The 55,621-nt window shown below is 70.0% G+C and carries 51 protein-coding genes, 2 tRNA genes and 4 pseudogenes (1 of these 57 cut by a window edge); 26 read left to right on the top strand and 31 right to left on the bottom strand.

Annotated features, from left to right (window positions below):
* From ACIRRY_RS06015 to ACIRRY_RS05995, 5 genes are all read right to left on the bottom strand, one after another.
* A protein-coding gene (locus tag ACIRRY_RS06015; protein WP_403968471.1) for a LacI family DNA-binding transcriptional regulator crosses the window boundary here: on the bottom strand, positions 1-401 show its start. Its footprint begins 655 nt before the window's first position; only the first 401 of its 1,056 coding nucleotides appear in the window; its start codon is at positions 399-401; the stop codon falls past the left edge of the window.
* Between the two features lie 111 nt (positions 402-512).
* Positions 513-1,976: a GH1 family beta-glucosidase gene (locus ACIRRY_RS06010; protein ID WP_403968469.1), complete on the bottom strand. Its 1,464-nt coding sequence runs from the start codon at positions 1,974-1,976 to the stop codon at positions 513-515.
* Between the two features lie 168 nt (positions 1,977-2,144).
* The gene (locus ACIRRY_RS06005) at positions 2,145-3,065 is read right to left on the bottom strand and encodes a carbohydrate ABC transporter permease (protein WP_403968467.1); all 921 of its coding nucleotides are present in this window, start codon (positions 3,063-3,065) and stop codon (positions 2,145-2,147) included.
* Between the two features lie 14 nt (positions 3,066-3,079).
* Positions 3,080-4,072 (bottom strand): carbohydrate ABC transporter permease, encoded by a 993-nt coding sequence (locus ACIRRY_RS06000; RefSeq protein ID WP_403968465.1) that lies wholly within the window; start codon positions 4,070-4,072, stop codon positions 3,080-3,082.
* A 233-nt stretch (positions 4,073-4,305) separates the two neighbouring features.
* The gene (locus ACIRRY_RS05995) at positions 4,306-5,628 is read right to left on the bottom strand and encodes an ABC transporter substrate-binding protein (protein ID WP_403968463.1); all 1,323 of its coding nucleotides are present in this window, start codon (positions 5,626-5,628) and stop codon (positions 4,306-4,308) included.
* A gap of 492 nt (positions 5,629-6,120) precedes the next feature.
* Between ACIRRY_RS05995 and ACIRRY_RS05990 the strand changes: the two genes are divergently transcribed.
* Both ACIRRY_RS05990 and ACIRRY_RS05985 read left to right on the top strand, forming a co-directional pair.
* Positions 6,121-7,164 carry a LacI family DNA-binding transcriptional regulator gene (locus ACIRRY_RS05990; protein WP_403968461.1) on the top strand — a complete coding sequence of 348 codons (1,044 nt, stop codon included), beginning with the start codon at positions 6,121-6,123 and terminating at the stop codon, positions 7,162-7,164.
* 137 nt (positions 7,165-7,301) lie between these two features.
* Positions 7,302-8,729, top strand: a complete 1,428-nt coding sequence (locus ACIRRY_RS05985; protein WP_403968459.1) for a GH1 family beta-glucosidase — start codon at positions 7,302-7,304, stop codon at positions 8,727-8,729.
* A gap of 72 nt (positions 8,730-8,801) precedes the next feature.
* On the opposite strand, the gene ACIRRY_RS05980 is transcribed toward ACIRRY_RS05985, so the two are convergent.
* From ACIRRY_RS05980 to ACIRRY_RS05970, 3 genes are read right to left on the bottom strand one after another with little or no spacing between them, the layout of a single operon-like run.
* On the bottom strand, positions 8,802-9,221 hold the full coding sequence (locus ACIRRY_RS05980; protein WP_403968457.1) for a PIN domain nuclease: 420 nt from the start codon (positions 9,219-9,221) through the stop codon (positions 8,802-8,804).
* Positions 9,218-9,427 carry a type II toxin-antitoxin system VapB family antitoxin gene (locus ACIRRY_RS05975; protein WP_403970788.1) on the bottom strand — a complete coding sequence of 70 codons (210 nt, stop codon included), beginning with the start codon at positions 9,425-9,427 and terminating at the stop codon, positions 9,218-9,220. Before ACIRRY_RS05975 ends, ACIRRY_RS05980 begins: the two co-directional genes overlap by 4 nt.
* A gap of 52 nt (positions 9,428-9,479) precedes the next feature.
* On the bottom strand, positions 9,480-9,899 hold the full coding sequence (locus ACIRRY_RS05970) for an ATP-binding protein (RefSeq protein ID WP_403968455.1): 420 nt from the start codon (positions 9,897-9,899) through the stop codon (positions 9,480-9,482).
* Positions 9,900-10,142: 243 nt separating this feature from the next.
* Between ACIRRY_RS05970 and ACIRRY_RS05965 the strand changes: the two genes are divergently transcribed.
* The 4 genes and pseudogenes from ACIRRY_RS05965 (at position 10,143) to ACIRRY_RS05950 (ending at position 13,830) form a co-directional block, all read left to right on the top strand.
* Complete coding sequence (locus ACIRRY_RS05965; RefSeq protein ID WP_403968453.1) at positions 10,143-11,024, top strand: helix-turn-helix domain-containing protein; 882 nt, start codon at positions 10,143-10,145, stop codon at positions 11,022-11,024.
* A gap of 11 nt (positions 11,025-11,035) precedes the next feature.
* Positions 11,036-11,239, top strand: a complete 204-nt coding sequence (locus tag ACIRRY_RS05960) for a DUF397 domain-containing protein (RefSeq protein WP_403968451.1) — start codon at positions 11,036-11,038, stop codon at positions 11,237-11,239.
* 50 nt (positions 11,240-11,289) lie between these two features.
* Positions 11,290-12,821, top strand: a pseudogene (hutH, locus tag ACIRRY_RS05955) (histidine ammonia-lyase).
* Positions 12,822-12,855: 34 nt separating this feature from the next.
* Positions 12,856-13,830, top strand: a complete 975-nt coding sequence (locus tag ACIRRY_RS05950) for an NAD(P)-dependent alcohol dehydrogenase (RefSeq protein ID WP_403968449.1) — start codon at positions 12,856-12,858, stop codon at positions 13,828-13,830.
* Between the two features lie 38 nt (positions 13,831-13,868).
* Here ACIRRY_RS05950 and ACIRRY_RS05945 read toward each other — a convergent pair whose 3' ends face one another.
* A complete protein-coding gene (locus ACIRRY_RS05945; RefSeq protein WP_403968447.1) occupies positions 13,869-14,021 on the bottom strand; it encodes a hypothetical protein in 153 nt (50 codons plus the stop codon).
* Between the two features lie 321 nt (positions 14,022-14,342).
* Here ACIRRY_RS05945 and ACIRRY_RS05940 point away from each other — a divergent pair, with 321 nt between their 5' ends.
* On the top strand, positions 14,343-15,689 hold the full coding sequence (locus ACIRRY_RS05940) for a sialidase family protein (protein ID WP_403968445.1): 1,347 nt from the start codon (positions 14,343-14,345) through the stop codon (positions 15,687-15,689).
* Between the two features lie 13 nt (positions 15,690-15,702).
* Here ACIRRY_RS05940 and ACIRRY_RS05935 read toward each other — a convergent pair whose 3' ends face one another.
* The 10 genes from ACIRRY_RS05935 to ACIRRY_RS05890 all read right to left on the bottom strand — a co-directional run bounded on the left by ACIRRY_RS05935 (position 15,703) and on the right by ACIRRY_RS05890 (position 26,827).
* Complete coding sequence (locus ACIRRY_RS05935) at positions 15,703-16,368, bottom strand: response regulator (protein ID WP_403968443.1); 666 nt, start codon at positions 16,366-16,368, stop codon at positions 15,703-15,705.
* The gene (locus ACIRRY_RS05930) at positions 16,365-17,732 is read right to left on the bottom strand and encodes a sensor histidine kinase (RefSeq protein WP_403968441.1); all 1,368 of its coding nucleotides are present in this window, start codon (positions 17,730-17,732) and stop codon (positions 16,365-16,367) included. The genes ACIRRY_RS05935 and ACIRRY_RS05930 overlap by 4 nt, the downstream gene beginning before the upstream one ends.
* Positions 17,733-17,757: 25 nt before the next feature.
* On the bottom strand, positions 17,758-18,594 hold the full coding sequence (locus tag ACIRRY_RS05925; protein ID WP_403968440.1) for an ABC transporter permease: 837 nt from the start codon (positions 18,592-18,594) through the stop codon (positions 17,758-17,760).
* A complete protein-coding gene (locus ACIRRY_RS05920) occupies positions 18,594-19,514 on the bottom strand; it encodes an ABC transporter ATP-binding protein (protein ID WP_403968438.1) in 921 nt (306 codons plus the stop codon). The genes ACIRRY_RS05925 and ACIRRY_RS05920 overlap by 1 nt, the downstream gene beginning before the upstream one ends.
* Positions 19,515-19,708: 194 nt before the next feature.
* Positions 19,709-20,602: a carbohydrate ABC transporter permease gene (locus ACIRRY_RS05915; RefSeq protein ID WP_403968436.1), complete on the bottom strand. Its 894-nt coding sequence runs from the start codon at positions 20,600-20,602 to the stop codon at positions 19,709-19,711.
* A complete protein-coding gene (locus ACIRRY_RS05910; protein WP_403968434.1) occupies positions 20,599-21,579 on the bottom strand; it encodes a carbohydrate ABC transporter permease in 981 nt (326 codons plus the stop codon). Before ACIRRY_RS05910 ends, ACIRRY_RS05915 begins: the two co-directional genes overlap by 4 nt.
* Positions 21,576-22,874, bottom strand: a complete 1,299-nt coding sequence (locus tag ACIRRY_RS05905; protein WP_403968432.1) for an ABC transporter substrate-binding protein — start codon at positions 22,872-22,874, stop codon at positions 21,576-21,578. Before ACIRRY_RS05905 ends, ACIRRY_RS05910 begins: the two co-directional genes overlap by 4 nt.
* Positions 22,875-23,138: 264 nt before the next feature.
* Positions 23,139-24,611 (bottom strand): cellulose binding domain-containing protein, encoded by a 1,473-nt coding sequence (locus ACIRRY_RS05900; protein WP_403968430.1) that lies wholly within the window; start codon positions 24,609-24,611, stop codon positions 23,139-23,141.
* A gap of 111 nt (positions 24,612-24,722) precedes the next feature.
* Entirely contained in the window at positions 24,723-26,126 is a 1,404-nt protein-coding gene (locus tag ACIRRY_RS05895; protein WP_403968428.1) for an ATP-binding protein, read from the bottom strand.
* Positions 26,123-26,827 (bottom strand): response regulator transcription factor, encoded by a 705-nt coding sequence (locus ACIRRY_RS05890; protein ID WP_403968426.1) that lies wholly within the window; start codon positions 26,825-26,827, stop codon positions 26,123-26,125. The genes ACIRRY_RS05895 and ACIRRY_RS05890 overlap by 4 nt, the downstream gene beginning before the upstream one ends.
* 111 nt (positions 26,828-26,938) lie before the next feature.
* Here ACIRRY_RS05890 and ACIRRY_RS05885 point away from each other — a divergent pair, with 111 nt between their 5' ends.
* Entirely contained in the window at positions 26,939-27,493 is a 555-nt protein-coding gene (locus ACIRRY_RS05885; protein ID WP_403968424.1) for a hypothetical protein, read from the top strand.
* Between the two features lie 27 nt (positions 27,494-27,520).
* Here ACIRRY_RS05885 and ACIRRY_RS05880 read toward each other — a convergent pair whose 3' ends face one another.
* Both ACIRRY_RS05880 and ACIRRY_RS05875 read right to left on the bottom strand, forming a co-directional pair.
* Positions 27,521-28,393: a spermidine synthase gene (locus tag ACIRRY_RS05880; protein ID WP_403968422.1), complete on the bottom strand. Its 873-nt coding sequence runs from the start codon at positions 28,391-28,393 to the stop codon at positions 27,521-27,523.
* 78 nt (positions 28,394-28,471) lie between these two features.
* On the bottom strand, positions 28,472-28,906 hold the full coding sequence (locus tag ACIRRY_RS05875; RefSeq protein ID WP_403968420.1) for a hypothetical protein: 435 nt from the start codon (positions 28,904-28,906) through the stop codon (positions 28,472-28,474).
* A 271-nt stretch (positions 28,907-29,177) separates the two neighbouring features.
* On the opposite strand from ACIRRY_RS05875, the gene ACIRRY_RS05870 reads away from it, so the two are divergent.
* Positions 29,178-30,650: a hypothetical protein gene (locus ACIRRY_RS05870; protein WP_403968418.1), complete on the top strand. Its 1,473-nt coding sequence runs from the start codon at positions 29,178-29,180 to the stop codon at positions 30,648-30,650.
* 74 nt (positions 30,651-30,724) lie between these two features.
* Here the strand turns inward: ACIRRY_RS05870 and ACIRRY_RS05865 are convergent, their stop codons facing one another.
* Entirely contained in the window at positions 30,725-31,324 is a 600-nt protein-coding gene (locus tag ACIRRY_RS05865) for a histidine phosphatase family protein (RefSeq protein WP_403968416.1), read from the bottom strand.
* 209 nt (positions 31,325-31,533) lie between these two features.
* Between ACIRRY_RS05865 and ACIRRY_RS05860 the strand changes: the two genes are divergently transcribed.
* From ACIRRY_RS05860 to ACIRRY_RS05830, 7 genes are all read left to right on the top strand, one after another.
* Positions 31,534-32,523, top strand: coding sequence for a phosphatase PAP2 family protein (locus ACIRRY_RS05860; protein WP_403968414.1), 990 nt, complete (start codon positions 31,534-31,536; stop codon positions 32,521-32,523).
* The gene (locus ACIRRY_RS05855; protein ID WP_403968412.1) at positions 32,474-33,640 is read left to right on the top strand and encodes a hypothetical protein; all 1,167 of its coding nucleotides are present in this window, start codon (positions 32,474-32,476) and stop codon (positions 33,638-33,640) included. Before ACIRRY_RS05860 ends, ACIRRY_RS05855 begins: the two co-directional genes overlap by 50 nt.
* Positions 33,631-35,229, top strand: a complete 1,599-nt coding sequence (locus ACIRRY_RS05850; protein WP_403968410.1) for a hypothetical protein — start codon at positions 33,631-33,633, stop codon at positions 35,227-35,229. Before ACIRRY_RS05855 ends, ACIRRY_RS05850 begins: the two co-directional genes overlap by 10 nt.
* Positions 35,226-36,560 (top strand): AAA domain-containing protein, encoded by a 1,335-nt coding sequence (locus ACIRRY_RS05845; protein WP_403968408.1) that lies wholly within the window; start codon positions 35,226-35,228, stop codon positions 36,558-36,560. The genes ACIRRY_RS05850 and ACIRRY_RS05845 overlap by 4 nt, the downstream gene beginning before the upstream one ends.
* Positions 36,561-36,934: 374 nt before the next feature.
* On the top strand, positions 36,935-37,306 hold the full coding sequence (locus ACIRRY_RS05840) for a hypothetical protein (RefSeq protein ID WP_019056620.1): 372 nt from the start codon (positions 36,935-36,937) through the stop codon (positions 37,304-37,306).
* Positions 37,307-37,695: 389 nt separating this feature from the next.
* Positions 37,696-38,310, top strand: a complete 615-nt coding sequence (locus tag ACIRRY_RS05835) for a bifunctional DNA primase/polymerase (protein ID WP_403968406.1) — start codon at positions 37,696-37,698, stop codon at positions 38,308-38,310.
* A tRNA-Lys gene (locus tag ACIRRY_RS05830) sits at positions 38,301-38,374 on the top strand. Before ACIRRY_RS05835 ends, ACIRRY_RS05830 begins: the two co-directional genes overlap by 10 nt.
* A gap of 34 nt (positions 38,375-38,408) precedes the next feature.
* Here the strand turns inward: ACIRRY_RS05830 and ACIRRY_RS05825 are convergent.
* Together ACIRRY_RS05825 and ACIRRY_RS05820 are read right to left on the bottom strand one after the other, a co-directional pair.
* Entirely contained in the window at positions 38,409-38,627 is a 219-nt protein-coding gene (locus ACIRRY_RS05825) for a DUF6059 family protein (RefSeq protein WP_403968404.1), read from the bottom strand.
* A 175-nt stretch (positions 38,628-38,802) separates the two neighbouring features.
* Positions 38,803-40,128, bottom strand: coding sequence for a M6 family metalloprotease domain-containing protein (locus ACIRRY_RS05820; RefSeq protein ID WP_403968402.1), 1,326 nt, complete (start codon positions 40,126-40,128; stop codon positions 38,803-38,805).
* A 376-nt stretch (positions 40,129-40,504) separates the two neighbouring features.
* Here ACIRRY_RS05820 and ACIRRY_RS05815 point away from each other — a divergent pair, with 376 nt between their 5' ends.
* Positions 40,505-42,361 (top strand): putative bifunctional diguanylate cyclase/phosphodiesterase, encoded by a 1,857-nt coding sequence (locus tag ACIRRY_RS05815; protein ID WP_403968400.1) that lies wholly within the window; start codon positions 40,505-40,507, stop codon positions 42,359-42,361.
* Positions 42,362-42,375: 14 nt separating this feature from the next.
* Here ACIRRY_RS05815 and ACIRRY_RS05810 read toward each other — a convergent pair whose 3' ends face one another.
* The gene (locus tag ACIRRY_RS05810) at positions 42,376-43,494 is read right to left on the bottom strand and encodes an LLM class flavin-dependent oxidoreductase (RefSeq protein WP_403968398.1); all 1,119 of its coding nucleotides are present in this window, start codon (positions 43,492-43,494) and stop codon (positions 42,376-42,378) included.
* A gap of 87 nt (positions 43,495-43,581) precedes the next feature.
* Entirely contained in the window at positions 43,582-44,301 is a 720-nt protein-coding gene (locus tag ACIRRY_RS05805; protein WP_403968396.1) for a decarboxylase, read from the bottom strand.
* Between the two features lie 317 nt (positions 44,302-44,618).
* Between ACIRRY_RS05805 and ACIRRY_RS05800 the strand changes: the two genes are divergently transcribed.
* The 8 genes from ACIRRY_RS05800 (at position 44,619) to ACIRRY_RS05765 (ending at position 51,488) form a co-directional block, all read left to right on the top strand.
* The gene (locus ACIRRY_RS05800; RefSeq protein WP_403968394.1) at positions 44,619-45,581 is read left to right on the top strand and encodes a D-2-hydroxyacid dehydrogenase; all 963 of its coding nucleotides are present in this window, start codon (positions 44,619-44,621) and stop codon (positions 45,579-45,581) included.
* Between the two features lie 22 nt (positions 45,582-45,603).
* A complete protein-coding gene (locus tag ACIRRY_RS05795) occupies positions 45,604-47,043 on the top strand; it encodes an amidase (RefSeq protein WP_403968392.1) in 1,440 nt (479 codons plus the stop codon).
* A 238-nt stretch (positions 47,044-47,281) separates the two neighbouring features.
* On the top strand, positions 47,282-48,199 hold the full coding sequence (gene ehuB / locus ACIRRY_RS05790; protein WP_403968390.1) for an ectoine/hydroxyectoine ABC transporter substrate-binding protein EhuB: 918 nt from the start codon (positions 47,282-47,284) through the stop codon (positions 48,197-48,199).
* Complete coding sequence (gene ehuC / locus ACIRRY_RS05785; protein WP_403968388.1) at positions 48,196-48,903, top strand: ectoine/hydroxyectoine ABC transporter permease subunit EhuC; 708 nt, start codon at positions 48,196-48,198, stop codon at positions 48,901-48,903. The genes ehuB and ehuC overlap by 4 nt, the downstream gene beginning before the upstream one ends.
* On the top strand, positions 48,900-49,550 hold the full coding sequence (gene ehuD, locus ACIRRY_RS05780) for an ectoine/hydroxyectoine ABC transporter permease subunit EhuD (RefSeq protein ID WP_403968386.1): 651 nt from the start codon (positions 48,900-48,902) through the stop codon (positions 49,548-49,550). The genes ehuC and ehuD overlap by 4 nt, the downstream gene beginning before the upstream one ends.
* Positions 49,551-49,560: 10 nt before the next feature.
* Positions 49,561-50,337 carry an ectoine/hydroxyectoine ABC transporter ATP-binding protein EhuA gene (gene ehuA / locus ACIRRY_RS05775; protein WP_403968384.1) on the top strand — a complete coding sequence of 259 codons (777 nt, stop codon included), beginning with the start codon at positions 49,561-49,563 and terminating at the stop codon, positions 50,335-50,337.
* A gap of 220 nt (positions 50,338-50,557) precedes the next feature.
* Positions 50,558-51,316, top strand: a complete 759-nt coding sequence (locus ACIRRY_RS05770; RefSeq protein ID WP_403968382.1) for an IclR family transcriptional regulator — start codon at positions 50,558-50,560, stop codon at positions 51,314-51,316.
* A gap of 98 nt (positions 51,317-51,414) precedes the next feature.
* A tRNA-Lys gene (locus ACIRRY_RS05765) sits at positions 51,415-51,488 on the top strand.
* A 160-nt stretch (positions 51,489-51,648) separates the two neighbouring features.
* On the opposite strand, the pseudogene ACIRRY_RS05760 reads toward ACIRRY_RS05765, so the two are convergent.
* The 5 genes and pseudogenes from ACIRRY_RS05760 to ACIRRY_RS05740 form a co-directional block, all read right to left on the bottom strand.
* Positions 51,649-51,924 (bottom strand): annotated as a pseudogene (locus tag ACIRRY_RS05760) (serine hydrolase domain-containing protein); the annotation flags it as partial.
* Between the two features lie 3 nt (positions 51,925-51,927).
* Positions 51,928-52,278: a hypothetical protein gene (locus ACIRRY_RS05755; RefSeq protein WP_403968380.1), complete on the bottom strand. Its 351-nt coding sequence runs from the start codon at positions 52,276-52,278 to the stop codon at positions 51,928-51,930.
* Between the two features lie 137 nt (positions 52,279-52,415).
* Positions 52,416-52,709: pseudogene (locus ACIRRY_RS05750) on the bottom strand (transcriptional regulator); the annotation flags it as partial.
* 277 nt (positions 52,710-52,986) lie between these two features.
* Positions 52,987-54,099 (bottom strand): DUF262 domain-containing protein, encoded by a 1,113-nt coding sequence (locus ACIRRY_RS05745; RefSeq protein ID WP_403968378.1) that lies wholly within the window; start codon positions 54,097-54,099, stop codon positions 52,987-52,989.
* Positions 54,092-54,691: a hypothetical protein gene (locus ACIRRY_RS05740; protein ID WP_403968376.1), complete on the bottom strand. Its 600-nt coding sequence runs from the start codon at positions 54,689-54,691 to the stop codon at positions 54,092-54,094. The genes ACIRRY_RS05745 and ACIRRY_RS05740 overlap by 8 nt, the downstream gene beginning before the upstream one ends.
* 417 nt (positions 54,692-55,108) lie before the next feature.
* Between ACIRRY_RS05740 and ACIRRY_RS05735 the strand changes: the two are divergent.
* A pseudogene (locus ACIRRY_RS05735) lies at positions 55,109-55,621 on the top strand (transposase); the annotation flags it as partial.

Raw genomic sequence — 55,621 nt, 5'->3', positions numbered from 1 at the left:
CCGTCGACCCGGTGTGCGGCCAAGTACTGGGCCAGGCGCTGCCGTTCGCGGTCGCTGCCCGCGAAGATCAGGAGCAACTGCATCTCGGTTTCCGAGAGTTCGGCGCCGACGCCCTTGAGCATGTCGGAGAAGTACGGCTCCGCGAAGAAGCGGGTCTCCGGCTCGGGGACGACGAGGGCGATCGCGTCGGTGCGGTTCGCGGCGAGGGCGCGGGCCGCGGTGTTGGGGACGTAGCCGAGCTCCTCCACTGCCGCCTCGACGGCCGCCCGCGTCGCGTCGCTCACCCTCGGCGAGCTGTTGATCACCCGGGAGACCGTGCCGCGGCCCACACCGGCACGGGCGGCGACCTCCTCCAGGGTCGGCCGCCGACCGCCCCGGTTCCGCCCACCGCTGACCGTCATGGTCGCCGCCTTCCGTTCGCAGCCTTCAGGCCAGGAATGTAACAGCCGGGCCCGAATGCCCCATCTCCATCCTCCACCGCCGACCGGGGCTTTCGCCCGCCGAACCGGGCCTCACCCGTGTTCGCCGGCCTCACCGGCGGACGGCAGCGCGTTCCCCCGGATCACCTCCGCGTACCAGTGGGCGCTCGCCTTGGGGATACGGCGCTGGGTGGAGTAGTCGACGTAGACGGCGCCGAAACGCTTCGAATAGCCGTAGGACCATTCGAAGTTGTCGAGGAGGGACCAGAGGAAGTAGCCGCGCACGTCCGCTCCGTCGGTGATGGCCCGGCGGACGGCTTCCAGGTGGGAGTGCAGGTAGGCGATCCGCTGCGGGTCGTTCACCCGGCCCTCGGGAGAGACGTAGTCGTCGAACGCGGCGCCGTTCTCGGTGACCATCAGCGGCAGTCGCGGGTGCGACGCGGCCAGGTCGGTGAGCAGGGTGTGCAGGCCGCTGGGGTCGATGGCCCAGTTCATCGCGGTGAGCCGGTCGTTGGCGAGGTGGAAGTTCACGTGCTCGGAGCCGGTCCACGGAGAGTGGTCGCTCGCGCCGTGGCCGTCGTTCTTGGTGACGCCGGAGCCGTCACCGGCCGAGACGACGGTCGGCGCGTAGTAGTTGACGCCGAGCACGTCGATGGGCCGGGAGATCTCGGTGAGGTCGCCGTCGCGCACCAGTTCCGCCCAGTCGACGAGGTGCGCGGTGTCGGCGAGCAGGTCCTCGGGGTAGGCGCCGTCCAGGACCGGGCCGGTGAAGATCCTGTTGCCCACCGCGTCGATCCGGCGGGCGGCCTCCGTGTCCTCGGCGCTGCCGGTGAGCGGGCGCACCTGGTGCAGGTTGAGGGTGAGGGAGGTCTGCGCGGTCGCCGGCAGGACCTCGCGCAGCGCCCTGACCGCCTGGCCGTGGCCCAGGTTGAGGTGATGGGCGGCGCGCAGGGTGGCCGCCGGGTCGGTGCGGCCGGGGGCGTGCACACCGGAGCCGTAGCCCAGGAACGCGCTGCACCACGGCTCGTTGAGGGTGGTCCACAGGCCGACGCGGTCTCCGAGGGCCCGGCCCATGATCTCGGCGTAGTCGGCGAAGCGGTGCGCGGTGTCGCGCTGCGGCCAGCCGCCCGCGTCCTCCAGCTCCTGGGGCAGGTCCCAGTGGTAGAGGGTGGCGACGGGGGTGATACCCGCCGCGAGCAGTTCGTCGGCGAGCCTGCGGTAGAAGTCGAGACCCCGTTCCACGGCGGGTCCGCGGCCGGTGGGCTGCACCCGGGACCAGGAGATCGAGAACCGGTACGCCTTCAGGCCGAGGTCCTTCATCAGCGCCACGTCGTCGCGGTACCGGTGGTAGTGGTCGGCGGCGATGTCACCGGTGTCGCCGTTGCGCACCTTCCCGGGCGTGTGACTGAAGGTGTCCCAGATGGAGGGGGTCCGGCCGTCCTCGGCCGCGGCGCCCTCCACCTGGTAGGCGGCGGTGGCGGCGCCCCAGACGAAGCCCGGGGGGAAGGAGGTGGCGGCGGCCGACGCGGCCTTGGTCTCATGTCGTACGGCGGTCATGTGAGCGCTCCCGGAGTGGAGTGAGTGAGAGCCGGACGGCGATCCGGCGGTGGGGGAAAGCGGACGGGGCACGACGGCGGGCGCCCGGCCAGGTACGGCCCGCGTGCGGAGCGGGCCGTACGGGACGGTGAACGGGGCTTGCGCGAAGGGGAGTTGGGGAACTCGGTGTCAGCCCTTGACGGCGCCCGCCATGATGCCCCCGATGATCTGCTTGCCGAAGATCACGAACACCAGCAGCAGCGGCAGGGTGCTGATCAGCGCCCCGGCCATGACGATGCTCTGGTCGGGGGTGTAGGAGGCACTGAGCTGGCCGAGGGCCACCTGGATGGTGGGGTTCTCCTGGTTCAGGGCGAGGAAGGGCCAGAAGAAGTCGTTCCACGCCTGCACGAAGGTGAGCATCCCGAGCACCATCATCGCGGGCCTGGCCGCGGGCAGGACCACGTTCCAGACGATGCGGATGTTGCTCGCCCCGTCCACCTTGGCGGCCTCGATGAGTTCGTAGGGCAGGGCCTCGGACAGGTACTGGCGCATGAAGAAGACACCGAAGGCGCCGACGAGGGTCGGGAAGATCACCGACTCCAGTTTTCCGCCCCAGCCGATGTCCGCCATCATCATGAACAGGGGGACGACGCTGAGTTGGGGCGGAATCGTCAGGGTGGCGATGACCGCGGTCATCAGGGCGCCGCGGCCGCGGAAGCGCATCTTCGCGAAGGCGTAACCGGCGAGGGTGCAGAAGAACAGCGTGGCCGCGGTGATGCAGCCCGCCACGATCACGGTGTTGACGATCGCCTTCCCCAAGTGGGCCTGTTCCCAGGCCGCCTGGAGGTTGCTCCACAGCCGACCGCCCGGCAGGAACGGCGGCGGGCTGTCGAGGACCCGCTGCTGGTCGTGCGAGGCGGCCACCAGCGTCCAGTACAGCGGGAAGATCGAGAACAGGCCTACGACGGCCAGGGTGGCGTAGGTGAACGGGCCGCCCTTGAGCTGCTGGCCGGCGCCGATCTTGAAGCGTCCGCGGCCCTTGCCGGGGGTGACGGGAAGCGGCGCCGGGTCGAGGTCCGGCGCGGTCTTGGTGGGACTGGTCGTGGTCATCGATTTCGCTCCCGTCAGGCCGCGCTGTCGCGCACGAACCGGCCGACGATCCAGTTGATCAGGGCAATGAGCAGGAGCAGCACGAGCATGGCCCAGGCCACGGCGGCTGCCGGGCCCAAGTGCCCCAGTTTCCAGCCGTAGTTGAAGAGGTAGATGCTGAGCGTCTCGTACTGGTGCTCGCTGCCTCCGGTGGAGCCGAGCGTGCCGCCCTGCAGCAGCAGCGGCTCACCGAACAGCTGCATGGAACCGATGGTCGAGATGACGATGGTGAACAGGATCGTCGGCCGCAGCGAGGGAACGGTCACCTTGCGGAACTGCTGCCAGCGCGTCGCTCCGTCGATCGAGGCCGCCTCGTACAGGTCGGCGGGCACGGCCTGCATGGCCGCCAGGTAGATCAGGGTGTTGTAGCCGGTCCAGCGCCAGATCACGATGATCGAGATGGCGATCTTGGACGTCCACTCCCCGTTGCCCCAGTCGGTGTTGCCGATGCCGACGAAGTGCAGCACCCAGTTGAGCAGACCTCCGTCGGCCCGGAAGACCAGGGCGAAGACGAGGGCCGCGGTCGCCACCGAGGTGGCGTACGGGGTGAGGATCACCGTCCGCCAGACCGTGCTGGCGCGCAGCTTGTAGTTGAGCAGGTGGGCCAGGCCCAGGGCCATCAGGAGCTGCGGGACGGTCGAAATGACGCCGATGACAAAGGTGTTGGTGACGGCGGTCCAGAACTCGGAGTCCTGGAGGATCGTGGCGAAGTTGTGCCAGCCGACCCACTCGGACTGGTTCAGGCTCGTCATCTCCACCCGGTGCAGGGCTATCCAGCCCGTGTACAGCATCGGGTAGAGACCGAAGGCACCGAAGATGAGGAAGAAGGGGGCGATGTACGCGTACGGCGACGCCTTGTCGTCGAAGCGCCACAGCCGGGTACGCCACACGCTGGGCGGGTTCGACGCGGTGCCGGAGCCGCCGGGTGGCGGGGCGGGGGCACCCCGTGTGGGGGTCGTGGTTGCCACGGAGGGAGTCCTTCCCTGGGATCTCGGCCGGGGTACGGGCGGGAGGCGGACGCGGTGCGGCGGTGTCCGGTGAGTGTGCGCCGAACACCGCGGAAAAGACCGGTACTTGACGACCGGGCCGGTGCGAGGCGCCGAGGTCGTCAGGCCTCGCGCCTACGGCAGGAGCCGCCGCACGGCCCCACGCACGTGACGCGGTGCGGGCGCCCGCCGGGCCGCCCGCACCGCTGTCCGTGTCAGCCGATCACCTTGTCGATGGACTCGGTCGCGGCCTTCCACGCCTTGGCGGGTGCGGTACCCCGCTTCTCCATGTTGTTGATCTGCGTGGAGATCGTGTCCTTGATCGTGCCGTCCTTCGCGCCGAGCACGGCCTCGGGGATCGCCTTGGCCTCGTCGGCGTAGATCTGGCCGATCGGGGCGTTGTTGAAGTACGGCAGCGTCGCGTTCTTCACGCTGGCGAGGTCGTAGGCGCCCTTGTTCGACGGGAAGACACCGATCGCCTTGAAGACGGCGGCCTGCTGCTCGGGAGCGGTCAGCCACTTGACCAGGGCGGTGGCTTCGGTGACGTTCTTGCCGCTCTTGGGCACGGCCAGGAAGGAGCCGCCCCAGTTGGCCGCGCTGGTGCCGGGCGCACGGGCGATGTCCCACTTGCCCTTGTAGGCGTCACCAGAGTTGGTGGAGATCTGGCCGGCCATCCAGGCGGGGCACGCCACGGTGGCCACGGTGCCCTTGCGCAGCGCCGCCGTCCAGGCGTCGGTGAACTGGGGCAGACCCTCGGTCAGCTTCTTGGACGCGGCTTCCGCGGCCAGGTTCCAGCCCTGCTGCACGGCCGGGCTGTTCTTGTAGATCACCTTGCCGGAAGAGTCGTAGTACTGCTGCGCGGAGGAACCCACGACCGCGTTGTACATGGCGCTCGCGGAGTCCATGAAGTACGTGCCCTTGGGGGCCTTCGCCTTGAACTTCTCGCCGAGCTTGAGGTAGTCCTCCCAGCCGCCCGCGACGGCCTTGGCGACGGACTCACGGTCGCTCGCCAGGCCCGCCGCCTTGAAGAGGTCCGAGCGGTAGCACAGGGACATCGGGCCGATGTCGGTGCCGGCGCCGATGACCGAACCGTCCGCCGCGGTGGCCTGCTTCTCCTTCCAGGAGACCCAGTCGCTCACGTTGATGGTCTTGCTCAGGTCGGCGAACTTGGCCGCCTGGGTGTCGACGACCTCCTTGATGCGGCCGACCTCGATGCCCTGGACGTCCGAGAGGCCGCTGCCCGTGTTCAGCTGCTGAAGCAGCTTCGGGTAGTAGTCCTGCTCGTTGGCGGTGACCTCTTCCTTCACCGTGATGTTCGGGTGCAGCTTGTGGTACTGGGCGAACAGGCCGGCCTCCTTGTAACCGAACTGCCCGAAGTCGGCCACCGTGAGAGTGATGTTCCCGTTCGAGTCCTTGGCGTCCGAGGAGCTGTCGTCGCTACTGCAGCCGGTCAGCAACAGAGCGGAGGCCGTCAGGACCGTCGTGGTCACGGCCGCCACTCTGCGGCCGTGGCCGCCGCCGGTACGGGTGATGCGCATTCCACTACTCCTTGTTCCAGTGGGGAACGGGATCTCAGGAATCGGACCGCCGAGGCTCGACGATCCGGACCTGCCCTCTCGTTTCGAGCAGCGGCCAGCCCACAGCACTGGGAGTGCGGTGAAAAGGTGCTGGTCAACGGTGTGCCATGGGCGCTAGAGGGACGGGCCGTTGGTGGTTCGGTCCACACGGGAGGAAGCCCCCGAGGTTCCGTGGGACCGCTCCCACGCGGCATGCCGGAAGACTCCTTCGTGCCGGGCCGGGTGTCAAGACTTGAAAACGGCGTTGTTGCGTAAGCGTGTTCCGGACGTCACGGGAACGTGTCGCTCCACGAGGCGTCATCGGCCGGTCACGGAGCGGTCCCGCACAGGATCCCCGCAGGTCGCCCAGGGGTCCGCGGCGGGGACGGGGAGCCGGGACCGTCCGTCCGGGCCGTCGCGCGAATTTCTGGGCCAGAATGAGCCGAGCCCCCACTGATCGCCGGAAGGTGAACAATGAGCCCTGCCGAGCAGCCGCCTCCGCGCGCGGAGGTCCGGCGCCCGACCCTCAACGCCGTGGCCGCCCTCGCCGGCGTCGGCCGCGGCACGGTCTCCCGGGTCATCAACGGCTCCCCCAAGGTGAGCGCCCCCACCCGCGCGGCCGTGGAACAGGCCATCGCCGAACTCGGCTACATCCCCAACCCGGCCGCCCGTTCGCTGGCCGGCCGCCGCACCGACACGGTGGCCGTGGTCGTTCCCGAGGGCGAGGCCCGGCTCTTCTCCGAGCCCTACTTCTCGGAGATCATCCGCGGTGTGTCCGCCGAACTGGCCACCGCCGGGATGCAGTTGCTGCTGGTCCTGGTGCCGGACGAGAAGGAGTACGCGCGACTCGCCACGTACCTGTCCGCCCATCGGGTGGACGGCGTGCTGATGCTCTCGGTCCACAGCGGCGACACGCTGCCCGACCGGCTGCGGGAACTCTCCGTTCCGACCGTGCTCGCCGGCCGGCGCGGCCCCGGGGAGCCGCTCGGACACGTCCGGGCGGACAACAGCGGTGGCGCCGGAAGCGCGGTCGAGCACCTGCTGGCCAAGGGCCGCCGGACCATCGGCACCATCACGGGCCCGCTGGACATGGACGCGGCCAAGGCCCGACTCGACGGCTACCGCGAGGCGTTGGAGCGCGCGGGCATGGTCGTCGACGAGGAACTGATCGCGTACGGCGACTTCCGGGAGGAGGGCGGACGCGCGGCCATGCGGGAGTTGCTGCGCCGACGGCCCGGTCTCGACGCGGTCTTCGCCGCGTCCGACGTGATGGCGTCGGGCGCCGTGCTGGAACTGCGCGCGGCGGGCCTGCGGGTGCCCCACGACGTCGCCGTCATCGGCTTCGACGACTCGATCGTGGCCCGGCACATCGATCCGCCGCTGACCAGCGTCCGCCAGCCGCTGGAGGAGATGGGCCGGACCATGGCGAGCCTGCTGCTGCGCGAGATCGCCGACCGGGGCGGGGATCGCCGTGAAGTGGTGCTGCCTACGCGGTTGGTGGTGCGGGAATCCGCGTGAGGGGCGGGGAGCGGCGTGGGGGCGGGGAGCGGCGTGGGGCGGGTCCGAACGGTTTCCAGGGAGGTTCGGACTTCCCTTTGCGCGTGGGAGCGCTCCCATGCATAATGGGCGCCACCCGACCCCATGGGAGCGATTCCATGTCCGACCTGACGACCGCGGCATTCCCTCCTGGCTTCCTCTGGGGCGCGGCGACCTCCGCGTACCAGATCGAGGGGGCGGTGCGGGAGGGCGGCCGTACGCCCTCGATCTGGGACACGTTCAGTCATACGCCGGGCCGTACGGCCGGTGGTGAGCACGGTGACATCGCTGTCGACCACTACCACCGCTACCGCGACGACGTGGCGCTGATGGCGGACCTGGGCCTGACGGCGTACCGCTTCTCGGTCTCCTGGCCGCGGGTGCAGCCGACCGGCCGGGGCCCGGCGGTGCAGGTGGGCCTGGACTTCTACCGCCGTCTGGTCGACGAGCTGCTCGCGGTGGGCATCAGGCCGGCGCTCACCCTCTACCACTGGGACCTGCCGCAGGAGTTGGAGGACGCGGGCGGCTGGCCGGAGCGCGACACGGCGTACCGCTTCGCCGAGTACGCGCAGATCATGGGCGAGGCGCTGGGCGACCGCGTGGAGCAGTGGATCACGCTCAACGAGCCGTGGTGCAGCGCGTTTTTGGGCTACGGCTCGGGGGTGCACGCGCCGGGCCGTACGGACGCGGCGGCTTCCCTCAAGGCCGCGCATCATCTCAACCTGGCGCACGGGCTGGGCACTTCGGCGCTCCGGTCCGCCATGCCGGCCCGCAACTCGATCGCGGTGAGCCTCAACTCCTCGGTGGTCAGGCCCGCTTCCCTGTCGCCGGAGGACATGGCGGCGACCCGGAAGATCGACGATCTGGCCAACGGGGTGTTCCACGGGCCGATGCTGCACGGTTCGTATCCGCGGTCCCTCTTCGACGCGACGAGGTCGATCACGGACTGGTCGTGCGTCCAGGACGGCGACCTGGCGCTGATCCACCAGCCTTTGGACGCACTGGGGTTGAACTACTACACCCCCACCCTGGTGGAGGCGACCGAGGCGGCCCCCGCGGGCAGCCCGCGCGCCGACGGCCACGGCCTGAGCGCGTTCACCCCCTGGCCGGGCGCGGACGACGTGGCGTTCCTTCAAACCCCGGGCGAGCGCACGGAGATGGGCTGGACGATCGACCCGACGGGCCTCTACGACCTGATCACGCGCTACACGAGGGAGGCGCCGGGCCTGCCGTTGTACGTCACGGAAAACGGCGCGGCCTACGACGACAAGCCCGACCCGGAGGGACGCGTGCACGATCCCGAGCGGATCGCGTACCTGCACGGCCACCTTTCGGCGGTCCGGCGCGCCATCGCGGACGGGGCGGACGTACGGGGCTACTACCTGTGGTCCCTCCTGGACAACTTCGAGTGGGCGTACGGCTACCAGAAGCGGTTCGGGGCGGTGTACGTGGACTACGCGACGCTGGCCCGCACGCCGAAGTCGAGCGCGCGGTGGTACGGCGAGGCGGCCCGGACGGGCGTACTGCCCTCGGCGGAGGGCACCTGACCAACGGGGGCCCCAGGGGACGGGGCGCGGCACGCCGTGGGGGCGTGCCGCGCCCCGGCGGGGTACTACGGGTCAGACGCTGCCCGGGGAAGCCAGCCACTGGGTCGGCTGCCCGGTGACCGAGGCGATGGTCTCGAAGTCGTTGTCGTAGTGCAGCATCGTCAGCCCTTGGAGTTCGGCGGTCGCGGCGACGAGCAGGTCCACGGCGCCGGCGGACCGGTGCCGGCCCTTCTCGGTGAGTTCCCGCTGGACGTCCCACGCGCGGGCTACGGCCCGGTCGTCCAAGGGGGTCCAGCAGAACAGCGCATCGAGATCGTCGACCAGTGCGGCTCGATCCTCGGCGTTCCTGGCGCTGTACAGAAACTCGACCTCGGTGAGCGGGCAGCGGGCGATCAGGCCCTCCTCCAGGGGCTTCTCCCACAGGGCACGCGCGGGCCGCTTCAGGATGCGGACCAGAGCGCTGGTATCGATGAGGTAGGCGGCCGCGCTCATCGACGGTAGTTCTCCTTGTCCAGCAACAGATCGAAGTCGCCCGCGTCAGCGCGGGCCGCGAGGCGGGCCAGGGCGAGCGCGCGCCTCTTGCGTTCGACGCCCTCCTTGAGCGCGGCAGTGACCGTGTCCTTCTTGGTCTTGGTCCCGAACGCTATGGCCGCCTCGGCGAGAAGGTCTTCGTCGATGTCGATCAGCGTCTTGGTCATGAAGCCCTCCAGGATATATCGATCCATCTCCAGTATATCTATCATGCCCCGATCACCTGTTCCCCAGCTCGAACCACGTCGCCTTGCCCCGGCCGGGGCCGTGGGTGCAGACGCCCCAGGCGTCGGCACCGTGTGCGATGAGGTGGATGCCTCGGCCGTCCTCGTCGGTGGGGGTGGGCGTGCGGGTGGTCGGGAGGCCCGGCGCCTCGTCGTGGATGAGGACTCGGAAACGGTGTGGGCTGGACCAACCTGCGTGGAGGGTTACGGGGGTCAGGTAGCCCTCCAGCTTGCAGGCGGTGATGGCGTTGGTGACGGCTTCCGAGGTCAACAGAATGGCCGTGTCCGTGAGTTCGGGGCGGCCGGAGGTGGCGAGGAGGGTGCGGACCGTTTCGCGGGCGGTGCGGACCCAGGCGGGGTGGGGCGGGAAGACGAGGGACACGTCGGCGGCGGGTGGGGGGTCGTCTTCGTCCATGGACGGGGCTCCTTCGGCGTGGAGTGCGCGCACTCGGTGACCAGGTCCGGTCCTCCTTGCCAAGTGGCTTGAGGGCGGGGGTACTTCCGGGTGGCGCGGGGTGGTGCGGTTGTCTTCGACGGTAGGGAACCCGTTTCGGGAGTTGCAACCGTTTCCGCACCGCTTCACCCTTGTGAGTGACTGCCGAACAACCTTGTGGTCCACGGGAGTTCGGCTGTGCAGACTGCCCGGAGGAGGTCACTCATGCCACCCAGGAACAACCCCAGTGAGCGTCAGCGGCGGCTCGGCCTGGAACTCCGCAAGCTGCGCAACCGCGCCGGTCTGTCCGGTGACCGGGCCGGCGAACTGCTCGACGCCGACCGCACACGGATCAGCAACATCGAGGCAGGTCGCATCGACGTCTCGCGCAACCGCCTCTACAAGCTGCTGCGCGCGTACGACTGCCCGCCCGGCCCCCTGTTCGACGGGATCATGGCCATGGCGCAGGAGAGCGGCAAGGGGTGGTGGGACGAGTTCAGCGACACGATCGGCCCGGCGGCCCGGAACCTGGCCGAGCTGGAATCCCGGTCGACCGTGCTGCGCACCCACAACCCCCTCGTGATCCCTGGGATGTTGCAGACCGAGGAGTACGCCCGAGCGGTGCTGGCCGCCACCGAGTCGGCCCCTCAACACGCCGACCGATACGCCGAGTTCCGCCTCGCCCGCCAGCGCGTACTGACCGGCGCCGCACCCGTCACGTACCGCGCCGTCATCCATGAGTCCGCACTCCACACACGGGTGGGCGGCCCTGCCGTCATGCGCAGGCAACTGGTGAGGCTGATGGAGGTCTCCCGGCTGCCCCAAGTGACCGTCCAGGTCTACCCGTTCGAAGCCGGTGTCTACTCCGCGCACACCCGCTCCTTCGTCCTCTTCGGCGGCGGGGCCCCCGAACTGGACACGGTCTACCTGGAGCATCCGACGACCTCGCTCTTCCTGCGGGATGGAGAGCAACTCGACGAGTACGCCAAGATGTTCGAGCGACTCTCGGAGCTGGCGCTGGCGCCGGTCGACCCGGAATCGGCGCCGGAGTCGCACGAGTCACGCGACTCGCTGAGCCTGATCCAGCACGTCATGTACGCCCTGTGAGAGGACCCGCCATGCCCCACCTCGTCTGGCAGAAGTCGTCGTTCAGCACCGGCGGCGAAGGCGAGTGCGTGGAGCTGGCGGCAGCGATCACCGGCCCCCACATACACCTTCGCGAGAGCGATCACCCCGACCGCACCGCCACGCTCGCACCCCACACCCTCGCCGCCCTCCTCCACACGGTGAAGTCCCGGCCTCCCTTGCCAAGCTTCAAATAAAGTGATTCATTCGCCAGGCAAGTGAATGGATACATGCCAAGCGCGGGGAGATGTCCGTGGCCGCTGTCACCTTGGGCGAGGAGCCGATCACCGTCGACCAGTTCGTCGCGGTCGCCCGCCACGGCGCCCGGGTCGAGTTCGACGCCACATACGTCGACCGGGTACGGAAGTCGCGTGCGCTGGTGGAGCGGTTTCTCGCCGAGAACCGCCTGGTCTACGGCGTCACCACCGGCTTCGGCGACAACGTCACGGAGGTCATCGACCCGGCGGACGCCGAGCGGCTCCAGCGCAACATCGTCCGCTCGCACGCCGTGTCCGTCGGCGAACCGCTGCCCACCGAGATCGTCCGGGCGATCGCCCTGATGGAACTCGTCGGCCTCGGCGAGGGCTTCTCCGGCATCCGCTTCGAGACCCTTGAACTGATCCGGCGCATGCTCAACGCCGGGGTCACCCCGCACGTCCCCGGCGAGGGCTCCGTCGGCTATCTGGCCCCCGAGGCCCACATGGCGCTCGTACTGCTCGGAGAAGGCCGAGCCCACTACGACGACCAACTCCTCCCCGGCGCCGAGGCGTTGGCCCGGATCGGGGAGCAGCCGACCCGGCTCGCCTGCAAGGAGGGGCTGTCGCTCACGAACGGGACGCACTCCGTCACCGCGATCGCCGTCCTGGCCGCCTATGACGCCGGTGTCGCGGCGACCACGGCCGACATCGCCGCGAGCCTGTCGGTGCAGGCGCTCAAGGGCACCGTCCGCGCCTACGACGCCCGGTTGCAGGCCCGCAAACGGCATCCCGAGCAAGCCGCCGTAGCCGAGAACCTACGACGACTCACCGCATCCAGCGCGATAAGCACCGAGTTCCTCGACCACCGCCTCCAGGACAGCCTCTCCCTGCGGGCCGTACCGCAGATCCACGGCGGTGCGAAGCGTGCGCTCGCGCAGGCCCGGGAGGTCATCGTCGAGGAGTTGCACTCGGTGGGCGACAACCCCGTCATTCATCCCGAGGGCGAGGACGGGGTGGCGCTGAGCGGGGCGAACTGCGACAGCACGTACGTCGGCATCCAGGCGGACACCATGGTCAACGCGATGACGGTCCTCGCCAAGGTCTCCGAACGCCGTACCGACCGCATGGTCAACAGCAACTTCAGCGAGCTGCCCGCCTTCCTGGTCCGTGACCGGGCCTCAACAGCGGCTACATGATCGCGCAGTACACGGCCGCCGCCCTGACCATGGAACTGCGCGGCCTGGCGATACCGGCGTCCGCCGACAACGTCACCACCTCCGCCAACCAGGAAGACGCCGTCAGCAACGCCTACTTGGCGGCCCTGAAGGCCTACCGCGCGGCCCACAAGCTCGCCTACGTCCTCGCGATCGAGCTGATGTGCGCGGCCCAGACCCTCGACCTCCTCGCGCCGCTCTCGCCCTCGCCTGCCGCCGACGCGCTGCGGGCCGCGATCCGGGAGACCGTACCGACCGTCGAGGAGGACCGGGTCTTCCATGACGACATCGAGCACATCGCCCAACTCGTGCGCAGCGGGGAGGCGTTGCGGGTCGTGGAGGGCGTGGTGGGGGCGCTGGCGCGGTGACGGCAGGAGGCACGTCTACCGCTAGGGTTCGCCCATGAAGGCAGCGGTGCACCACCGGTACGGACCGCCGGCCGTGGTCCGGGTCGCCGAGGTGGAGAAGCCCTCGGTCGGAGATCGTGACCTTCTCGTCAAGGTGCACGCGACGACGGTCAACCGGACGGACTGCGCCTATCGCGCAGCCAGCCCCTTCTTCATGCGCTTGCTCACCGGGCTGTCCCGGCCCCGGCGGACCGTGCTCGGGACCGAGTACGCGGGCGTGGTGGAAGCGGTCGGCGGCGGTGTGCCGTCCTTCGCGGTCGGTGACCGGGTGTTCGGCTACAACGAGGGCACGTTCGGAACCCACGCCGAGTATCTGGCGGTCCCGCACGACGGTCCCGTCGCGACCGTCCCGACCGGCGTGAGTTTCGAGGAGGCCGCTCCCGGCACCGAAGGCGCGCACTATGCGCTGGCGTTCGTCCGGAAGGCGGGCATCCGCGCCGGGCAGGACGTCCTCGTGTACGGCGCGACCGGCGCCATCGGCTCGGCCGCGGTGCAGCTCCTGAAGCAGCGCGGGGCCGTCGTGACCGCAGTGTGCGAGACACCGCACCTGGAGCTGGTGAAGGGCCTCGGCGCGGACCGGGTCGTCGACCGCACGGCCCAGGACTTCACCCGGGACGAGCAGCGCTACGACGCGGTCTTCGACGCCGTCGGCAAGAGCACGTTCGGCCACTGCAAGCCCCTGCTGAAACCCCACGGGACCTATCTGTCCTCGGAGTTGGGCCCCTGGTGCCAGAACCTGCTCCTGCCGCTCGTCACGCCCCTGTTCCGCGGCAGGAAGGTGAAGTTCCCCGTGCCGAAGCAGGACCAGGAGATCGTGCGACACCTCCGGGACCTGCTGGCGTCGGGAGAGTTCCGGCCGGTCGTGGACCGCCGGTACCCGTTGGAGCGGATCGTCGAGGCCTACGGGTTCGTCGAGACCGGGCGGAAGGTCGGCAACGTCGTCATCACCGTCGTACCGCCGCCCGACTGACTCTCCGGGCCCCTCGCCTCCGCACTCACAGACGCCCCTCAGACCGCCCGCAGCACGCTCTCAGCCCCGAGGCGTCCAATCCCTGTGTACGGGGTGATCCGATCCCGGTGCGGACCGCCCTCGTCGCGGGTGCCGCCGGGGTCGGGGGCATGCTGCTCGCGGACGCGCTGTTCGACGGCTTCCACCATCACGGGCCGCACGGTGGGATGTTCGGCGGTGGGCCCGGGGGACCTGGAGGGTTCGGCGGGCCGGGGCCCGGGGGCTTCCGAGCGGGAGCGGTCGACAGGCCTCAGCCTCCCCCGGTCCTCAACCAACTGCGGCCGACGGGGCTCAACCACCCTTGCTCCTCAACCCAGTTGGCCAGTGGTACCGCGGTCCCACTCGGGTGGGCCGATTGTGTCCGGCGGTCCCACGGACACGGCCACGGGCGTTCCTAGCCTGGTGCGGGAATCCGGCACCACCGGTGACACCGTCACCGACCGGACCCGATCCATGAAGCCCTGAGGATCCCCATGGTGCTGTTCAGAAGTCCGTCCGCGCGACTGAGCGCGGCGGCACTCTCCACCCTGTTCCTGCTCTGCGAGTCGTCCGTAGCCATGGCCGCGCCGAACGCCGTCGGCCGTACGGCAGTTCACGAAGTCGACGTCACCAACCTGCCCGCCACCAAAGAGGGTCAGCCGACGGTAGCCGTCAACCCGAGGAATCCGAAGAACCTCGTCTTCGTCTCCACGATCTTCCCGCCCTCGCCGGGCCTGGAGCCGGTCGACGGCGGCTGCTTCCTCGCCTACTCCAACGACAGGGGCGACACCTGGACCCGGGTCGCATGGCCGCTCGGTACCGCGGCGCCCAAGTGCGGTGAGCCGAGCGTGCAGTTCGACGCGAAGGGCACCGTCTACGTCGACAACAACCAGGTCAGCTCAGGGCTCGCCGCGAACCTCGTGAACCACAACCAGGTCGCCAAGTCCACGGACGGCGGACGGACTTGGACCGACCCGGTGTCCACCCCGCTGCTCCTCGGCGGCGCCCCGAAGATGCGCGTGGACGCCGCGACCGGCAAGGTCTACGCCGTCGCGGGAGCGGCCTGGGAGTACCCGAGCGCGGTCTCCGTCAGTTCCGACGGCGGCAAGACCTTCAGCAGCGACTCGCGGGTGATCCCGGGCCCGATGCCCTGTATCGAGGTGGCCCCGGGCATCCCGCTCGTGTGCGGCTACCCGGGCCGGGAGATCGCCGTCTACGGCGGGATCCTCGTGTCCGCCTCCCAGGAGGCGGGGCAGCCGGTCAACTTCCACGTCAGCCGCGACGACGGCAAGACGTGGACGAACACCACCCTCAAGGACGGCCAGGGGAACCCGGTCGCCGCGGGCACCGGCTCCCTGGTGCCGGTTCCGGCCCTGGGCGCGGCGGCCGACCCCGTCCCGTGGGTCGCGGCCGACACCTCCCACCGCGGCCGGTTCGCCGTCATGGTCCCCCGGGACTCCAACACCCTCGACGTCTACGTCACCCCGGACGCCGGCAAGACCTGGACCGGACCGGCGACGATCTCCGCGACGGGCGCCTTGCGGCCGGCGATCGACTTCGGAGCGAACGGTGACCTCGGTGTCATGTGGCGGACCACCACGGGCGACGCGTTCTCGGCCGTCTCCTTCGACCACGGACGCTCCTTCAGCGACCCGGTACAGGTCAACCACGTCACCGAGCCGGTCGGCGAGACAGGCCCTCCCGGTGACCGCTGGTCGGGCATCACGCTGACCGACAAGTACGCCTACGTCACCTGGGCCGACGGACGTAACAGCTCCTCCCTCGACTCGATCATCAGCCGCGTGCCGCTGAAGCTGTACAAGAAGCGCACCCACCAATAGCCGCCTGCCGCCCTCAGGCCTTGGGGGCGACCAGTCCCGCGTCGTAGGCGACGATCACCGCCTGGATACGGTCGCGGGCACCGATCTTGGCCATGACCCGGCCCACGTGTTTCTTCACGGTGGACTCGGTGAGCACGAGGCGTTCGGCGATCTCGGCGTTGGTCCAGCCCGTGCCGATGGCGACGAGCACCTCGTGCTCGCGTGCGCTGAGCGTGCTGAGCCGCGGGTCCGTGCGCGGCTCGGCCTCGGGCGCCAGGACGTCGTGCGCGTGGGCGTCGAGCAGGCGGCGGGTGAGCCGGGGGGCCGCGACGGCGTCGCCGGTCGCGACCGCCTGGATCCCGGCGAGGAGTTCCTCCGGCCTGGCGTCCTTGAGCAGGAAGCCGCTGGCCCCGGCGCGCAGTCCGGCGTAGGCGTACTCGTCGAGGTCGAAGGTGGTCAGGATGAGCACGCGGGTACGGCCGCCCGTCGCCACGATGCGGCGGGTGGCCTCGATGCCGTCGAGACCCGGCATCCGTACGTCCATCAGGACCACGTCGGGGCTCAGTTCGGCCGCCATGCGCACGGCCTGCGCGCCGTTGTCGGCCTCGCCGACCACGCTCACGCCGGGGGTGCCGTCGAGCAGCATCCGGAAGCCCATGCGGGGCAGCGGCTGGTCGTCGGCGATCAGGACGGTGGTCATGGCGCGGTCTCTCCGGAGGTGGCGGGGGCGGACAGGTCCAGCAGGACGTCTACGATCCAGCCCCGGCCGTCGGTGCGCGGTCCGAGGGTGACGGTGCCGCCGTAGAGCGCGGCCCGTTGGCGGATGCCGACCAGGCCGTGCCCGCTGTCCGGGCGGTGAGCCGTGGCCGGTCTCCGCGCGAGTGAGCCGGTGTCGGCGATCCGGACGCGCAGCAGCTCGTCCTCGACCGTGAGCGTGACCTCGGCCGTGGTGCCGGGGCCGGCGTGCTTGAGGGTGTTGGTCAGGGCTTCCTGCACCACCCGGAACGCCGTGAGCTGCACACCGCGGCCCAGCGCGTCGACCGGGCCCACCGTTCGGTAGGCCACCGGCAGGCCGGCCGCGCGCACCCGGTCGAGCAGGGTCTCCAGGTCCCGGACGCCCGGCTGCGGGGAGCGCGAGGTGTCCTCCGGTTCCGCGGATTCGCGCAACACGCCCAGTACGCGCCGGAGTTCGTCCATCGCCTGGCGGCCGGTGTCGCCGATGAGGTGCAGTGCCTGCTCTGTGCGACCGGGATCACGCGAGGTGAGGACGGCGGCGCCGTCGGCGAGGTTCACCATGACCGACAGGTTGTGGCCGACGATGTCGTGCATCTCGCGGGCGATCCGCGAGCGCTCCGCCGCCGCCGTCAGCCGGACCCGCTGATCGCGCTCGACCTCCAGCCGTACGGCGCGGTCCCTCAGCGCGGACAGGTACAGCCTGCTGATGCGGAAGGTCAGGCCCAGGGCCACGGCCCCGACGCCGGTACCGACGGACAGGATCAGAAAGGCCACCGGACCGGCCGTCGGGATCACGGTGACCACGAGCACCACCCACCCCGCCACGGTCACCGGCAGCGCCCAGCAGATCGCCCGCGGCGAAGCATGCAGGGCGAGGTCGAACAGGGCGATCAGCAGGACGAGCGCGGCGGCGGGCCCCAGACCCAGCGACCACATGACTGGACAGACCACGAGGCAGGCCCCGAAAACCGCGGCGGGACGACGGCGGCGCCACCACAGCGGCACGACCAGCACGGCCGCGATGCCCAGCACCACAGCGACGGGCAGACCGCCCCCCACCGGGCGCGACACGGAGTGACCGGGGCTGTGCACGAGCAGGTCCGGTGGCGCGGCGGCGGCGACCAGGACGACCACGGTGGTGTCGAGGAGCCACGGCCGCCGCCGGTCGGCCGCCCGCAGCCGGCTCAGCACCCGCAGCAGCGTCCGCATGACGGGGTGCGCCCAGACGGCCTCGGGCCCCGGGCGGACAGCCTCCGGCCGGGGATACGGGCCGCCCGAGGGCGCGGTCGACTCCGTCCGAGCCGTCCGCACCCTCGGTCTGTCGTTCATCGGCTCCATCCTCGCGGACGGCCCCTCAGACGTCACTGCGACGCAACCGGTAAGCGGCACCGGCCACCAGCACTACGGCCCACACCAGCAGCGCCGTCAGGCCCGCTCCCGGGCCCACCAGGGAGTCGCTGGACTCGTGCAGGGTCATCACCGACTGCCCCGCGTTGCTGGGCAGGTAGCGGCTCACCGTGTCGCCCAGCGAACTGGGCAGCAGTCCGGTCAGGCCGGGCAGGACGAGCACCGCGCCCGCCAGGATCGCGATACCCCCGGCGTTGTTGCGCACGATCAACCCGACCGTCACGCCGTACACACCCACCAGACCCAGATACACGCCCGCGCCCAGCAGGCACCGGAAGACCCCGGCGTCCCCCAGGGACAGGGCGATCCTCTCCCCGTGCAGCGCGGCGCTCCCCAGCAGGAAGGAGACCAGCGCGCCGACGGTGGACGTGACGAACGCGACCGGGCCGTAGACCGCGCACTTCGCCCACAGCACGGGCAGCCGGCCCGGCACCGCGGCGAACGTCGAGCGGACCATTCCCGTGCTGTACTCGCCCGCCGACAGCAGGACACCCAACGCGCCGACGGCCAGGGCCGCGAGGTTCGTGCCGGCCAGCGCCAGGGTCAGCGCGGCACCGGACGCCGCGTCCTTGCCGCCCAGCGGGCCGTCCGGAGTGTAGACGGCGGCGGCGATCACCCCGATCACCACCAGGAACAGCACGGCCACCCCCAGCGTGATCCAACTGGAGCGCAGCGACCAGAACTTGGACCACTCCGAGCGGACCACCCGCCGACCGGTCACCCGGTACGCCGGATGCGCGGGCGACGGGGCGGTCGTAGGGGATGTGACGGTGTCGGCGGTCATCAGGCGGCCCTCCGCACGTCGCTGCTCTGATACTCCACCGCGTCCTGGGTCAGATGCATGAACGCCTCCTCCAACGACACCGACTCGGCGGCCAGTTCGTACAACGGCACCCGGTGCTCGGCCGCCACCTCCCCGATCCGCCGCGTGTCCAGACCGGAGACGACCAGCCGCTCGGCGCCCGTCGAAGTCACCGTGACACCGGGAGCGGCCAACAACGAGCGCAACCGGGCGGGTTCGCCCGTGGCCACCCGCACACCCTTGTCCGCCGACCGCTCCACCAGCGCGTCGACAGTCGTCTCCGCCAACAGCCGCCCCCGCCCCACGACCACCAGACGGTCCGCGGTCTGCGCCATCTCGCTCATCAGATGCGAGGACAGCATCACCGTGCGCCCCTCGGCGGCCAGCCCGCGCAGCAACTCCCGCACCCAGCGCACGCCTTCGGGATCCAGCCCGTTGACCGGCTCGTCCAGCATCACGACCGCCGGATCACCCAGCAGCGCGGCAGCGATACCCAGCCGCTGCCCCATCCCCAGCGAGAATGCCCCGACCCGCTTGTGCGCCACCGCGTGCAGACCGGCCAGATCGATGACCTCCTCCACCCGCCGCTTCGGCACACCATGGGTGTACGCCAACGCCATCAGATGGTTGAAGGCCGAGCGCCCCGGATGCACCGCCTTCGCCTCCAGCAGCACCCCCAACTCCTGCAAAGGCGCACGGTGCTGGGCATAGCGCCTGCCGTTGACCAGGGCCGTGCCGGCGGTCGGCGCGTCCAGGCCCACGATCATCCGCATGGTGGTGGACTTGCCCGCCCCGTTGGGCCCCAGGAACCCGGTGACCTGTCCGGGCGGGGCGGTGAACGTCAGGTCGTCCACCGCCGTCCTGTCCCCGTACCGCTTGGTCAGCCCGCGCACTTCGATCACTGTGCCGCTCCCCGCTCGTGCCCTGCCCGGCAGCCCGCCGGGTCACTGCTTCGAGGCTAGGAGCGGCTACCGCGCGACCCGTGGGCCCGCAGGGGACAAACCCCGCTGGTCACTGGTACCGGGGTACCAGTGAGCGGGGTGAAGGGGTGGTCGTACGCGGTGGTTCTCTCGCGCAGGGCTCGACGGCCGGTGTGTCAGCCCTTGTTGGCGCCCAGGGTGAGGCCGCTGACGAACTGGCGCTGGAGCGCGAAGTACACGATCAGGGTCGGGATCGCGGTGAGCAGGGCGCCGGCGGCGACCAGGTTGGGGTCGGTGAAGTACTGGCCGGAGAGGTTGTTCAGGGCGGAGGTGATCGGCATGTTCTCGCCGGTCGAGATCAGCACGATCGCCCAGAAGAAGTCGTTGTAGATCCAGATGGAGAGGAGGGTGGCGAGGGCCGCCATCGCGGGCTTGCAGAGCGGGAGCACGATCTGCCAGTACATCCGCCACACCGACGCGCCGTCGACCAGTGCCGCCTCGGTCAGCTCGTCCGGCAGCATCCGCATGTAGTTGCTCAACACGAAGGCGCAGAAGCCCGATTGGAACGCCACGTGGATGAGGACCAGGCCGAGCGCGGAGTCGTAGAGCTTGCCGCTCGCCGTGATGCCGGGGAGGTTGATCAGCAGGTACATGCGGTACAGCGGGGTGATGATGACCTGCTGGGGCAGCAGGTTGCCGGCCGTGAAGACCAGCAGCAGGAAGATGTTCAGCCGGAAGTCGAAGCGGCTGACGTAGAACGCGACCATCGACGCCAGCAACAGGGTGAGCAGCACGGCCGGGACCGCGATGATCAGTGTGTTGACGAAGTAGTGGATCATGTCGGACTGCTGGAACGCGTTCTTGAAGTTGTCGAGGTTCAGCTTGTCCGGCCAGGAGACGTAGCCCTTGTTGCTGGTCTCGGAGTACGGGCGCAGGGCCGCGTAGACCGCCCACAGTAGCGGGGCGAGCCAGGCCAGCGAGGTGACGACGAGGAACGTGTGCAGCAGGACCCGGGCCGGGCGGAGCGGGGTGCGCTGCTTCACGCCGAGCGCGGCGGTGGGGGTGGTCATGCGCGCCGCTCCTTCCGGAAGGTCGCGATCAGGTACGGGATGATGACCACGAGGGAGATGACCAGCAGGACGACGGCGATCGCGGAGCCGTAGCCGATCCGGCTGGACTCGCCGATGATGTTGTTGGTGATCAGGATCGACAGCAACTCGGTGCCCTGGGCGCCCTTGTTGAAGACGTAGACCAGGTCGAAGGCGCGCAGCGACTCGATGATGGTGACGACCAGGACGACCGTGTTGGTGGGCCGCAGGGTCGGGAAGATGACGTTCTTGAACGTCTGCCACTCGTTCGCGCCGTCCAGCGCGGAGGCCTCCCGCAGGGACGGGTCGACGCCCTTGAGGCCGGCCAGGTACAGGATCATCATGTAGCCGGCGTGCCGCCAGGACGCGGCGATCAGGACGGCCCACAGGTTGAGCTTGGGGTCGCCGATCCAGTCGATGTAGTGGCCGGGCTTGTTGGCCCCGATGAGGCTGTTGATCAGGCCGGTGTCGGGGTTGTAGATGAGCTGCCAGACGAAGCCGGTGACCGCGAGCGACATGACGACCGGCAGGAAGAACGCGGTCTGGTAGACGCGGCTGAAGCGGATCTTCTTGTCCAGCTGGACGGCCAGGAACAGGCCGAAGGGGGTCGGCAGCAGGATGAGCACGACGAACCAGATGATGTTGTGCTCGAGCGCGGGCCAGAACTGCGGGTTGTCGTTGAACAGCTCCTTGAAGTTGGCCAGCCCCACCCACTTGATGGAGCTGAAGCCGATGCCGTCCCAGGACGTGAAGGCCAGGAGGATCGAGGCGAGGGCGGTGACCCAGACCAGGGCCACGTGCAGGACCGTCGGCACGCCCGCCATGAAGGCGAGCGTGATGCGGTCACGGCGGGTCAGCAGGCGCTTGGCGCCCTGCGGGACCCGCTTGTTCTCGGGCGCGGGGCCCGGAGGCGGAACGGCGTCCGCCTCCGGGCTCGTCGTAGTCGTCTCGGAGATCATGAGGAGGCGAAGATCGTCTTCTTCTGGCGCTCGATCGAGGTCAGCAGACTGTCGACGCCCTTGGGGTTCTGGAGGAACTTCTGGAGCCCGGGCTGCATCACCGTCGAGGTGAAGTCCGGCCGGGAGTCGCGGTCCATGAACTGGGTGAGGCTCTTGGCGGCGCCGATCATGTCGAACGCCTTCTTCTGCAGCGGCGAGTACGCGGAGGTGTCGGCCTTGCTGGAGGCCGCCACCACGCTCGGGTCGGTCTTGAGGTAGAGCTGCTCGGCCGCCGGGGTGCCCAGGTACTCCAGGAGCTTGACGACACCGTCGTGGTTCTTCGGGGACTTGCTGACCATGAAGCCGTCGGTGGGCGCCTCGACGGTGTCCTGGCCGTACGCGGTGTTGATCACCGGGAAGGGGAAGAAGTCGAGGTCGTCGAGGTCGGCCTTGACGGTGAACTGCTGCGCCACGAAGGAGCCCAGGAGGTACATGCCGGACTTCTTCGACACGATGCCCTGGGCGGCGTCCTGCCAGGTGCGGCCCATGAAGCCGTCCTGGTGGTACGGGAGGAGCTCGGCCCAGTGGTCGAAGACCGCCTTGACCTTGGGGTCGGTCCACGCCTCCTTGCCCGCCATCAGGGACTTGTGGAAGTCGTAGCCGTTGAGGCGGAAGTTGATCTGGTCGAAGGTGCCCATCGCCGGCCAGGCGTCCTTGTCGCCGAAGGCGATCGGGACCAGGCCGTCGCTCTTCATCTTCTTGCACAGGGCGACCAGTTCGTCCCACGTGGTGGGGACGGTGTAGCCCTTTGCCGCGAAGAGGCTCTTGCGGTAGAAGATCGCCCACGGGTACGTGGTCAGCGGCACGAAGTAGTACTTGCCGTCCTCGCCCTTGCTGAGCTGCTTCATCGCGTCGGGGAAGTTGTCCCCGATCTTCGCCCAGACGTCGTCGATGGACGTGGCGAGCTTCTTGGCCGCGAAGAACTGCATGCGGTACCCGGCGAACCAGTTGAACACGTCGTCCGGCGTGCCCTGGAGGTAGGAGTTGATCTGCTCCTGGAAGGTGTTGTGGTCCTTCGTGTTGACCTTGACGGTGATGCCGGAGGTCTTCTTGAAGTCCGCGTAGACGCTCGCGAACGCCTTCTTCGGCACCGCGTCGGACGCGTTGGAGCCGAGGCTGACGGTCTTCGGGTCGGACGAGCTACCACTGCTGCCGCACGCGCTCAGCAGGGGTATGCCGGCTCCGAGGACGGCTGCGCCGCCTATCCCGCGCAGGACGGAGCGGCGGCTGGCGGCAGGGAGGGAGAAGTCGGGCATGAACGGCTCCTGACGGACAGGGTTCGGCCGGAATGCGCCACGCCCCAGGTCGTCGTAACCGACCAGAAACCAACGCGACCAAACACGGTGGCGTAATAACAGTCCTATGTCTGGTCATGCGTCAACACCCGTCGCCTTCATTTGTCGAAACGTAATCGACACTCAGGAGCAAAAGGAGCGAACGAGCGGCCGAGTGGCCACACGTCCGCTCCGGGGAGGTTGGGTCGCAGGGTCCGCGAGGGACTCCTGGGGCCCGTGGGGCGCCTACTGGAAGGTGGAGAAGGCCTTCGAGAAGGCGGACGCGCCCTGGACCACCGAACTGCACGTCGCGTCCGCGGTGGGCTTGGCGCCGCCGGGGCACTGCTTGTCACGGGTCGCGGACCACATCGAGAGACCGCCCAGACCATTCGCCTTCGCGAATGCCGCCAAGCCGTTCGCGTCCTCGACCGTGAAGACCTCCGATGACACGTCGTTGACGCCGATCATCGGGGTCACTGCAACCGCTTTCCATGCAGCGGCATCCGAGAGCCCTAGAACACTCTTGACTTGGGCTTGTGTGGCAGTAGCCGCTTGCTGTGAGTACGTTCCCATATTTCCGCTGTACGCCGGTCCGTAATCCATGGCCATGATGTTGACCGTATTGATCTTCACGCCGTTGGACTTGGCATTGGACAACAGGTTCACGCCGTCCTGGGTCAGACCCTCGGGCATCACGGGGAGCGTGTAGGAGACGTCCAGGTTCGCGTGCTGCTGCTGGAGCTTGGCTATCGCCTGGGCGCGGATCGTGTTCGCCGCCGTGTTGGGCAGCGCGGCGCCCTCGATGTCGAAGTCGACCTTGGTGAGGGTGTACGCGTCCACGACCTTGCCGTAGGCGCTCGCCAGCGCGCTCGCCGAACCGCATGTCGTCGCCAGCTCGGAGCCGGAGGCGCCGCCGAAGGAGACCCGCACGTCGCCGCCCTTGGCGCGCAGCGCGCCGATCTGGGCGGCCACGCCGTCGCTCCCGAGATCCGACACACCGCCCCACTTGGGGGTGCAGCCGCCGCCGTCGGTGACGAAGGCGAGGTTGTAGTTCTTCACGCCGGTCGCGGTGACGTTGGCGAGCAGGTCGAAGGCCGGGTAGAGGGAGGTGTCGACGTACGGGGCGAAGCCCGCGCCGGCCGTGGTGCCGGTGCCGCTGCTCGGAGTCGGGGTCGGAGTGGGCGTGGCCGTCCGGGTGGGGGTGGGCGTGGCCGTCGGCTTGGCGGTCGGGGTGGGAGTCGGTGTGGGCGTGGGGGTCCCCGTCGGACGGCCGGTCGGTTCGGGGGTCGCGGTGCCGTCCGTCGAGCACTTGGCGTTGTCGATGCGACAACTCGTCGGCTGGCCCGTGCCGTTGACCACGAAGCCGACCGTCACCGACTCGCCGGCCGCGAGACCGTCCGGGTCCCACTTCGGCGGCTTCACGGTGATGTGCTGCCCGCTCACGCTCGACTCGGCGTTCCACAGCGAGCTGAGCTTCGACCCGGACGGCAGGTCGAACTCCAGCGTCCAGTCCTTCTCCCGGGCGCCGGTCGTGTTCGTGACGACGTACTGCGCGGTGTATCCCGTCGACCACGCGCTGGTCCTGGTGTACGCCGCGCCGACACTCGCCGCCTGGGCGATGCCGGTCAGCATGATCGCGCCCCCACCGATCACCGCGGCGGCGACCGCTCCGCCGATCACCTTGTTCCTGTTGCTGATCCTGCGCCGGTGGGTGCTCATCGCGTGCCTGCTTTCACTGTCCGCCTGGGGGGTGGGTGCGGCAGCACGCTAGCGATCCGGAATCGGGCAAAGCGCTTGATCCGGACAGGGGTTGGCGATCTTAGGGCGCGCTTAAGGAAGGGATCGGGAACGGTTAAAGGTCGAGACCAATCTGCCGCGTCTACGGCGTCTCACGGCCCCGCGATGGCCCTTGCGCTCCGGCTCCCGCCCGTCGAGCTGGATCCAGATCCGCACCTCCGTGCCGCCGAGCATCGAGGAGCCGATCCGGACGTCCCCGCCCGTCGACTCCGCAAGCCGGCGCACGATGTCCAGCCCGAGCCCGGTCGACCCGGCGCTGCCGGAACCTCGCCCGCGGGCCATCGCCGCCTCGGGGTCCCGTATGCCGGAACCCGCGTCCGAGACGAGCACGATCACCGCGTCCTCGCTGTTGTGCACGTCGACCGCGAAGGCCGTGCCCTCGGGGGTGTGCCGGAACACGTTGCCGAGCAGGGCGTCGAGGGCGGCGACCAGGTCGGCGCGGGCCACGGGTATCCGCACCGGGCGTTCCACCCCGGCCACCCGCACCTTGCGGCCCTCGTCCTCGGCGAGCGCGGACCAGAACCGCATCCGCTCCCGCACCACCTCGGCCGCGTCGCACCCGGCGCCGGGCCCGGCGGCCACGGTCTGCGGCTTGGCCTCGCGCGCGGTCCGGATGATCGTGTCGACCTCCCGCTCCAACTGCGCGACGGCCGTCCGCGTCTGCTCGGCGGCCGGCCCGTCCCCGAGCGAGGCCGCGTTGAGCCGCAGCACGGTGAGGGGTGTGCGGAGGCGGTGCGACAGGTCGGCCGCCAACTCCCTCTCATTCGCCAGCAGTTGTACGACCTGGTCGGCCATGGAGTTGAACGCGACCGCCGCCAGCCGCAGTTCGGTCGGCCCCTCCTCTGGCACCCGGGCGCCCAGCTTCCCCTCCCCCAGTTCGTGCGCGCCCTCGACGAGGCGTTGCGCGGGCTTCACCATCCGTACGCCCAGCCGGTCGGCGACCGCGACGGACCCGACGATCAGCGCGAGGCCGACCCCGGCGAGCACCGCCCAGGCCGTGCCGACGCCGTTGCTGACCTCGGACTCCGGGACGTAGACCTCGACGACGGATATCTCGCCGGAGCTGAGCGCGACGGGCTGGAGCAGGACGGAGCCGCCGGGCACCTCGGTGGTGGAGGCGCGGCCCAGCTTCCGTACGGTCGCGATGTCCTTGCCGGCGGCGCGCTGCCGCCCGATGTCGAGGGCGGTCTTCCCCTCCCCCGCCGGTATGTGGACGGCCATCCCGGAGTCCGCGCCCGCCGAGGCGACGACCTTCTCCAACTGGTCCCGGTCGGTGGTGATGGACAGCGCGGGGGCGACGGCTGCGGCCTCCCGCTCGGCGTTCGAGAAGGCGCGGTCGCGGGCCATCTCCTTGATGACCAGGCCGAGCGGCACCGCGAAGGCGACGACGACCATCGCCGCGATCGCCAGACAGACCCTGACCAGTGCCCACCTCATCGCGGCGACTCCGCTCCCGGTGGCTCCAGCTTCACTCCGACGCCCCGCAGGGTGTGCAGATAGCGCGGCCGGGCCGCCGTCTCCCCCAGCTTCCGGCGCAGCCAGGACAGATGGACGTCGATGGTCTGGTCGTCGCCGTAGGACTGCTGCCACACCTCGGCGAGCAGTTCCTTGCGTGCCACGACGACTCCGGGACGCCCGGCGAGGAAGGCGAGGAGGTCGAACTCGCGGCGGGTGAGGTCGAGTCGGACGCCGTCCAGGTCCGCTTGGCGGCGCAGCGGGTCGACGGTCAGGCCGCCGACGCGGAGGACCGAGGACGGGGGTGCCTCGCCGGTCGCGGCACGGGAGCGTCGTAGGACCGCGGACATGCGGGCGGACAGATGGTCGACCGAGAAGGGCTTGGTGAGGTAGTCGTCCGCGCCCGCGTTGAGCAGCCGGACGATCTCCGTCTCGTCGTCCCGGGCGGTGGCGATGATCACCGGTACGTCGGTGATCCCGCGCAGCATCTTCAGCGCCTCGGACCCGTCCAGGTCGGGCAGTCCGAGGTCCAGGATGACCACGTCGAAACGGAAATGGGCGACCTCGCGCAGCGCCTCAAGTGCCGTACCGACACTGCGCACCGTGTGTGCGGCGTCGGTCAGATGCCGGATGAGGGCCGAGCGTACGAACTGGTCGTCCTCGACCACGAGCACACTTGCCATGCGCCGCACCGTAGCCCATGCGGGCGACCCGCATCCGGGCCTGTGGACAACTCCCGCTTGTGGACAAAGCCATGGCCATCGCCGGGACACCCGTGGGGCGCGTGAGGCAGTATGGCCGCGATGCCCAGAGGACTCGTCAACGGATTCGTGCACGTGCTGGCCTGGTCGCTGGCCACCGGCGCGGCCGTCACGCTGTCCTGGTGGGGCGTCCACACGGTCATGACGGGCACGGCCTACGACCCGCCGCGCGCCCTGCCCATCACGGCGGCCGGCGCGAGCGCGCAGGAGGCGACGCCGCCCGTCGAGCCTTCGGTGCGGGCGGAGTCGTCGCCGAGCCCGACCGGCACCCCGACACCGACCGCGGACCCGACCCCGACGAGGACGACGACCGAGAGTCCGTCCCCCGCCCCTTCGACTCCCCCTTCCACCGCCGCCTCCGGCCAGGTCAAGAGCTACGACACCGACGGCGGGCGGGTGGTGCTCGAACTCGATTACACGCCGGCCTATGTGACGCTCGTGTCGGCGACGCCGGGGACGGGCTGGGCGATGCAGGTGTGGAAGACGGACTCGTGGCTCCGGGTGGAGTTCACCAAGGGCACGGGCAAGGTGTCGGTGATCTGCACGTGGCACGACGGGGCACCGCGGGTGGACGTGGGCAACTACTGAGGTTTTCCGAGGGAGTTGCGCCCGGCTCTAGCGGAACACCGACGGGGGCGGTGCCGGTGAGGCGACCGCGGCGGCGTCCGTCACGGGTACGGCGCCGCCGGTGAAGTCGGTGAGTTCGCGGCCGTGTTGGAGCCGGCCCGGGTGGGGGTCGGAGGCGGCGCGCCGGGTCAACTCGGCGAGCGGCAGGGGGTGGTCGGAGGCGACGAGCACGGCGTTGCCGAACCGCTTGCCGCGCAGCACGGTCGGGTCGGCGATCAGCGCGCGTTCCGTGAACCGGGCGGCCACGGTGGCGATTTGACCCCGCAGATGCGCGAGCGGGGGCCCGTCGGCGAGGTTCGCGGCGTAGATACCACCGGGTCTGAGCGCCCGGCGCACCTCGTCCAGGAATTCGGTGGAGGTGAGGTGGGCGGGGGTCCGGGCGCCGCTGAACACATCCGCTATCACGAGGTCGGCCCACCCCTCGGGCACCTTCGCGAGTCCCGCACGGGCGTCCACGGACCGCACCCTGATCCGCGCGTTCGGGTCCAACGGCAGTTCCCGCCGCACCAGTTGGACGAGGGCGGCGTCGAACTCGACGACCTGCTGGGTGGAACGGGGGCGGGTGGCGGCGACGTACCGGGCGAGACCGAGGGCCCCACCACCGAGGTGCACCGCCTGGATCGGCTTCCCGGCCGGCGCGGCGAGATCGATGACGTGCCCCAGCCGCCGCTGGTACTCGAAGGACAGGTACGCCGGGTCGTCGAGATCGACGTAGGACTGCGGCGCCCCGTCGATCAGGAGGGTCCAGGCACGGGCGCGATCCCGGTCGGGTATCAGCTCGGCGAGCCCACCGTCGACGGCCTCGACGACGGCGTCGTCGGCACCGGCACCACCTCGCCGGGTGTTCCTGGACTTTCCCATTGGCCCATTATCGGGGGCCCTGGACGGTACGGCGCGCGCGGCACCGACGGCCGTCCTCCACGCACCGGCACGGAGAACTCACCGACACCCGTCCGCCGCCTCGATCAACCGCGCCGCCTCCCCCAGCGCGGCCCGCAGCACCTCCGGGTCGGTCGCGAGGTCGGCGTCACCGGGAGGCAGCAGCCAGTCGGAGCCTTCGACGGGGGGCTCGGGGTCGGGGGCGAGGTGAAGACCCCGCCCGTTGGTCTCCGTACACGTGCTGCCCGGCAGGTCCCACGCCGCCGCCGTGCCCGGCGGTACCAGGAAGCCGAGCGTGTCGTCGCCGTCGTCGTGCAGGACGGGGCCGACCCCGTCGCACGCGCCGCGCCGCAGGATGTCGACCGCTTCCAGCCCCTGCCGCGTCGGCACCGTCACCAGGTCACAGGGCGAGTCCACGAACGGGGGCGCACTGCACTCCGCGCTCGGCATTCGAGGATCGACGCTCTGCCTGGTCTCCATCCCGGTCTCCACCACGGAACCCCTCCTTGGACGAGCGGGTCGGGAGTCGGGTGGCTCCCGGGTCCATGGGGTTCAACGCGTTGAAGCGTCAACGGCTACGGCACAAGTCCGCCGCAAAGGATGGCAGTTCATGGCAGATCCCGGATGAGATATCCGGTTTGTAGCCAAACCCTGCGTGGCGGGTCGTGCACAGCAGGTACGTTCTTGCCCGCTGGAAACAGGGCGTCACTCAACAAGTCACCCTGAATCCGGCATGGTTCGACGGTTCGCACGAGAGGACCCGGCCATGGCGTCGTCAATGGTGACCCCGTCCCCGTTCCCCCAACCACCGAGACCCAATCTCGCCTTCCGGCGGCTGCGCGGACAGCGCTCACCGGCGGAGTTCGCCGCGGCCGTACGCCGGTCAGCGCGGGAGATCGGCGAGCGGGTCAGCTGTGACGCGCGCTACGTCGGCCGCGTCGAAGCCGGTGAGATCCGTTGCCCCAACTACGCGTACGAACGGGTGTTCCTGCACATGTTCCCCGGCCGCACGCTCGCCGACCTCGGCTTCGCGCCCCGCTCGTCCGTACGCGGACGCGGGGCGCGCACCGCCGAGGACACGCCCCCCGCACACCCCACAAGCCCGGCCCGCACCACGGATGAGGTCACCGGGACAGGTGAGACGGGAGAGGTGTACGAGCCGTATGACACACAGGACCCGTACGACACGCACGAGAACCACGAGAACCGCGAGGAGAGCGACGTGCTGCGTCGCGCATTCATGAGGGGTGGCACCGTCACGGTGGCCGCCGGCACACTGGGCCCGCTCGGGCTCACATTGGACGCCGTGGCAGCGGAACGTTCCGTCCGCCGCCCCGGGACGAGCGAGGCGGGCGCCCTGGAAGAGGCCGTCCGCAGAATCCGGCTGCTCGACGACCGGCACGGCGCCGACGGCCTCTACCGGCGCGCGGCGGCCCCGCTGCGCGCCGCCTACGCCCTGCTCGACGCGGGCACCACCCGGCAGTCGGTCGCCGAGCGACTGCACTCCGGAGCCGGTGAACTCGCCATCTCGGTGGGCTGGCTGGCCCACGACTCCGGCCGCTTCGACGACGCCCGCTCGCACTACGCGGAAGCCCTCGCCACCGCCCGCATGACCGGCGACCCCGGCCTTGAGGCCCACGCCTTCTGCAATACGGCGTTCCTCGCGCGGGACGCCGGCCGGCCACGGGAAGCGGTGCGCGCCGCGCAGGCCGCGCAGCGCGTCGGACGCCCGCTGGGGTCCGCCCGCCTGATGTCGCTGCTCGCGCTGCGCGAGGCGGGCGGCTGGGCGGGGCTCGCCGACCGCACCGGCTGCGAGCAGGCGCTGGCCCGTGCGCAGGCGCTCTTCGAGCGGGGGCACTCGGATGCCGACCCGGAGTGGATGAGCTTCTACGGAGAGGCCGAGTTGGAGGGACTTGAGGCGCAGTGCTGGTCGACGCTGGGCGACTGGCCTCGCGCGGCACGGCACGCGCGGCGGGCGGCGCATCTTCAGGATCCGCATTTCACTCGGAACATCGCGCTTTACATGGCTGAGCTGGCGGATGACCTGGCTCGCGGTGGGCGTCCGGACGAGGCGGCTACTGCGGGGATGCGGGTGCTTGATCTTTTGGATCTGGTGCAGTCGTCTCGGATTCAGACGATGTTGGCGGGGACGGCTCGGGTGCTGTTGCCTCATCGGCGGGCATCGGGGGTGTCCACGTTTCTGGAGAGGCACTCGGGGTTGCCTCGTACTGCGGTGTAGTTCTTTGGCTGCCGGTCGGTGGGGGCTGGTCGCGCCCACGCGGCGGAGCCGCACATCGACACAGCCTCGCGCCCCTAAAGGGCAACCATGTGACCGACGTCGTTCCAGCTCTCGATCGCGGGGTCTCCGTAGGCCCAGCCCAGGATCGACAGGGACGTCGGGTTGAGGCGTATCCGCGCCGCGAAGTCGATCGGCAGGCCGAGCCAGCGGGCGCCGATCGAGCGGAGGATGTGGCCGTGGGCGAAGACCAGGACGTCGCGGTCCTCGGCGCGGGCCCAGGCGACGACCTCGTCCGCGCGGGCGGTCACCTCGGGGAGGGTCTCCCCTTCGGGGACGCCGTCGCGCCAGATCAGCCAGTCGGGGCGTACGGAACGGATCTCCTCCGGGGTCAGGCCCTCGTAGGCGCCGTAGTCCCACTCCATGAGGGTGTCCCAGGTGGTCGCGCGGTCGCCGAAGCCGGCTAGTTCGCAGGTCTCACGCGCGCGTGCCAGCGGGCTGGTGCGCACCTCCACCCCGGGGAGGCCGTCGAAGGGGGGCCTGTGCAGTCGTTCACCGAGCACCTTCGCGCCGCGTCGGCCCTCTTCGAGGAGGGGGACGTCGGTCCTGCCGGTGTGCTTCCCGGACAGCGACCATTCCGTCTGTCCGTGCCGGGCCAACAGGATGCGCGGTGCCATGGGGGACCCTTCCGGGAGAAAACGAGAGGCGGGTCACTCCATCATCGCTCACCCTTGAAAAGGGCAACCCGGGGGGCGATCTCTGCGTCTTTGAGGTCCGGGGGCGCCCGAAACAGGGCGCCCGCATACGCCGTAAAGTGTCCCGACCGGGCTACCGGGAAGCCGGACCACCGGGCACCGCACCAGAGCAGAAGGGGGAGGGCGATCGGATGCCGCAGACCGAGACACCAGGCATCGAGGCGGACGGGCGAGCCCGGCTGCGCTGGTGGACCGAGCTGCCGCTGATCCTCATGGTGTACGCGTCGTACTCGGCGGGCCGGCTGCTGGCCAGGGGCGACACGGCGAGCGCCGTCGACCACGGTCTGGCGATCCTGCGCATCGAGAAGGCCCTGCACATCAACGCCGAGCACCCGCTCAACCGGCTCTTCACCCGCGAGGCCTGGCTCGGCATCCCGGCCGACTTCTGGTACGCGTCGCTGCACTACCTGGTCACGCCCGCGATCCTGATCTGGCTGTTCCGGTCACGCGCGCACGTCTACCGCGCGGCCCGCACCTGGCTGATGACGTCCACGTTCATCGGCCTGATCGGCTTCACCCTCCTCCCGACCTGCCCGCCCCGGCTGCTCTCCCCCGGCTACGGCTTCGTCGACACGATGGCCGAGTACAGCTCGTACGGCTGGTGGGGCGGCGACGCGAGCGCGCCGCGCGGCCTGGGCGGCATGACGAACCAGTACGCGGCGATGCCGAGCCTGCACTGCGGCTGGGCGCTGTGGTGCGGGGTGATGCTGTGGCGCTACGGCGGCACGCGGCTCACGAAGGTCCTCGGTGTCGCCTATCCGCTGCTCACGGCGATCGTGGTCATGGGCACCGCGAACCACTATCTCCTCGACGCGGTCGCAGGTGTGGCCGTGATGGGGCTCGGGTTCCTGCTGGCACCGCGGGTGATGAAGGCCGCGGACCGGATCAGGACGCGGTTCGAGGGGCGCGGCTCACTCGTCGCGGCCCGCTCCCGCGACCTCGCGAATGCGGCGTCCCGTGACGCCTCTCGCGCCACTGAAACCTCAATTGTCAGTGGCGGATGCCAGACTTCCCCGGGTGAGCGAATTCCACGGCAGCGCGAATCACAGCTCGGTACCGGAGCCGAGCCGGGTGCCTCCCCCACGGACGCGGGGGACGGCGCTCCGGCACCGGCTCGCTGAGCTGCGCGGCCCTGACGTCCCGGCCAAGGCGCTGGACGCGCGCGCCCTCGCGGCGCTGGCGGCGAACCCGGGCTGCAAGCGCCGGGCGATCCTGGACGGCGCGGGGGTGAACAAGGCGGTGCTGGCCGACGCGCTCGGCTCGCCGTCGGCCTTCGGGCAGTCCCAGTTCGCCTTCATGCGGGGCAACGCCTTCGAGGCCCGGGTCAAGGCGGACGGCGGCGCGGAGCTGCTGCGCCTGGTGCACGAGAAGCTGGACCCGGGCGCCGAGCCGCCGACCCGCGCGCGGGTGCCCGATCTGTCCGCGATCGGCCCCGAAGGGCGCGCGGCCCGTACGGCGCTGGCGCTGCGCGAGGCCGCCGCCTGGACCTTGCTGGACCACCCGATGCTCGCCCTCGACGTGGCGGGCTCCCCGGCCTTCCTTGAGCCGGACGCGGTGGTCGTGCACCCGGACGGCAGTTGGACGGTCGTGGAGATCAAGTCCTTCCCGATGCTGGACGGTTCGGCGGACCCGGCGAAGGTCGGCGCGGCGGCCCGCCAGTCGGCGGTGTACGTGCTGGCCCTGGAGGAGGTCGCCGCCCGTCTGGAGCCCGTTCCGCGGGTGCGCACCCGCGTGCTGCTCGTCTGCCCGAAGGACTTCTCGAACCTGCCGACCGCGTCCGCCGTCGACGTCCGCAAGCAGCGCGCGGTCACCGGGCGCCAACTGGCCCGCCTCACCCGCATCGAGGACATCGCCGACGCCCTCCCCGAGGGCACCTGTTTCGCCCCCGACCGCCCGCCCGCCGAGCTGACCGCAGCGGTCGAATCGGTCCCCGCGGCCTACGCCCCCGAGTGCCTGGCCGCCTGCGAACTGGCCTTCCACTGCCGCGACCATTCCCGTACCTCCGGCGCGGTCACCACCCTCGGCCGGTCCCTGCGCGCCGAGTTGGGCGACCTGACGACGGTCGACGAGGTCCTGTCGGCGGCCCACGGCGAGTCCGGCGACCCGGACGACCCGGCGGTGGCCGCGTTGCGCAGGGCGGCCGAACTGCGGGCCGAGGCGCTGGCGCCCCACCTGGAGGCAGCGGGAAGCCGACAGGGAGTCCTGGACGAGCTCCAGGAGGGAGCCCCGTGTCGCTGATCTCAACTCTCGCCCGCCTGGAGGCCGTTCACACCGGCCGCGCCCAACCCGCCGCCACCGTCCGCCACCGGCACCTCTCCGAGCGCCCGCTCGTCCTCGTGCCGCTCACCACCGCCGGTGAGGCCGGGGCACCCCTGGGCGCGCTCGTCGGCACGGACCGGGACGCGCCGCGTCTGCTGGTCGTGGCGCAGCCGCGTGACCGGGACCTGAGGTTCGCGTTCCTCGCCGAACTGGCCGATGTGGTGCTGCCGTACATCGACACGTACGCCGACGAGGTCGAGGCGGCCGAGCGCAACGAGACCGATCCGGAGACCGGTAAGCGGGTCAAGGTCGAGGTCGAACTGTGCGCGGACGCCCCGCAGTTGATCGTGCCGAGCCGCGCGGGCATCGAGCTGGTACGGCTGTTGGGGCGCTCGATGCGGTTTCGCCGTACGGCCGAGCAGGACCCGGAGACCCCGCATCCCGCGCCCCCGCGCGTGCCGTTGCTCGGGCGGTGGCTGACGCACTTCGGGGAGCGGGCCCGGGTGCCCGGTTCGGCGCTGCTGCTCGCGCTCACCGAGGTGCTCGGCCGGCACTGGGCCACCGGCCAGTCCAGCCTGGAGGACCAGCACTTGGGCGCGCTGCTCGCCTGGATCGACCCGCCGGACGGCGTCCCCGGCGCCGAGGCCGCACTCGACGCGGAGCTACGGCGGGACGCCCGGGGCCAGTTGGTGTGCCCGCCGGCCGGTCCGGCCACGGACCCGGCGTTCGACAACAAGCTGCTCGCCCCCGCCATCGAGCGCTACGACCGCGCCCGTACCGCCCTCGCCGCCGCCGAGGACGGCCTGGAGGCCGACGACCGGCTCGGTGAACTCACCGCCGCCGAGCGGGAGATCAGGTCCCTGGTCGAGAGCATCACCCGCCCCACCTGGGACGCGGTGTGGCACGGACTCGACCTGCTGCGGGCGCTGCCGGAGGGCCCGCACGCCGTCGACCGGTGGACCCGGGACCGCTGGTCGTTCACCGGTCACCGGGACCGGATCGTCGCCGGTGAGCCCCCGCAGCCGCGCCGCGACGACGCGGTGACCGCGGCCAACAAGCTCGCCACGCGCGAGCGGGAGCAGGCCCGGCTCGATGCCCAGGAGGCCCTGGACGACCCGCTGGTGATGGCCGGGCGACGGCTCACCGGGGAGGCGTTCGCGGGCGAGGTCATCGATGTCGTCATGGCGTACAGCGAGGGCAAGAGCCCCCGCCCGCGCCCGCTGGTGACCGTGCGCACGGACGACCGGCCGCATCTCGGGGAGCGGGTGAAGGTGTTCCGCTCGCTGGGCGGCAAACCGCAGTCGGCGGAGTTCGTGGGCCGTGAGGAGGACGGCGCTCTCATCGTCCTCCGGGTCGTCGACAAGATGGGCCGCGGCAAGGAGCCGGAGACCGGTTCACTGCCGACGAAGGGCGACCGGATCTGCTTCACGCTGTTCGAGCACGAGCAGCGCGGCGGCGCGAAACTCCCCGACCAGGAGGAGACACCGTGGACGCACGGGGGCCCGCCGGGCGAGGAGAGGGCCGTTCAGGAATCCGCCGATCCGGTGACCGAGGAGGACGTGCTGTGACCGCCGTGTTCGACCCCGGTGCCGAGGCGGGCCGCGCCACCGACGCGATCCTCCGCGACACCCTGCACGGCACCGCGCGCGGAGTCGTCGTCGACTCCCCGCCCGGTGCCGGAAAGTCCACCCTCGTCGTGCGCGCGGCGCTCGAACTGGCCGCCGCCGGGCGCCCGTTGATGGTGGTCGCGCAGACCAACGCGCAGGTCGACGACCTTGTCGTCCGGCTCGCCGAGAAGAACGGCGAGCTGCCCGTGGGCCGCCTCCACAGCAGTGACGCGGACCCGTACGACAAGGCGCTGGACGACCTGCCGAACGTACGGAAGTCGGCGAAGGCGGGTGAGCTGGCCGGGCTCCCGGTCGTCATCTCTACGGCGGCCAAGTGGGCACACGTCAAAGTTGACGAGCCGTGGCGGCACGCGATCGTCGACGAGGCGTACCAGATGCGCTCGGACTCGCTGCTGGCCGTGGCCGGGCTGTTCGAGCGGGCGCTGTTCGTGGGCGACCCGGGCCAGTTGGACCCGTTCGCGATCGTCGGCGCGGAGCAGTGGGCGGGCCTGTCGTACGACCCCTCGGCCTCTGCCGTGACGACGCTTCTCGCGCACAACCCCGACCTGCCGCAGCACCGCCTGCCGGTGTCCTGGCGCCTCCCGGCATCAGCAGCACCCCTGGTGTCGAACGCGTTCTACCCGTACACCCGTTTCCGCAGCGGCACGGGCCACGGCGACCGGCTCCTCAACTTCGGTGTCCCGTCGGACGGTTCGGGCCCGGACCGGGTGATCGACGAGGCGGCGGAGTCGGGCTGGGGCCTGCTGGAACTGCCGGCCCGGCACACGCCCCGTACGGACCCGGAGGCGGTGCGGGCGGTGGCGACGGTCGTACGGCGACTGCTGGACCGGGGCGGCGCGGCCACATCCGAACGCTCCCCCGACCCCACCCCCCTGACCGCCGACCGCATCGCCGTGGGCACCGCGCACCGGGACCAGGCGGCGGCGATCCGGGCGGCGCTGGGCGAGTTGGGTGTCACCGACGTCACCGTGGACACGGCGAACCGGCTCCAGGGGCGGGAGTTCGACGTCACGGTGGTCCTCCACCCCCTCTCCGGCCGCCCCGACGCCACCGCCTTCCACCTGGAGACGGGCCGCCTCTGTGTCCTCGCCTCCCGCCACCGGCACGCCTGCATCGTGATCTGCCGAGCGGGCGTCACCGACCTCCTGGACGACCACCCGTCGACGGAGCCGGTGCAGTTGGGGGTGACGGTGAAGTTCCCGGACGGGTGGGAGGCGAATCACGCGGTGCTGGCACATCTGGCAGAGCACCGGGTGACCTGGAGACCGTGAACCGGCGTCCCGGCACCCTGCCGACGAACGCCCGGCGGCCTTCCCGCCGGACGGAGTCCGGCACGCCGCCGGAGGCGGCCAATGAAAACAGCCCGGACGGGTGGGAGGCGAATCACGCGGTGCTGGCGCACTTGGCGGAGCACCGGGTGACATGGAGACCATGACTGTGACCGTGGGCTGGAGACCGTGACCTGCGGCTCCTCGTGGTTCCGGCGGCCGGGGAGGCATACCGCGCCCGTCCGCTGGGCAGCCAATCACGCGGTGCGGGATCGGTGCCCCGGGAGTATGCCGGGGCCCCTTGCGCCGCCGGGGGACAATGGACGGTGGTCCGGCTCGTGAGGCGGGTCATCCGTGACGTACGAGGAGGAGAAGACATGGCGGAGCACACGCCGCGTCGCAACGAATCGCGGCTACGCCCCGCGCCCCTGCTCTTCGAGCCCGCGCAGGCGGCCGAGGACCCGGAGCACTTCTTCGACCTGGAGTCGATAGACGACCCCCGCGCACTGCTGGCCCGTGCGACGGAGCTGACGCACGCGTTCCGCGCCGCGACCGATCGCGCGGTGGAGTTCCAGGCGATCGCGGCGGCCCAGCTCGCCGATCCGCGCCGGTTCGACCGGCTGACGCCCGCGGACATCGCCGAGCGGGCCGAGTGGACCGAGGACTACGCGAAGAAGATGGTCGAGTTCGGCCGGGATCTGCTGCGCGGCACGGAGGGGCGGGACAGCGGGGGCGCCGACCCGGTGTGACCCCCGGAGCCATCGACCTGGCGTGACCCCGAGGCGGGACCGGGGCCTGGGCCCCCAACTCCGGCGGCACCCACAATCCCCACGGCGACCACAACTCCGGCAGCACCCACCAACCCCCACGGCTCCCGCAACTCCCGTGGCACGCACGGCTCCCACAACGCCCGCCATCCGCACAACTCCCGCGACGCGCACCGCATCCCACCGGCACCAGGGCACCCCACAACCCCCGCGCCGCCCCACAATCCCCCACCGCACACCGCGTCCCACCGCCACCAGAAAGACCTTCTGGCATATGCCGGTCGGGCAAGATACTCCCTCCCGCCCCCTCCTGTCCCGATTTCTGGCAACTCTCAGAGAGCGGGCACTCACGGCCGGTAGACCTGTGGGACATGAGCCGCACACAGGACGAGCCCTTCGCCGACCGCTTCGACATCTCGGGCGTCACCTCGGACGGTGCCGCCTGGCTCGCCTCGGCGGAAACGTATCCGCGCAGCACCCTCGCCTTCTGGAAGGAACGCCCGGACGCCCCGGTCGTCCTGCCCTGCGGCTCCGCCTTCGACGTGGTGAGCGCCCCGGCGGTCTTCGGCCGCCGTATGGTCGACCGCCTGTGGGACGAGGGCCCCGGCTCCGGACCGGTCGCCACCTACCGGGGGCGGATGCTCCTGTTCGCCGGCCCGGGCACGGCTCAGCGGCTGCCGTCGCTGCTGGGCTGGGAGGAGTGGGGCGCGCACCCCGGAGAGCACAGCCGTACGGGGTCCGTCCCGCCGCTGCTGTGTCATGGCAAGGGCGACGCAGTGACCGTCCCGGCACTGGTCGGCGCGGCCTCGGCGGCCCCGTTCGACGCGCGCTGGCTGGTCGCTCCGGACACCCGTCGGCCCTGGCTTCCCGGCGCCGAAATCCTGCTCTGGGCGGCCGTGCGGGCAGCCCGGACCGCCGTACGGATATCGATTTTTCCTCGTGCCGATCAGGATGCTAAGGTCTACGACGTCAGCAGGCGCCGCTAGCTCAGTTGGTTAGAGCAGCTGACTCTTAATCAGCGGGTCCGGGGTTCGAGTCCCTGGCGGCGCACTAGCGATTAGGTCGCTGACCTGGGCGTCCTCGGTTATCCGAGGGCGCCTTTCGCATGCCCGGTTCCGTTGCCCGATTCCGTCGCGAGCTGGCCCGTCAGCCATGTCTCGTACGCGGTGAGCGGGCGGTCCGGACGCAGTCGTTCCGGATGTCCGGCGGGCGGTTCCTGGAGCTCGATCTCGCCGCAGGCGTAGAGGCAGGGCAGACCGAACGCCGCCAAGAGGTCGTCGCGCCATTTACGGAACGCCGCCACGCGCCCGCCCCGTCGTCCGCCTCCGGCCCCTCGCCCGGCCCGTCCTCCCGCCATGGCGTCCCGCCTCCCGTCTCGCCGCCGGCCCGTGCCGCTTCGGTCAGGATGAACCGAAGCGCTGCAACACGACTTCAGGACGACTGGAGCGGGCGCCCGTGCATCTCGGCCCTCCGCCCCCTCAGTTCGCCTCCCCCGGGGTGATCACCACCGTCCAACCCCCCGACACCGTCCGCTCCTCCACCTCCACCCGTACGTTGTCGCCGGGCACGGTGAAGCTCTCGCCGAGGGAGACCGGGGCGTCGGCGAGCGGCGGGTAGACCGAGGTCTCCCAGCAGGCCTCGGTGCGCGGATGGGCGTCGACGACCTGGATCGGGCCGCTCCCGGAGGCCGCGCCGTCGCGCACCCGGTACACGAGGACGCCCTGCTTGCAGCCCGTGGCGTCGTTGCCGACGGGACTGCGCGCCTCGAAGGCCAGCGCGCTGTCGGTCCCCGTGCGCACGACCGCCAGCTTGACCCCCAGGCCGAGCCCGAACGCCGGCGAGCCCGCGGCACCGCCGGCCAGGGAGGCGCCGGGCCCGGCGGCCACGGGTTCCAGCGTCAGCCGGGTCGGCACGGCCCCCCGTACGCACACCACCTGGCGCGGATCCAGCCAGCCCAGTTTCCACTTGTGCCAGGCGAACAGGTCCGGGGAGAGCCCGAACTGACTGCCCATCAGATCCCAGTCGCCGACATAGGTGTCCCAGTCGCCCTTGCCGTCCACCGGCCGGTGGTAGAGGTCCGGCAGGTCGAAGACGTGCCCGGTCTCGTGGGCGAGGACGAGCCGGTCCGGCGGGTGCTTCTCGAACACGGTGACGACCCGCCGGATGTCCGTGCCGTCGGCCCGCAGCGGGGTGTCCAGGTTCACGACCTTGGTCGCGTCCGAGTCGACACCGGGCGCGTCCGGATCGGCGACGAAGTACACGATGTCGTAGCGCGAGAAGTCGACCTCGGGGTCGGCGGCGGCGAGCGCGTCGCGCAGGTACGCGGCGCGGTTCACCGGGTTCCAGTCGCGCTGTATGGCGTACGACGTCGACGGGTGCGGCATGCGGATCCAGTTCCGCAGCGGGTGCGGGCGGAGCGTGAACCGGCCGTAGGAGGCGCGTTCGTAGAAACGGGTGGTGGCCGGGAAGTGGTCGGCGGCCAGCGCGGTGGGGGTGGCCCGCGGGGTCGCGTCAGGGAAGGAGAGGAAGATCATCACCGCGTCGAGCGGGCGGGTGGGGCGCGCGTAGGCGGTGTTCCAGGTGTCCAGGCCCTCCGAGTGGTGGGCCGCGGTGCGCTTGAGGGCACAGGGTGTGGTCGAGAAGGGCTCGGCGACCGACTGGCTGGACATGATCGAGGTCGCGGCGAGCGCGGACATGGTGGTGAACACGGCCGCGGTACCGCGCAGTCCGGGTCGCGTCCGCCACTGCGCGAGCCCCTTGAGCGCCGTACGGGAGAGCCCCTTGAGGGGGAGCTGACACGGCACGTTGGACCTCCGGGAGCGGGTTCACGGGACACCGACACCCAGCCTGTGATGGTTTGTTGGGGTACGCCCTGTTTATCTGCACCAGAAGGGTGAGGGGGCCGCCCCGGACGGCCGGGACACGCCCGGACCGACATCCGGAAACACTCACGGAACGTCACATGTGGTCGGCCATTTGAAGAACCCGTCCAGGTGCGGGCGGAAACGATCTGACGGAACCGGCCGTTGTTCCTGGACACTGGACAGTGGCTGGAAGGGCCGGGGGCCAACCTCTATGATCGGCACACTTTCCTGCACGGACACGGCACGGCGGCCCCCCACCCGGTCGGCCATCCCGACGAGACCCATCCGAAGATCGAGTGCACTGCGGGAGCGAGCGGTGAGCGGAACGTCCGAAGGGCCGGCACCCGCGGCAGACCTCATCCGGCCAGCCGTAACAGAGAGTAATGGCGAGGCATCGCCTCGTGTCAGTGTTCCCGAAGGCGGACCGCTGGGGTCCGGCTTCTCCGCGACCGGCCCGTACGGGTCGGCCTTCTCCGTGGCCCCTCTGGCGATGGCCGTCGTGGACCGCGACGGTCTGGTCGTCAGCGCGAACGACACGTTCGGCGCGCTGCTCGGCAAGCCGGGCGCGGCCCTGACCGGGCTGGTCGCGGCCGATCTGATGGACCTGAAGGCGGACGCCCGCACCTGGCACGCCTATCGCGAGGTGCTCGGCGGCCGGCAGGCCAAGCTGAGCTGCACCCGCCGGGTCAAGCACCCCGACGGGCACCACCTGTGGGTGCAGGTGACCGCGGCGCCGCTGCCGGCCGCCGAACACGGTGTGCTGCTGTCACTCACCGACATCAGCGCCCGCCGTGAACTCCAGGCGCGGCTACGACACTTGGAGATGCACGACCCGGTGACCCGGCTGCCCAACCGCACCCTGTTCTTCGAGCGGCTCTCGGCCGCGCTGGAGGCGGAGTCGTACGAGCGGGGCGGCACCGGGCGGATCGGCCTGTGCTATCTGGATCTGGACGGCTTCAAGGCGGTCAACGACACGCTCGGCCACCGCGTCGGCGACCGGCTGCTGGCGGCCGTGGCCGAGCGGTTGACGCGCTGCGCGGACGAGGCGGGCCTTGCCCGGGCCACCGCCCCGCTGGTGGCGCGGCTGGGCGGCGACGAGTTCGCGCTGCTCGTCGAGGACTCGACCGGCACCGATCAACTGGCCGATCTCGCCGAGTCGGTGCTCAAGGCGCTCCAGGCACCCTTCGACCTGTCCGGGCAGCGGCTGTCACTGTCGGCGTCGATCGGTGTGGTCGAGCGGCAGGCGGCCGGTACGACGGCCACCGGTCTGATGCAGGCCGCCGACACGACGCTGTACTGGGCGAAGGCGGACGGCAAGTCCCGCTGGACACTGTTCGATCCGGAGCGCAACGCGCACCGCATGACCCGCCAGGCACTGGCCTCCACGCTCCGTCCGGCCATCGAGCGGGGTGAATTCACCCTGGAGTACCAGCCGTTGGTGGGCATGGAGAACGGACGGCTGCGCGGGGTCGAGGCGTTGGTGCGCTGGAACCACCCGCAGTTCGGCATGCTGACGCCGAATCGGTTCATCGGACTGGCCGAGGAGGACGGCTCGATCGTGCAGCTCGGCCGCTGGGTGCTGGTCACCGCCTGCCGCCAGGCCCGCCGTTGGCAGCTCGACCACCCGGACGAGCCGCCGATCTTCGTGAGCGTCAACGTGGCCGTACGTCAGGTGTGGGACTCGGATCTGGTCGCCGATGTCGCGGAGGTCCTGGCCGAGACCGGACTCGCCCCGCGGCTGCTCCAGTTGGAGCTGACCGAGTCGGCGGTGATGGGGTCGGCGGGGCGGCCGTTGCAGGCGCTCCAGGCGCTCAGCGACATGGGCGTGCAGATCGCCATCGACGACTTCGGCACCGGGTACTCGAACCTGGCGTATCTGAGCCGACTGCCGGTCTCCGTCCTGAAGTTGGACGGGTCGTTCGTGCGCGGTTTCCAGTACGAGGGTGAGGGTGTCCCGCCGAACCCGGCGGACGAGGTCATCGTCGAGGCGATGATCCAACTCGCCCACCGGCTGGGCCTGTCGGTGACCGCCGAGTGCGTGGAGACCTCGTCCCAGGCCGCCCGGCTGCGCCGCATCGGCTGCGACACCGGACAGGGGTGGCTGTACTCCCGTCCGGTGGCGCCGGATCGTATCTCCGAGCTACTGGGGACCACGGCCTGCAATCAGGCCTGAGGACTGTCGGGGTCTCAGGCCTGACCGGCCGTCAACTCGTAGGCGTCGGCGATCAGTTCGTACGAGCGCAGGCGCAGGTCCGCGTTGTGGGCGTGGGACGTGAGCATCAACTCGTCGGCGCCGGTGCGCTTTTGCAGATCGTCGAGGCCGGTGCGGACCTCGTCGACCGTGCCGTGGATGACGTTGGCATTCCAGGAGGTGATGAACTCCCGCTCCATGGGGCTGAATTCGTACGCCTCGGCCTCTTCCGGGGTGGGCACCAGACCGGGGCGGCCGGTGCGCAGCCGGACCATGTTGAGGGCGGCGGCCAGCACTTGGCGGCGGGCCTCCTTCTCGTCGTCGGTGGCGAGGGCGGAGACACCGATCAAGGCGTACGGCGCGTCGAGCACCGCGCTCGGGCGGAAGGACTCGCGGTAGAGGTCCAGGGCCGGGACGGTGTTCTGCGCGGAGAAGTGGTGGGCGAAGGCGAAGGGCAGGCCGAGCATGCCGGCCAGCCGGGCGCTGAAGCCGGAGGAGCCGAGCAGCCAGATCGGCGGGCGGTGCGGGGACTGGACGCCGCCGGGCGAGGTCGACTGGATCGGGCCGGGGACCGCGTGGATGCGGGCGTAGGGGTGGCCGTCGGGGAAGTCGTCGTCCAAGAAGCGGGTGAGTTCGGCGAGTTGCTCGGGGAAGTCGTCGGCGCCCTCGTTCAGGCGCTCGGTGCGGCGCAGGGCGGCGGCGGTGGCGCCGTCGGTGCCGGGGGCGCGGCCGAGGCCGAGGTCGACGCGGTTCGGGGCCAGCGCCTCCAGGGTGCCGAACTGTTCCGCGATGACGAGCGGCGCGTGGTTCGGGAGCATGACGCCGCCCGAGCCGAGGCGGATGCGGTCCGTGTGGGCCGCGAGGTGGGCCAGGATCACGGCGGGCGAGGAGGAGGCGACGCCCGGCATCGAGTGGTGCTCGGCGACCCAGTAGCGGTGGAAGCCGCGCGACTCGGCGAGCTCGGCGATCCGCACGCTGGTGCGCAGCGCGTCCGTGGCGGTGCGGCCGGCGCCCACGGTCACCAGGTCCAGTACGGAGAGGGGGACGGGGGCGGTGCCGCGCGCCGTACCCCGGATCTCGTCGGTCGTGCCCGGGACCTCGTCGTCAGCCGCCACGGTGGGTGCCTCCTGTTGTGAGCTGTGCGGTTCCTTTCCGGGCTAACAGGAGGCTGTCTCCGCTTTATTCCCGGGCCGACGGGCGGCTCAGCCGACCTGGACGAGCGGTTCCCTCGTGAAGAGCGCGCCCAGGTCCGGTGCGTTGACCTTCCGGTCCGCCAGCCGCAGGGCCTCCCACACTGCGACCTGGTTCGCGGTGAGGACCGGCTTGCCCAGCTCCTTCTCCAGGGCCGGGATGTGCGCGGCCGTGTGCAGGGCGGTGTCCGGCAGGAGGACCGCCTCGATGTCCGGGCCGTCCACGGAACGGGCCAGCGCGAACACCTCGTCGCGGCCCCGGGCGCCGACCTCGCCGGAGGCGCGGACCACGGCCGGTTCCACTCCCCCGGCCCGCAGGAAGTCCGCGAACAGCGCGGCCACGTCGTCCGGGTATGTCGTCCCTACGGCCACCCGTCGCACCCCCAGCTCCTTCGCCGCGTAGACGAAGGCGAAGGCTGTCGACGACGCCGGCAGGCCGGCCGCCCGGGCCAGGGCGCGCACCTGCTCGTGGGCGCCCTCCCAGCCGTGGACGAAGCTGCCGCCGGCGCAGGCCCAGACGACGGCCTCGGCGCCGGACGTGCGCAGTTGCCCGACGCCCGCGGTGAGCCGCTCGGGGGAACCCAGCTCGCGCAGGGCGTCCACGCTGTGCGCGTCCTCGCCGATGTCCGTGTGGACCAGGTCGAGGCGGACGTCGCTGCCGAGGAGCTGTTCGATGCGCGGGTAGTCGTCCTCGGCGGAGTGGCCCGGGTAGAGGAATCCGAGTGCGGTCATGACCAGCCTTCCTGGTGTTCTTCCGGCGGTGCCGGCCCCCGTGGCGCGCGGACTCGTCCGGTCGCACCCGATAGGGGCCCACGGCACGCGTACCCAGTCGGCGCGGGACTGCCCCCATCGTGACCTGGTTGGCCGATACGACGCCCGCGGCGAGATGCCGTCCCGCACCGGCCTCACCGAGAGAGACAAGGTGACGACGTTCCGTACGGGCGTCCATGTTGACGAAGGTGAGTTCGAGTGCGAGCGTGTCAATCCGCGCATGTCGGACGGCCGCGCCCGGTGCTTCCCACTGTGCTTCCCGCGAGAAACGGCTTCGCATGACCGCAACTCCCGCCGCCCTGCCCACCCTTCTCGTCCTGGACGCCGATCCGCTGCCCCGGCTCGGCAGGCTCACCGGCCGGGTGCGCGTCGAGCACGCCGACGCGTCCACGCTCGCGGATCAACTGCCGTCCGCCGACGTCCTGTTGGTGTGGGACTTCGCCTCGCGCGCGGTACGCGACGCCTGGCCCGGCGAGGGCCCGCGACCGCGCTGGGTGCACACGGCCAGCGCGGGCGTGGACCATGTGCTGTGCCCCGAACTCGCCGACTCCGAGACGGTGGTGACCAACGCGCGGGGCGTCTTCGACCAGCCGATCGCCGAGTACGTCGCCGCCCTCGTCCTCGCGATGGCCAAGGATCTGCCGCGCACGCTGGACCTCCAGCGGGAGCGGACCTGGCGGCACCGGGAGGGGCAGCGGGTGTCCGGCACCCGCGCCTGCGTGGTCGGTTCCGGGCCGATCGGGCGGGCGATCGTCCGTACGCTAAAGGCACTCGGCGTGACGACCGCCCTGGTCGGCCGCACCCCGCGCACCGGTATCCACGGTCCCGGCGAGCTCGACCGGCTGATGGCCCGCGCCGACTGGGTGATCGCGGCGGCTCCGCTCACCGACGAGACGCGGGGCCTGTTCGACGCCCGCCGGTTCGGCTGCATGCAGCCCTCGGCGCGGTTCATCAACGTGGGCCGGGGCCAACTCGTCGTACAGGACGCGCTCGCGGAGGCACTCACCAAGCGCTGGATCGCGGGCGCCGCCCTCGACGTCTTCGAGGCCGAACCCCTCACCCCCGACAGCTCGTTGTGGCAGGTCCCGGGGCTGATCATCTCCCCGCACATGAGCGGCGACACGGTCGGCTGGCGGGACGAACTCGGCACGCAGTTCGTCGCGGCGTACGAGAGATGGGAGGCGGGCAAGCCGCTGCCGAACGTGGTCGACAAGAAGCGTGGGTACGTACCCGGGCACTGAACTCCCCACTCTGGAGGGCCGGATGACGACCGAACTCACCGAGCTGACCGCCGTACGGCTCCTGGACGGTTACCGCAGAGGGGAGTTCAGCCCCGTGGAGGCGACCCGCGCGGCCCTGGACCGGGCCGAGGAGATCCAGCCCGCAGTGAACGCGTTCGTACGGCTCGACGCGGAGGGCGCGTTGGCCCGGGCTGCCGAGTCGGCGGAGCGCTGGCGGCGCGGGGAGCCGGCCGGGCTGCTGGACGGGGTGCCGGTCACCGTGAAGGACATCCTGCTCCAGCGCGGCGCCCCGACCCTGCGCGGCTCCAGAACCGTTGCGGAGCGCGGCAGTTGGGACGAGGACGCGCCCTCGGTGGCCCGACTGCGCGAGCACGGCGCGGTGTTCCTCGGCAAGACGACGACCCCGGAGTTCGGCTGGAAGGGCGTCACGGACTCCCCGCTGTCCGGCGTCACCCGCAACCCGCACGACCCCGCGCGCACGGCCGGCGGTTCAAGTGGCGGCAGTGCGGCGGCCGTTGCCCTCGGCGCGGGACCGCTGTCGCTGGGCACGGACGGCGGCGGCAGCGTCCGTATCCCCGCGTCCTTCTGCGGGATCTTCGGCCTGAAGCCGACGTACGGCAGGGTGCCGCTGTACCCGGCGAGCGCGTTCGGCACGCTCTCGCACGTCGGCCCGATGACCCGGGACGCGGCGGACGCGGCGCTGCTGCTGGACGTGATCGGCGTCCCGGACGCCCGCGACTGGTCGGGCCTGGACCGCCCGCCGACGTCCTTCACGTCGGGCCTCGCGCACGGCATCCGGGGCCTGCGGATCGCGTACTCGCCGTCCCTCGGCGGCCAGGTCGCGGTCCGTCCGGCGGTCGCGGCGGCGGTACGGCGGGGCGTGGAGCGGCTGGCCGCACTCGGCGCGTACGTCGAGGAGACGGACCCCGACTTCACTGACCCGGTGGACGCCTTCCACACCCTGTGGTTCAGCGGGGCGGCTCGGGTGACAGAGAAACTCACCCGGCAGCAAAGGGAGTTGCTCGACCCCGGACTGCGGGAGATCAGCGCCGCCGGGGCTCGCCTCTCCGCGCTCGACTATCTGGCGGCGGTCGATGTCCGCACGGAACTCGGCCGCAGGATGGGCCTGTTCCACGAGCGCTACGACCTCCTCGTCACGCCGACTCTCCCGATCACCGCGTTCGAGGCGGGAGTCGAGGTCCCCAAGGGTTCGGGGTACCGCCGCTGGACCGGCTGGACCCCGTTCACGTACCCCTTCAACCTGACCCAGCAGCCCGCCGCCACCGTCCCGGTGGGCAGCGACGGCGACGGGCTGCCGGTCGGGATGCAGATCGTGGGGGCGCGACACCGCGACGACCTGGTGCTGCGTGCTGCGCACGCGTTGTTCGAGGCCGGGGCCACATCCTCCGGACTCACATCTTCCGGACTCACGCCCGCCGGACTCACGCCGGCCGATAGCTGAGCCTCTTCCGCGATGGGCGGGAAGTGGGCGTGGATCTCGTCGCGGGCGCGCTTGGCGCGGTGGACGTCGTCGGCGGGCGGGAATGCGTTCCAGATCACAGTGCGGGCCGGTGAGGCGCGCTCCACCAGCGGCTTTGCCCGGCAACAGACGTTCCGATTTGCGAGTGGGACCTCGCTGAAGTGAACCGTCACGCGGTCCGGGGCGCATAACCCTGATGCGGTCGGGTAGCTGCGCGCCCATGGCTCCACCACTTGGGAACGACAGACACACATCCGGCCACCCGCCGGGTCACACCCGTCGGGCACTGCTCGCCGGGGTGGCGGCGGCCGGTGCGCTGGGCGCGGCCGGCTGCAGCCGTGTGGCCACCGCGTCGGCCACGAGCGGCGGTGATCTGCTCGACCGGCTGAAGGCGCAGGGCATCGTACGGCTGGGGATAGCGGGTGAGATCCCGTTCGGGTACATCGACACGGACGGCCGACTCACCGGTGAGGCACCGAAGTTGGCGGAAGCGATCTTCAAGCGGCTCGGCGTCGACAAGGTGCAGCCCGTGCCCACCGAGTTCGGCTCGCTCATCCCGGGGCTGAACTCGCAGCAGTTCGACGTCGTGGCCGCCGGGATGTACGTGACCCCGGAACGCTGTGAGCAGGTCGTCTTCGCCGACCCGGACTACCAGGTGCTCGACGCGTTCGTCGTGCGCAAGGGCAATCCGAAGGGGCTGCTCGACTACAAGGACGTCGTCACGAAGAAGGCGAAGTTCGCCACCGGCACCGGGTACGCGCAGATCCAGCACGCCGTCGACGCCGGGTACAAGCAGGGCGACATCCTGATCGTGCCGGACCAGGTCGCCGGACTGAACGCCGTAGAGGCGGGGCGTGTCGACGTCTTCGCCGGTACGGCGCTCACCACCCGCGCCGTCGTGAAGAAGTCGGCGAAGGCGGAGTCGACCCGGCCCTTCGCACCGCTCGTCGACGGGAAACCGCGGATCGACGGGGGCGCGTTCGCGTTCCGGCCGACCGAGTCGAAGCTGCGCGACGCCTTCAACGTCGAGCTCCACCGGCTCAAGAAGAGCGGGGAGTTGTTCCGCATCCTGCGGCCCTTCGGGTTCACGAAGGCCGAGATGACGGACCTCACCGCGAAGGAGCTCTGCGGCGGATGACCTCCGGACTCTGGGAACTCGTCCTGAAGGGGATCTGGACCACCGTCCAACTCCTCGTCCTCAGCGCGCTGTTGGCGACCGTCGTGTCGTTCGCGGTCGGCATCGCCCGCACCCACCGGCTGTGGATCGTGCGCTTCCTCGCCGGCTTCTACACCGAGGTGTTCCGCGGCACCTCCGCCCTCGTCATGATCTTCTGGGTGTTCTTCGTCCTGCCGGTCGCCTTCGGCTGGCAGCTCGTCCCCCTGTGGGCGGGCACCCTCGCCCTCGGCCTGACCTACGGCGCGTACGGCACCGAGATCGTGCGCGGCGCGCTGAACGCGGTCGACCCGGCCCAGCAGGAGAGCGGTGTGGCGCTGAGCTTCACACCCTGGCAGCGGATGCGGCTGATCCTGCTGCCGCAGGCGGTGCCGGAGATGATCCCGCCCTTCTGCAACCTGCTGATCGAACTGCTCAAGGGCACCGCCCTGGTGTCCGTCATGGGCATGGGCGATCTCACCTTCAGCGCCAACCTGGTGCGGCTCGCGCTGCAACAGAGCGCGGAGATCTACGCGTACGTCCTGCTGATCTACTTCGTGATCGCCTTCACGCTCACCCGGCTGATGCGCGGGCTGGAGAAGAAGCTGAGGGCGGGGATCGGCAAGGCGCCCGCGAGCACCGAGTCCAAGCGGAGCCGGAGCGTGAGTGTCGGAGGTGGGGTCGCGTGAAATGGAACTGGAGCGCCGTGAGCGACTTCATGCCGTACTTCTGGGACGGCCTGAAGGTCACCCTGGAGATCCTGGTCCTCGGGTCGCTGATCTCGTTCGTGCTGGGCCTGGTGTGGGCGCTGCTGATGCGGACGCCAACTCGCTGGGTGCGCTGGCCGGTTGGCGTCGTGACCGAGTTCGTGCGGGACACCCCGCTGCTGGTGCAGCTCTTCTTCCTGTTCTATGTGCTGCCGGAGTGGGGACTGACCTTCTCCGCGCTGACCACCGGTGTCTTCGCGATCGGGCTGCACTACTCGACGTACACGATGCAGGTCTATCGCGCGGGTATCGAGGCGGTGCCCGCCGGCCAGTGGGAGGCGGCGACCGCGCTGAACCTGCCGGTGCGCCGGACCTGGACGGCCGTGATCCTGCCGCAGGCGATCCGCCGGGTGGTCCCGGCGCTGGGCAACTACGTGATCGCGATGCTCAAGGACACCCCGATCCTGATGGTGATCACCGTGCTCGAACTGATGGGCCAGGCCCGGCTGTTCTCCCAGGAGCACTTCCAGTTCACCGAGCCCGTCACCGTGATCGGCGTGGCCTTCATCCTCATCTCCTGTCCCGCCTCCCTGCTGATCCGAGCCCTGGAGCGACGCCTTGTCCACTGACACGCCTCTGATGAACGATCCCGACGCGGGCGCCAACCCCCCGGTGGACGGAAGCGAGTTGATCCGCCTGGACCACGTCACGAAGCGCTTCGGGTCCAACACCGTGCTCGACGACCTCGACTTCTCCGTGGAGTCCGGCAAGCACGTCACCCTGATCGGCCCCTCCGGGTCGGGCAAGACCACGATCCTGCGGCTGCTGATGACGCTGACCGAGCCGGACGAGGGCACGATCACCGTCGACGGGGAGCGGCTCTTCCCCGCGCCCGAGAAGCGGGTCCGGGAGATCCGCAAGAAGATCGGGATGGTCTTCCAGCAGTTCAACCTGTTCCCGAACATGACCGTGCTGCGCAATGTCACCGAGGCGCCGGTCACCGTCCTGGGCCTGCCCAAGGACGAAGCGGAGGCGCGCGCCCTGGAGTTGCTCGACCTGGTCGGCCTCGCCGACAAGGCCGGCGCCCGTCCGACCCAGCTCTCCGGCGGCCAGCAGCAGCGCGTCGCGATCGCGCGGGCGCTGGCGATGCGACCGCAGGTGCTGCTGCTGGACGAGGTGACCTCCGCGCTGGACCCGGAGCTGGTCGCGGGCGTGCTCGACGTGCTGCGGGACATCGCCCGCACCACCGACATCACCATGCTCTGTGTGACCCACGAGATGAATTTCGCCCGTGATATTTCGGACCAAGTCCTGATGTTCGACTCGGGAAAGGTCATCGAATCGGGCCCGCCTGAGCAGATCTTCGGCGATCCGGAACAACAGCGGACCCGGGAATTCCTCGGCGCGATTCTTTGACATTTATTCAATTACTGCATGTGAGCAATCGAACACCCAAGGTCCACGTCACGTGGCATGACAAAGGCATATGCCAAAGGATTCGCGCCGCAGTTCGGAGGGTGTAGGGAGGACCACAATCTCGCCAACAGCCGCTCCACATCGGCCGTTTGACAGCTATCGTGGAGGGGATTCGCTGTCCGGTATCACGGCCCAAAAAGCGAGCGCAGGGAGAAACACCGTGGCGCTGATGCACGAGCCGACCGCTCCCTACCACTCGGTACAGGACGCACTGCGCATCCTGGAGACAGTCGCGAGGCACTCCACCGGTGTCACGGACACCGAACTCGCCCGTCTCACCGGCCTCGGCGACGAGCGCCTGACGATACTGCTGCGGACCCTGCGCCGCGAGGGCTACGTCGAGCAGCTCACGGACGGCGCGTACATCACCGGCGAGGCGCTGAGCCGGCTCGGCTCCACGGCCGGCCGGGAGCTGGCGGTGCGCGAGCAGATCCAGCGGACCCTGGACCGGCTGCGCGACTGTCTGGGCGCGGCGGTCTACGTCAGCCGGTACGTCGACGGCGAGGTCACGATCACCCAGTACGCGGCGGGACCCACCACCCCCGCGGTCAACGAGTGGGTCGACTTCCGGGTCTCCGCGCACGCGACCGCGCTCGGCAAGAGCCTGCTGGGCCAGCTCGATCACAACGGCCGCCGAGACCATCTCTCCCGGCACAAGATGGCCCGCCTCACCTCGCGCACCATCACCAGCGACCGGCTGCTGCTCGCCCGCCTGGAGAACCAGCCGCCGACCGTCCCCCACCTCGACCTCCAGGAGTACGCGGTGGGCACGGTCTGCGCGGCCGTCCCGATCACGGCCGGCTCCTCGGTGGGCTGCCTGGCCCTCTCCCTCCCGGTCGAACACGCCCACCGCCTGCGCCAGGCGGCCGACACCCTGAACCGCGAAGCGGGCCCGGTGCTGCTCTCCCTGGCCATCTAGCGGCCACCCCGGCGCTGGTCCTGAGCACCCCTCCGGACCAGGTAGTATTTTCTCGTCGCCCTCCGCGAGACTCTGATCCAGCGGAAGGCGTGAGTCATGCGCCGCTAGCTCAGTTGGTTAGAGCAGCTGACTCTTAATCAGCGGGTCCGGGGTTCGAGTCCCTGGCGGCGCACAGTTTGCGACTTGGGCATCCTTCTTTTACGGAGGATGCCTTTGGTCGTTTTCGGGGTCGGGCGCTATCCGGTGTGCGGGGCGACGCCGGCGTACGGCAGCATGCGGCGCTGAGAGCTGTCCGGGGCATGGATGTGCGGCTGTGTCGATCGGTCGGCCCAGGCACCCTCCGGCCAGTACTCGGCCACCGGCGCCGCCAGGTCCAACTCACCGCGCTCGGTCGGCATGTGGGCCGCGGTGGCGATCGCTCCCTCGGTTGCCGAGTAGACCAGCCGCAACGTGTCCCGCACCCACGGGCGACCGGTCTCCGGATCGGCGATGCCACCCCAGAGGTCCACCACCGGTCGACCGTCCTGGTAGACGCGGACCGCCGCCCCGATGCCCCCGTGCCGGGAGAAGTTCGCGGCGAACGCCTCACGAACTCGGTGGAACGAGCTCCCTCAAGCGGCGGAGCTACGCCTCCTCGTGACGATGGCGGCTACGCCCATTCCCACTGCCCCGTACAGGGTCAGCCAGGCTCCCTCACGGTGGTGGGTTCGGCGTTCCAGTTCCTGGGCGAACTCAAGTTGCTGGTACGTACTGGTGCCGGCGGAACGGCCGGTGTCCTTGTCGTAGGAGAGCCGACACAGGTCGCCACGCCTCATGGCTCCGGAGCGCGCCTTGCCGTTCGCGCCCAGGTGAAGCCCGGTGCAGTCGGGGGCGCCGTCGTCGGACCCTGCTGCGAGCAGGAGCACTCCCAACAGCAGGGGAAGCGCGAACAGGATGAGCAGTACACCTCTGCTGGAGCGCATCAGGTCCCCTTAACCAGGTCTCACGGGCAACTGCCCGCTTCATGGCCGACTCGGACTCACTCGCCCCTGGCTATGGTTGTCCCAGGCGCTCACTCTCGAACGGTCGTCAAGCCGTCTAATGCTCGTACCGAGCTGACGCCGTCCTCCAGGAACCCGGCGTCGTACGCCATCCAGCCGGTCAAGTGTGCTACCCGGGCCAGCAGAGCGTAGAGGCGGAGTCGGCCACTGTTCGTGTACCGGCCGCCGCCGAGCCGGTCGTCGAGCGTACGAAGTGTGCTGATGCGTTGCTCGATGGTGAGAAAACCCCGGCGATCCACACGGCCGCTCCCGACGAACTCGGACAAAGCCTCAACGGTACTGGCCTCGGTCCACGGGGCGGTCGGGCCGGCTACCTCCCGGACCGGAAGCCATCGCGGCCATCCCGACTCCCGTTGAGGGAAGCTCAGCGCGTGGACCGCCAACGGTTCACCAGGCACGTCATCACTCCCGTCATCCCCTCATGGCGCAGTGGCGGGGCTACTTCGCGTGGCCCCGCACGGGGAGGTCGTCCCCATGAGGAACCCCCCGGAAACGTTCCGCCGTTCGCACTGGGGCCGTTGACCGAGCATCAGCCGTCCGTCAATCCGTCCTCGCCGGTACCAGCGAGAGTGCCTACAAGCCGACTTGGCGCAGCTGGCGAATACTCTACGTCCTCCTCAAACACTGAGCTCAGTTTTTGAGCTTCTTCGAAAGAAGCAACGTCAACTGTTGCGAGCGAACTCGACGTGAGCCCAGGTCGGACGAGTTCCGAATCCCCGATGTATACTCTTCGACCATCATTTCGACCTCGTCGGGCGTCATGTCGATCATGCCTGCAAGAGATGCGAAGAGGTCGGCCTTCTCTCCATTCTCGCCATTGCGTTTTCTAGCCGAGACTGCACGCTGGAAAAGGTCCAAGAGGTCCCGAATCTGCGTTGTCTGGTCCGGGCCGGCGTTGCCTAGCTCCTCACGCAGCCCCCAGGAGGCATGGAGCAGCGTGAACATGTCGACGATGTTCGACCATCTGGTTCGCCCGACCCACTTGATGGTTCCGCTGAGGAACGTCAGCAGTTCGAGAAACTCCGCCGCGCGATCCTGGTAGTCCTCAAAATCTGCAGAGATCTTGTCATAGCGTTCGTTGAGTTCGATCTTTTTGTTGGACAGCCCGAAGATGCAGGTGCCGAAGACCTCGGCATAGAACTCCAGATCGCCGCCCCGTTTGCGCCGTTCACCACTGAAGATGCCGGACAGTGCGCTTATCTGGTGCGCTACGCAGTCCTTGAGGAAATCGTTGAACGGGCCAGGGAGCAAAGCATTTCGGAGCTCTTGCTCCGTCAGCACCATGTTGACTCTGTTGACACGAGCAAAAACTGCGCGCACAAACTCGTCTGCAAGGTTGGACAGGCGTCGAATCGGGAAGCGGTACTGGAAGAATTCTCGACGCACATCGGCGGGCAACTCCTTGAAGAGCTTCCCCTCGAACTCCTCGCGCAGCTTCTCGTCTTCCAGCCCGTCCAGTGGAAACTTATTGGCCAGGAACTCAAGCAAGGAGGTGAGGCGCTGCTGACCGTCGACGACAGACGCCTTCTGTTCCCCTTCCGGGGATGTCTCATACGCGAGGTAGATCTCCGGGATCGGATACCCGAGGAGGATGGTCTCCATCAAGGACACCTTGGCACGTTCGGGCCAGACGGCTTGACGCTGGTACTCGGGCTGGAGGATAAGCTCGCCGGAATTGTGCAGCGACCGGAACTCCGCCACCGTTTTCGACTCGATCTCGAACTTGAGTCCATGATCAGCCATGGTGCACGCCCTCCTCGATCGCGCGATCGCGCGCAATGTTTACACTTTTTACCTGATAACTTCTGAGCGACCTATGGTTGCGATACAGACGGTAATTTATCTCGCAATTCCTGAAGGCTCCGCCGAGATCCTGGATGAAGAGATCTCTGGACCGTGACCACTGCTCGCCAAAAGACAGCCTCGGCAGCACAATATCGAGGGCTATGCACTCCTCGAAAACCAGCTTACGCAGGTAGTTCTTGCGCCCGAGGAAGAACTCATCCTCGATTATCTCCCGGAGCTCGGCCCATGCCTTGTCGAACAGCTCTGGAGAAATCACCGCTATGTCCAGGTCCGACTTTTCATGGAACTTCCTGAAGTGCTTCTTCGGATTCATGGAATAACCCAGGCGAGCGCTTCCGACCAGCTGAACGGCCATCGGGTCCACGTCCAGTTCGGCCGCGACCAGATGTCGCCACTTGATGTAGTTTAGTTCTTGAGGCCACACTGCAGGCGTACCGTCGAACAGCCGGGCGGTCACAAAGTAGTCAACCTCCTCCCCCAGAGAGCAGAACTCCTTCCAGAATTCGGGTAGCCCTGAAACATCCTCCATCGTGTCCCCTCAGCGAGCATCAAGCTGAACATGCACGTGCCGCGGCTGTATATCTGCACCGCACTGGGTTGAGTGATGAAACCGGAGCCACCACGTCGACGTGCGAACACCGTGCGATCTCCCGAGCAATCGTGCGAAAATCCTAGCGCGCCTCATCATCCCGCAGGGTCCCTACGCGCGATCCGGCCGCCCACCTTGAGCATCAACCGACCGTCGTAGCAGGGTCTCTGGTTCGAGCTGGGGCGGCTCGGCCACAGCCTTCTTTTCATCACTCCCTTGCACGGCGGCCGGGGCGGCCTCAACCCCGGCAGGAACTTGCCTGGCCGGCACTTGACGGACGGCTGAAGTTTGTCCGTGGCCGCGCCGTCTTCGGAGCTGCATCAGGAGCGGCGCCCAGGACATGCACTCCGACAAGGAGACGCGGCTGCGACCTGGAAGAAGACCTTCGGCCACCACCCGCTGATGGGTTTCGTCGACCACGGGACGGGCGGGTCCGGCGAGCCGGTGGCCGCTCTGCTCAGGCCCGGGAACGCGGGCAGCAACACCGCCGCCGATCACATCACCACCACCCAACTGGCCCTGGCCCAGCTGCCCAAGTCCTACCGGCGCGGGCGCCAAACGCTGATCCGTACCGACTCCGCGGGCGGCACCCACGAGTTCGTGTCCTGGCTCACCAAACGCGGGCGGTGGCTGTCGTATTCGGTGGGCATGACCATCACCGACGCCATCCACCAGGCCGTACTCAAGGTGCCGCCCACAGCATGGACGCCGGCTGTCGAACCCGACGGAGAGATCCGTGACGGGGCCTGGGTCGCCGAACTCACCGGCGACCTGATCGACGGCTGGCCCCAAGGCATGCGACTGATAATCCGGAAGGAACGCCCCCACCCTGGTGCCCAGTTGAGGATCACGGACGCCGACGGCATGCGG

It is taken from the genome of Streptomyces sp. NPDC101776 (genome assembly GCF_044766845.1).
Lineage (GTDB): Bacteria > Actinomycetota > Actinomycetes > Streptomycetales > Streptomycetaceae > Streptomyces.
The sequence above is the reverse complement of the archived record's forward strand: the minus strand, read 5'-3'. Positions and strand labels throughout refer to the sequence as shown.

What these genes read in the sequence shown, in the direction of transcription:
- ACIRRY_RS05980 (WP_403968457.1), bottom strand. Translation starts at nt 9,221, where the DNA reads ATGAGCGCGGCCGCCTACCTCATCGATACCAGCGCTCTGGTCCGCATC.
- ACIRRY_RS05970 (WP_403968455.1), bottom strand. Translation starts at nt 9,899, where the DNA reads ATGGACGAAGACGACCCCCCACCCGCCGCCGACGTGTCCCTCGTCTTC.
- ehuB (WP_403968390.1), top strand. Translation starts at nt 47,282, where the DNA reads ATGGCTCCACCACTTGGGAACGACAGACACACATCCGGCCACCCGCCG.
- ACIRRY_RS05880 (WP_403968422.1), bottom strand. Translation starts at nt 28,393, where the DNA reads ATGGGAAAGTCCAGGAACACCCGGCGAGGTGGTGCCGGTGCCGACGAC.
- ehuC (WP_403968388.1), top strand. Translation starts at nt 48,196, where the DNA reads ATGACCTCCGGACTCTGGGAACTCGTCCTGAAGGGGATCTGGACCACC.
- ACIRRY_RS05865 (WP_403968416.1), bottom strand. Translation starts at nt 31,324, where the DNA reads ATGGCACCGCGCATCCTGTTGGCCCGGCACGGACAGACGGAATGGTCG.
- ACIRRY_RS05900 (WP_403968430.1), bottom strand. Translation starts at nt 24,611, where the DNA reads ATGAGCACCCACCGGCGCAGGATCAGCAACAGGAACAAGGTGATCGGC.
- ACIRRY_RS05755 (WP_403968380.1), bottom strand. Translation starts at nt 52,278, where the DNA reads ATGCGCTCCAGCAGAGGTGTACTGCTCATCCTGTTCGCGCTTCCCCTG.
- ACIRRY_RS05985 (WP_403968459.1), top strand. Translation starts at nt 7,302, where the DNA reads ATGTCCGACCTGACGACCGCGGCATTCCCTCCTGGCTTCCTCTGGGGC.
- ACIRRY_RS05910 (WP_403968434.1), bottom strand. Translation starts at nt 21,579, where the DNA reads ATGATCTCCGAGACGACTACGACGAGCCCGGAGGCGGACGCCGTTCCG.
- ACIRRY_RS05930 (WP_403968441.1), bottom strand. Translation starts at nt 17,732, where the DNA reads ATGAACGACAGACCGAGGGTGCGGACGGCTCGGACGGAGTCGACCGCG.
- ACIRRY_RS05975 (WP_403970788.1), bottom strand. Translation starts at nt 9,427, where the DNA reads ATGACCAAGACGCTGATCGACATCGACGAAGACCTTCTCGCCGAGGCG.
- ACIRRY_RS05805 (WP_403968396.1), bottom strand. Translation starts at nt 44,301, where the DNA reads ATGACCGCACTCGGATTCCTCTACCCGGGCCACTCCGCCGAGGACGAC.
- ACIRRY_RS05925 (WP_403968440.1), bottom strand. Translation starts at nt 18,594, where the DNA reads ATGACCGCCGACACCGTCACATCCCCTACGACCGCCCCGTCGCCCGCG.
- ACIRRY_RS05740 (WP_403968376.1), bottom strand. Translation starts at nt 54,691, where the DNA reads ATGGAGGATGTTTCAGGGCTACCCGAATTCTGGAAGGAGTTCTGCTCT.
- ACIRRY_RS05840 (WP_019056620.1), top strand. Translation starts at nt 36,935, where the DNA reads ATGGCGGAGCACACGCCGCGTCGCAACGAATCGCGGCTACGCCCCGCG.
- ACIRRY_RS05895 (WP_403968428.1), bottom strand. Translation starts at nt 26,126, where the DNA reads ATGAGGTGGGCACTGGTCAGGGTCTGTCTGGCGATCGCGGCGATGGTC.
- ehuA (WP_403968384.1), top strand. Translation starts at nt 49,561, where the DNA reads ATGAACGATCCCGACGCGGGCGCCAACCCCCCGGTGGACGGAAGCGAG.
- ACIRRY_RS06005 (WP_403968467.1), bottom strand. Translation starts at nt 3,065, where the DNA reads ATGACCACGACCAGTCCCACCAAGACCGCGCCGGACCTCGACCCGGCG.
- ACIRRY_RS05800 (WP_403968394.1), top strand. Translation starts at nt 44,619, where the DNA reads ATGACCGCAACTCCCGCCGCCCTGCCCACCCTTCTCGTCCTGGACGCC.
- ACIRRY_RS05995 (WP_403968463.1), bottom strand. Translation starts at nt 5,628, where the DNA reads ATGCGCATCACCCGTACCGGCGGCGGCCACGGCCGCAGAGTGGCGGCC.
- ACIRRY_RS05940 (WP_403968445.1), top strand. Translation starts at nt 14,343, where the DNA reads ATGGTGCTGTTCAGAAGTCCGTCCGCGCGACTGAGCGCGGCGGCACTC.
- ACIRRY_RS05890 (WP_403968426.1), bottom strand. Translation starts at nt 26,827, where the DNA reads ATGGCAAGTGTGCTCGTGGTCGAGGACGACCAGTTCGTACGCTCGGCC.
- ACIRRY_RS05905 (WP_403968432.1), bottom strand. Translation starts at nt 22,874, where the DNA reads ATGCCCGACTTCTCCCTCCCTGCCGCCAGCCGCCGCTCCGTCCTGCGC.
- ACIRRY_RS06010 (WP_403968469.1), bottom strand. Translation starts at nt 1,976, where the DNA reads ATGACCGCCGTACGACATGAGACCAAGGCCGCGTCGGCCGCCGCCACC.
- ACIRRY_RS05935 (WP_403968443.1), bottom strand. Translation starts at nt 16,368, where the DNA reads ATGACCACCGTCCTGATCGCCGACGACCAGCCGCTGCCCCGCATGGGC.
- ACIRRY_RS05835 (WP_403968406.1), top strand. Translation starts at nt 37,696, where the DNA reads ATGAGCCGCACACAGGACGAGCCCTTCGCCGACCGCTTCGACATCTCG.
- ACIRRY_RS05915 (WP_403968436.1), bottom strand. Translation starts at nt 20,602, where the DNA reads ATGACCACCCCCACCGCCGCGCTCGGCGTGAAGCAGCGCACCCCGCTC.
- ACIRRY_RS05965 (WP_403968453.1), top strand. Translation starts at nt 10,143, where the DNA reads ATGCCACCCAGGAACAACCCCAGTGAGCGTCAGCGGCGGCTCGGCCTG.
- ACIRRY_RS05885 (WP_403968424.1), top strand. Translation starts at nt 26,939, where the DNA reads ATGGCCGCGATGCCCAGAGGACTCGTCAACGGATTCGTGCACGTGCTG.
- ACIRRY_RS05745 (WP_403968378.1), bottom strand. Translation starts at nt 54,099, where the DNA reads ATGGCTGATCATGGACTCAAGTTCGAGATCGAGTCGAAAACGGTGGCG.
- ACIRRY_RS05950 (WP_403968449.1), top strand. Translation starts at nt 12,856, where the DNA reads ATGAAGGCAGCGGTGCACCACCGGTACGGACCGCCGGCCGTGGTCCGG.
- ACIRRY_RS05870 (WP_403968418.1), top strand. Translation starts at nt 29,178, where the DNA reads ATGGCGTCGTCAATGGTGACCCCGTCCCCGTTCCCCCAACCACCGAGA.
- ACIRRY_RS05960 (WP_403968451.1), top strand. Translation starts at nt 11,036, where the DNA reads ATGCCCCACCTCGTCTGGCAGAAGTCGTCGTTCAGCACCGGCGGCGAA.
- ACIRRY_RS05795 (WP_403968392.1), top strand. Translation starts at nt 45,604, where the DNA reads ATGACGACCGAACTCACCGAGCTGACCGCCGTACGGCTCCTGGACGGT.
- ACIRRY_RS05990 (WP_403968461.1), top strand. Translation starts at nt 6,121, where the DNA reads ATGAGCCCTGCCGAGCAGCCGCCTCCGCGCGCGGAGGTCCGGCGCCCG.
- ACIRRY_RS05860 (WP_403968414.1), top strand. Translation starts at nt 31,534, where the DNA reads ATGCCGCAGACCGAGACACCAGGCATCGAGGCGGACGGGCGAGCCCGG.